Origin of the sequence: Fontibacillus phaseoli, assembly GCF_003337355.1 — a bacterium.
GTDB classification, from domain to species: domain Bacteria; phylum Bacillota; class Bacilli; order Paenibacillales; family Paenibacillaceae; genus Fontibacillus; species Fontibacillus phaseoli.
Window position 1 is genome coordinate 1 of record NZ_QPJW01000011.1, and the last position, 57,671, is coordinate 57,671.

The window sequence follows — 57,671 nt, forward strand, 5'->3', positions numbered from 1 at the left end:
TGCTGTGCTGTACTCTCATATGGACTACCTCCAGCTAATTTTTATTGTATATTGTTTAGCCTGTAAGTGTCCAAGGTGATTAGGGGGCTTTATAGTTAGCTGTAGGTTTTCCATTTAATCAGCTATTTAGCTGAGTCGGCGCTACTTTCTATCGATACACTGCACTTTAAGAGGGAGTCTTATTTCGGCGGGGAATCATACCCCGGCTGCTGCTAGGCTGTTGTGCCGGAACAACTAACTGGAAAAATTACAGTTATTTTTAGGCAAACGCTCATTCATTTACAATTAGCTGTAAAACCTACAGTTAATTTAGCTAGAAATCGCTGAATTCACCTAGATCGGTTGAAATAGATGGAGGTTCTCCATCTATTTTGCGATAAAAGGGTAGTTTCTTTAAATTAGCTGTAGGTTTTCCATTTAATCAGCTATTTAGCTGAGTCGGCGCTACTTTCTATGGATACACTGCACTTTAAGAGGGGGTCTTATTTCGGCGGGGAATCATACCCCGGCTGCTGCTAGGCTGTAGTGCCGGAACAACTAACTGTAAAACCTACAGTTAATTTGGCTAGAAATCGCTGAATTCACCTAGATCGGTTGAAATAGATGGAGGTTTTCCATCTATTTTGCGATAAAAGGGTAGTTTCTTTAAATTAGCTGTAGGTTTTCCATTTAATCGGCTTGTCAGCTAGGTAGCGTGCAGTTGTGCCGACTACACCTATGCCGCACGCACCTCGCACACTTTCCCCCATCGCAAACAACCGCCCGGGAAAATTCTCCAGGCGGTTGTTTGCGATGGGCAGGTCAGCTTTCGATTGCGATCAGTTGTTTGACGGCTTGATCCGTCTCTTCGATTCTGCGAACCATCGGCTCATTTTGTGCGGTCAGCGTGTCAACAGTGGCCAGCAATTGCTGCAGGGTTGCAGACGATTGCTCGATCACCGCGACAAAGTCGTTCACCGCATGCTCGATTTCTCCTGAAGTCTGTTGTACGGAATCAGCTACTTCGGAAATGCTCGTCGCACCTATCGTCAGGTCGCCAACGCTTTTGTCGATCGAGTCAAACGCAAGCTTCGTCTGGCTTACAAGCTCCAGACTCCGGTTCATGCTCGCAGTATTCTCCTCCAGACGGACATGGGACAAGTCGGCCTGACGAGTCGCATGCCCTACGTTTTCGGTAATCTGTTTCGCCGATTCATTCGTCAGATCCGCAAGTTTGCGAATCTCATTGGCAACGACCTCAAATCCCCGTCCTTGCTCGCCTGCGCGCGCTGCCTCAATGCTGGCGTTCAGAGACAGAAGGCTCGTTTGGCTGGCAATCTCCTGAATCGAGGTTGTCAGTTCGGCAATTTGATGAATATTTGCGATCAGTGCGCCGATTTCGGTTTTCATTTCATCCATATTATTGTGGAATTGATCAATCGTTGTTGTCAGATGCGTAATAATCTCGGCGCCATCCGAGGAAGCATGCTTTGTCGCCATTACCGTATCTACCAAATGAGTCATGGACTCCAGCATTTGGTTGATTTTCTGATTAGAAGCGTAAATATGGTTGGATATTCCGCCGATCGTCTCCGTCTGAACCGCCGAACCCGTGGCCATCTCCTGAAAAGCGGTGTTCATTTCCAAGAATGCCTGCTGGCTATCATGACTGTTAAGCCGAATTTCGCCAATGCTCTGGGAGATCGTGCGAGTAGCTTCGGAGGTTACATTTTCCCGTTCAAGCTCTTTGGCAAGCATCTCCGAGGTCTCATGGCTCAGTTCGCCGATATGCTTTAACATCTTCCTGCTTAAGCCGGACTGGGCGAGCAACACTGCAGCCGAAACGACATAATAGAATAAATATAGCGAAAATTGTATGCCAGAAACGGGTGCACCCGATGGAGCCATGAAATAATTGATCAGGATAAGAACCAGGCCGGAGCCGAATGCCGACCATACTACCAAAGGCAAATTGTACATGAGGCCGATACTAAGTACGAAGAAGGCGGATAACCCTCCTGTTGCACTGCCGCCGTTTTGCAGAATCGGGATCGCGGATATAGCAAACATGCCCAGAACCGCTATTAATGAAATCCACCGTTCGAATTTTTTAGTCAGATACCCGAACCATACAACCGTTACCAATACTAAGCAAGGAATCATAATCGACGCAAACGCAGTGCCCCCTGCACGTAATCCAAGCAGCATAACTATCGTTAATCCGACCGTAAAGGAAACCATCAAACAGATCATATGATTTCTTTTGCGCAAATCCTGATAAATAAACTGTTTTTGATTTTCCTGCTCCACCATACTTATTTCCTCCTGCCAACTTGTGCGAATAGATAATGAAATAAATATCGGCCGGACATGTCGAATTGTGTAGATTTATATCGAATTATGGGGAAAAATATCCTTAATTTAGAAAATAATCAATCATACCAACGAACTTCGTACTCGCAATGCTCATCCCCGGAAACGTTGCATTTAGTTTCGCGGACAGTGACCTTCCGGTTCATAATCCGCCCTAACGCCCCTTCAAGAATCGCTCCTTCCAGATCGCATACCTTCTTCTCCTCCAGTACGGGAAGTCCCTTGCAAAAGCAGTCATCCACCACGATTTTAATCAGATGCTTGTCCCGATGAGTTACGCGGGGCAAGCCGATCTGCAATGTCGCAAACATGTCCAGCAATTCCTCTTCCGTAGAAACCGGCAGGCTTTCTCCGATTTTCCGGCCAATGGATGCCGTTGTCCCTTTGCCTTCCAGCGGCAAAGCCTCCCTCATTCCGATAAGCCGGATTGCCCGGAACAACTCCAGCGGCACTTCTTTACCAAGCCGGGTTCGGTGTATCATTTTCAAATCCTCAAAAGAAAATCCATTCATCTTGTTCTCCTCCTGTTCTGCGTGAGGGTCACCTCACTTCCATACTTCCAATTTGCCTTATCCGCCTGGTTTCATCCTTGATTCAGGTCAAGTTTTGTCCCCAAAGTTTGTGATGTAGCGCACAATGTCAGGAATAGCTTGCTGGTAATTTAGAAGTAAAGATGACTATGGAGGTGCCGAATATGGCTTGTAAATTGCATTCCACCGGTGCTGGAACGGCTCCTTCCTGCCTGTCCCGCGTACCCGTCTTTAGTCAATTGCGCCCGGAGGAAGTCGAACTGCTGCATACCGTAATGCGATCACTGCATTTTGCCAAGGGAGAAATGATTTTTCAAGAAGGAGACCGTTCCGATTCTCTCTTTGTCCTCAGCCGCGGGGTCATTAAGTTGACCAAGCTCGAAGATAACGGGAAAGAGCATATTATCCGACTGCTTTTTCCCGGCGATTTCTTCGGCCAATTTTCGCTGCTGCAAGAAAAACCCCATTACGCAAACGCCAGTGCGGCCGATGACGCCGATATTTGCTGCATCCACCGCGCCGACTTTCTTGAGGTGCTGCGCCGAAGTCCCGATACGGCCGCCAGATTTATGACCGCACTGAGCGCACAACTGGAAGAAGCGGACAGTTGGGCAGCGGTTCTTACTCTCCTTGAGGCCGATCGGCGGCTGGCCAAAATGCTGCTTTATTTCCAGCATAAATCTGCGTCGTCATCCAGTGAATTCACCCTGCCGGTCAGCAAAAAAGAGCTCGCCGGCGTGATCGGAGCCACGCCGGAAACGCTCAGCCGCAAACTCGGTCAGTTGGTGAGCAGCGGCATAGCGGCCGTCAGCGGACGGAAGATCATCATCCTGAAAGAACAGGAACTGCGCAGATTGGCGGGCGAGGCGTAACGGCAATAGCAAAACTCCAATGTATCTATTCGCTATTCCGGTAAGTAACCACACCTCGCCGAAACAAACAAAAAACCGCGGCCAGCGGCACGCGGTTTTCCGGAGATAATGAAGGAGAACGAAAGGCGAATCACGCCTTCTCAAGCCTTCAATTTGGGTCAATGAAAGCGCCTAATCAACAAAGAAAGCGCGGATTACCCTGCTTCCTGATCAAAGCCGCCCTTCGAAAATTGGCTGTTGTACAGGTCGGCATAGAAGCCGTCTTGTTCAAGCAGTTCCTCATGCGTTCCTTGCTCGATAACGGAACCGTGGTTCATCACGAGGATGAGATCGGCATCCCGGATCGTCGACAACCGGTGCGCGATGACAAAGCTCGTTCTGCCTTTCATCAGCTCGTTCATTGCCTTTTGAATGTAAATCTCGGTCCGGGTGTCCACGCTGCTGGTCGCCTCGTCGAGAATCAGGATGGCCGGATCGGCGAGAATGGCGCGCGCGATGGTCAAAAGTTGTTTTTGACCCTGTGAAATGTTCGAAGCTTCTTCGTTCAGGATCGTATCATATCCGCCCGGCAGCGTGCGGATGAAATGATCGGCGTGCGCCGTTTTGGCAGCCGTGATAATCTCTTCTTCTGTTGCGCCTTCGCGACCGTAAGCGATATTATCGCGGATCGTGCCGTTGAACTGCCAGGTATCCTGCAGCACCATACCGAACAAGCTGCGCAGATCGCCGCGCTTCATATCGGTAATATTTACGCCGTCGATTCTGATCGCTCCGTCATTCACTTCGTAGAAACGCAACAGCAGATTAATCAGCGTCGTCTTGCCCGCGCCCGTCGGTCCGACGATGGCGATCGTCTGGCCTTGGGATACCTCGATATTCATGTCCTCAATAAGCGTGTGGTCCGCGTCATATCCGAACTTCACATGATCGAAGACCACGTTGCCTTTCGGCTGCTCCAGCAGCACCGGAGTCGCCGCTTCCGGAACTTCTTCCTCTTCATCCAAAATTTCAAACACCCGTTCCGCCGACGCTACCGTAGATTGAATAATGTTGGCGATATTCGCAGTCTGCGTGATCGGCATCGTAAATTGTCTGGCATATTGGATAAAGGCCTGCACATCCCCTATTTCGATACTCTTTTTTGTAACCAGGATCCCGCCTACGACCGACACGAGCACATACCCGATATTTCCGATAAAGCTCATGATCGGCATGATAACCCCGGAAATGAATTGAGCTTTCCAGCCGGCTTCATACAACCGGCCATTGATTTCGTCGAACTGCTCCAGAGAGCGCCGCTCGCGGCCGAACACTTTGATGATTTTGTGGCCGGTATACATTTCTTCCACATGGCCGTTCAATTGGCCCAGTTCTTTTTGTTGTCGCACAAACTGCTTCTGCGAGCGCTTGGCGATCGAGGTGATCGCAACGACGCTGAGCGGAAGGGTCAATACGGCGATGAGCGTCATCAGCGGGCTGATCGACAGCATCATGGCGATAACCCCGATGATCGTCAATACCGATGTAATAAGCTGCGTCAAACTTTGCTGCAGCGTGTTACTGATGTTATCTACATCGTTTGTAACCCGGCTCAAAATTTCCCCATGCGTCCGGGCGTCAAAATATTTCAACGGCAGCTTGGACAGCTTGTCGTTCACGTCCCGCCGCAAGTCATAAACAGTTTTCTGCGCGACTCCTGCCATCAAATACTGCTGGAAGTAACTGAATATGGAGCTTAGCACATACAGGCCGAGCAAGATCACAATGATCTGCCATACATAATGAAAGTCGATCGTCGCTCCCGGTACGCCTTGCATTTTAGCGATAATGCCTTCAAACAATTTCGTGGTCGCTTTACCCATAACCTTCGGGCTAAAAATGCTGAATAAGGTACTTAATATGGCCATGACCAAAACGGCGCCGAGCTGATATTTATGGGGCTGCAAATAGCGGATCAGTCGTTTCAGCGTACCCTTGAAGTTTTTAGCTTTTTCTACAGGCATTCCCATGCCAGGACCGCCGGGACCTCCGAGACCGCCATGTTTACCCTGTCCGCCGGGACCTCTTCTCGATTGCTCCTGGCTCATGCGATCTCCTCCTCCGAAAGCTGCGAATACACGATTTCACGGTACACGTCGCAGGTTCCCATAAGTTCGTGGTGGGTGCCGATTCCGGCAATCCGGCTTTCGTTCATGACGATAATGCGGTCCGCATCCAGCACGGTACTTACCCGCTGCGCCACAATAATTACGGTCGATTCACGGGTTTCGTCCTTCAGTGCCGCGCGCAGCTTGGCATCGGTCTTGAAGTCGAGCGCCGAGAAGCTGTCGTCAAAAATATAAATTTCCGCTCCCCGGACCAGCGCCCGGGCGATGGACAGACGCTGCTTCTGGCCGCCGGAGACGTTACTCCCCCCCTGCGCGATAATGGAGTCGTATCCCTGCTCCATTTCGCCGATAAAGTCGGCCGCTTGGGCGATTTTCGCCGCGTGCCGTACTTCCTCGTCGCTTGCTTCCTCTTTGCCGTAACGGATATTGTCCTGTATCGTTCCGGTAAACAGTACCGCCTTCTGCGGCACAAAACCGATCTTGGCGCGAAGCTCTTCCTGCGGCAAGTCCCTGACATCCATGCCGTCGACAAGTACCCGTCCGCCATCCACATCATAGAACCGCGGAATCAGGCTGATCAGCGTCGATTTGCCGGAGCCCGTACCGCCGATGATCGCGGTCACTTCCCCCGGGTTGGCGCTGAATGAGATGTCCTGTACCGCCGGTTGTTCCGCACCGGGATAGCTGAAGGAAACATTCCGGAATTCTACATACCCCTTTTGTTCTCCGGCATGTACGGGTTCGTCCGCGTCTTTGATCACAGGAACCATATCCAGCACCTCATTGATCCGAACCGCCGAAGCCGAGGCGCGGGGAATCATGACGAACATCATCGATACCATGATCAAGGAGAACATGATCTGCATCGCATATTGCAAAAAGGCCATCAGGTCTCCGACTTCCATGTGCCCTGCGTCAATGCGTAGCCCGCCGTACCAGATGATTGCCACAGAGGAGACGTTCATGACCAGCATCATTATCGGCATCATGAAAGCCATGATTTTGTTGACTTTGATCGACGTATCCGTCAGTTCGAAGTTCGCCGTTTCAAACCGTTTCTTCTCATGGTTGATCCGGTTGAACGAGCGGATGACCCGCATCCCGGTCAATTCTTCGCGCATAACCAGATTGAGCCGGTCGATCTTTTTCTGAATCGTCTTGAACAGCGGAATCCCTTTTCTCGCGATCAGGAAGATTGCTGCCGCCAGTACGGGCATGATGACGACCAAAATCAGCGACAGCTTAGCGTCCTTGGATACCGCCATAATAATCCCGCCGATGCACATCATCGGCGCCATGACCATCATCCGCAGCATCATGATCAGCACTTGCTGAATTTGGGTGATGTCATTGGTCGTACGGGTAATCAGCGAGGCGGTGCCGATCTTGTCAAACTCCTCGAGCGAAAAGTTCGATACATGACTGAACACTTTGCCCCGCAGCGATTTTCCGAAGCCGGAGGCCGCCTTGGACGAATAATAACTTGCTCCAATGGAACAGATCATCCCGCCCAGCGCCACCAACAGCATGAACAGGCCGATCCGCCAAATGTACGGCGTGTCCCCCTTCACGACGCCGACATCCACGATATCCGCCATGAGCGTCGGCAGGTACAGCTCAGACAGGGTTTGGAAAAATACCAGTACCAAGACGGCCGCAACCAGCCAACGGTATGGCTTCAAATGCCGGAAAAGTTTTATCATCCCCATCATCTCCACTTTCTTTATTTAGGAAGATCCCGATTATGTCTCTCTTTCAAAAACTCAAACACAAGCTCCAGTAAATCGGCCAGTTGAGTGCTCCGCTCATCACCCAAAAAGTCGGACAATTCCTTGAAGTGGCGGGCATAGACTGTCTTGGCTTCCTGTCTGACCCGTTCGCCTTCCTCGGTCAACTTTACCCGGACGACTCTCCGGTCTTCCTGATCGTGGATCCGGACGACCAAGCCGCCGGACTCCAAACTTCGGACCAGCGGAGTCACTGTAGGCGGACTCACGCGCATCATGCTGCTGATACTCGAAACGGTAATACCGCGCTCTTCCTTCAAGCTTCCTTTTTGGATAATAAACAATACCCTGAGCTCACTGGGCTTGTATCCGTCCAAGACCTGCTTATGCCATTCGGCCTTTCTGAAACGGCCAAGGACTTCCATTAGTCGCTGGGCTTTGATATCCTCGCCCATGATCAACTCATCGCCCCCTTTAATTTATTTATACACTTTAATATTTAGTCGACTTATTTATTCGCAAACCTAATTATAGGAGCCTAAAAATCCAAAGTCAAGCAACAGGTCCCCCCTAAAAAAATAGACCGCCTGATCGGGATTTTTTCCCGATACAAGGCGGTCTATTTGTGTGTCTGGCTAAAGCAACGATTCAAGCTAAGACTGTTGTTCCTGCGGCCGCTTGCCGAGCTCGTCCAGGTTGCGGAACTCATAGCCCTGACGACGGGCTTCGTCGATAATCGCGCCCAAGGCGGCGGCGTTATCTTTGGAGACGGAATGCAGCAAAATTACCGCGCCGGGATGCAGCTGTTGCACGACTTTTTGATAGGCATAGGCAGTCCCTTTCTGGTCATTCACGTCCCAATCCTTGTAGGCGACCGACCAGAACACGTTCGTATACCCGAGTTCTTTCGTCACCCGCAGTACCCGATCACTGAAAATCCCGCGCGGCGGACGCAAATAACGCATCCGGTCGGTACCGGTCAATTGCGCTGACGCCTGTTTCACACGGTCAAGCTCTTCTTTGATGCGGGTATCCGTAATCGTCGTCATGTCCGGATGGCTCCAGGAGTGGTTGCCGACCAGATGCCCTTCCGCAGCCATTCTTTTCACGAGATCCGGCTGATCCTTTACATAGTGACCGGTGATGAAGAACACTGCGGGCACCTTCTTCGCCTTCAACGTATCGAGGATCGGCGAGGTATACCCGTTCTCGTACCCGTTGTCGAAGGTAAGGAACAGGTCCTTGCGGGACGTATCCCCCAAAAAAATCGCGCCATGCTTGTCCACGATCTCTTTGAAGCCTTCTTCATTAATGGAAGGAAGCTGTCCGCCCACGCTTCTTTTGAATCCGAAATGATAAGGCACATCGGCAGAAACGGCGGAAGTACTAGCAGCGGCAACAGCGGCTGTAGCCGGGGTAGAAGCCAAAGCCTCTCCCGCGTTTACAGGGCTGAAGAGAAAGCAGGCGAGCAAGCCCGAAATCCAGGCAACCTTCATAAGGAAAGTCCTCTCCTCGTCTTGTATTGTAGAAATACTCCGCTTAATTTCAGCAACTTTCACCAGGAATATACATGCGATTTCTTCATTTGGCTATTTCTCTGCCTTGCCGGACAAATGGCTATGCTTGTAGCCGTACAAGAAATAAACGCATAGACCGAGGACCATCCACAACAGGAACGCAATCCAGGTAATCCGCGGCAGGCTGATCAGCAAGTATCCGCAGGTTGCCACCGCAATAAGCGGGATCACCGGAACGAGCGGCACTTTAAAGGACCGTTGCAAATCCGGACGGGTTTTCCGTAAAATAACAACCCCGAGCGAGACGGCAATGAAGGCGAACAAGGTGCCGATACTAACGAGATCGGCCAGTTTATTCAGCGGTATCAAACCTGCAAAGATTGCGACCACAATGCCGGTTACCCAAGTACTTGTGGCCGGTGCCCCTGTTTTCGGATTAAGCTTGGACAACCTCTCCGGAAGAAGCCCGTCACGGCCGATCGCGTAGAAGAGACGGGTTTGTCCGAACAGGAGAACGAACAGCACCGTGGTGATGCCGACGATGGCACCCAGGGAAATAAAACCGGCTACCCAGTTTTGATGAATAAATTGGAGTGCGAAAGCAACCGGATTTTTCACATCGAGCAAGGTATAAGGAACAATGCCCGTTAATACTGCGGTAACCAGAATGTACAACAAGGAGCAGACGGCCAGCGACCAAAGGATGCCTTTAGGCAAATCCTTTTGCGGATTTTTCACTTCCTCGGCTGCCGTTGCTACGACATCAAAACCGATATAAGCCAAAAATGCGGTTGCCGCCCCGGTAACCACGCCGCCGAAACCGAACGGCATGAACGGCGTCCAGTTGGACGGCTTCACATAAAATACGCCGACGGCAAGGAACAGGACAATCACGGCGATTTTAATGATAACCATGATGGAATTGAGCCGCGTTGATTCCTTGGCTCCGCGCGAAACGATAAAAGTAAGCAGCAAAACGATCAACACGGCTGGCAAGTCAAAGTAAGTCCCGCCGGCGGGATTAAAGGCGCTGCTGAGCGCTTTGGGAATTTCCAGGCCGAGCCCGGATAACAAGCCCTGAAAATACCCCGACCAGCCGCTGGCCACCATGGAAGCGGCGAAACCGTATTCCAGGATCAAGTCCCAGCCGAGAATCCATGCGATGATTTCCCCGAATGTGGCATAGCTGTAAGTGTAGGCGCTTCCCGAAACGGGGACCATAGAACCGAATTCCGCATAGCACAGTGCGCAAAAAGCACAGACAATCCCGGCAAGGAGGAAGGATAAAATAAGACCAGGTCCGGCATGCTTGGCAGCAGCCACCCCGGTCAACACAAAAATCCCGGTGCCTACCACACATCCGACACCGAGCATCGTTAGGTCAAATACGCCAAGCTCCTTTTTTAATCCTCCGCCACTCGATGCCGCTTTTTCTTGAAGCATGGAAGTAATCGATTTTCTTCTGAAAAGACTCATTCAGGCTGTCCCCTAATATTGATGTATTGAAATGCACATTTTGTTATTATAATGAATCCACCCTGACATGCCTAGGTAGCTTTTCATGGTTATATTCTCCAATTCGTGAACTTTTTAAGGCTTTTATGCTGTTATGCAATTAAGTGTTATCTGGCGCCGAGGTCAACACCTCTTGCGCGAACCGAATCCATTCCCGGGTAGCGAACGACAAATACCGGTCCTCCCGCCAAATAATCCCCAACTTCCATGGGATGACCGGATTCACGAGCGACAGGATCCGGACCCGTTCCTTATCGATTTCGCGGCAAATCGTCTCGGGCAGCAAGGTAATGCCCAGGCCGACAGCGACCATTTCGCTGATGAGATCCCACTGCGAGCTCTCGTAGATGACATGCGGCTGAAAGCCTGCTATAGCGCATTCCGCAATGATCCGGTCATGCAGCGTAAAATCTTGCCGGAACAAGACGAACCCGTCATTGGCGAGCTCCGCCAGATCCACTTGACCCCGTTCCGCCAGGGGATGCGAAGGATGCACCACCAGGTTCAGTTTTTCCTCGACAAAAGGAAAACTGCGCAGTCCCTCCTGAACAGTTGGCAAAACCGCGACACCAACCTCCAGCAATCCATCCGCTACGTCGGACTCCACTTTTTTCGCTCCGTCTTCAAACAATTGAATCGTAATCTCCGGATAGCGCTGGTGAAATTGACCGATAACCCGCGGAAAGAAACTCGATCCTACCATGGGCGGAAGTCCGATCCGGATGTGGCCTTTTTTCAGATTGCGCAAATCGTCCAACTCCGCCGTCAGGTTATGAAAAGAGGTTACGATCTGCTGCGCTTGCGTAACGATCAGTTGGCCCGCATCGGTCAGCTCGACCTTTTTGCCAACCCTGTCGAATAGTACAACGCCTAGTTCCTCTTCCATGCCTTTGATCGTTTTACTGATCGTCGGCTGCGTAATAAAAAGAGCATCGGCTGCTTTGGTAAAGCTTTTCAGCCGCGCTACCTCGATTAAATACTGCATTTGCCGGATATCCATCCTTAGCATGTCCCTTCTTTCTTCGCTTTGTATCATAGACAAATGGAATGCTTCTCATTCAGTATATTCATTTTACCCATGAAAACAATTGATGTAATATTTCATTATTAACATTGACTATACAGAAACGAAGGTGCCCACACCATGGGAAACATCAAAACGATCGGTAAAATTGCTCTTCAGGTTGCCATTCTGGTTCTGTTCTCGCTAGCAATGAACTATTTGGCGCAATGGCTTCATCTGCCGATACCCGGATCTATCCTGGGCATTATCGTCCTGTTCGCCTTATTGAAAATGAACATCATAAAACTGACATGGATTGAACAGGGAGCGAACTGGCTCCTTGCGGAGTTGCTGCTGTTCTTCATCCCTGCCGCTGTCGGCGTTATGAAATATATCCCGCTTTTGGAGCATGACGGCGTTCAGATTTTGATCGTCGTCGTTTCCAGCACCGTGATCGTCATGGCCAGTTCCGGCCTGATCGCCTCCCATATCGTCAAAAGAAAGGAGCACAAGCTGTCATGATTCCGGGCCTGATTTGTCTGATTGTCACTCTTGTCGTATACGGAATATCCAAACAATTGTACCGCGTCCGGCCTCGGGTCTATTTGTCGCCGCTGCTGCTTACGCCGCTTGTGCTGATCGGCGGATTAATCTGGATCGAGATTCCTTACGAGACTTACCATTCCGGGGGGAAATGGCTCAGCGCCATGCTGCAGCCGGCCACCATTGCCTTTGCGGTTCCTCTTTACAAATACTACGATGTGCTGAAAAAACATGCTGTTGAAATTCTCGTCAGCGTACTGACCGGTTCCATCGTTGCGATGTTCTCCTCAGCTATCCTGGCGGAGTGGATGCATCTGGATATGAAACTGGTCAGCAGTTTGATTCCCCGTTCGGTGACGACTCCGATCGCGATGAACGTTTCGCAGGTGATCGGCGGTGTGCCGAATATAACGGCCGTATTCGTAATACTGACCGGCTTGCTGGGCGCCATGCTCGGCCCATGGGTCATGAAGCTGTTCCGTATCGAGGGGGAGGTTGCCCGCGGTATTCTGTTTGGCACAAGCGCACATGGCACCGGTACTTCCAAAGCATTCGAGCTCAGCTCCCTGACCGGTACCATCTCAAGCATCTCCATGATTTTAGCTGCCCTGTTTACTCTGGGCGTTGCGCCGATGCTAATCAGCTTGTTGCTTCATTAAGCACCTTTCTCATGTTTCCTCCTAATTTTTAATATAGAGATTTCTCTCATGGACCCTGCCTTTGGCGGGGTCGATTTTTTTATAGATTCAGAGATTCGCAAAAAGAATGCCGCCCTGCAGGAGGCGGCATTCTTCATGTTCATACGATTCCGATTCAGCGGCGTCGGACTGCTAAATTTAAGCTGTGGCTAGCGCGGTGAACACGATCGGTCCGATAACTCTGGCTTGTGTTGCGGCCCCGAGTTTTTCTACGGACAAGACATAGTCATGGACGCCTGGGGCAACATTGATGTCGGCCGCGATGAAAGAGGTGAGGCTGAATGTTTCGAGGCCTGTTTCTATGCCTTGGAGGCCGTAATAGATTTCCGTGCCGTCCCGAAATACGCGGAACAAGACTCTCGGGATTCCTGCGATGCCTTGCAAGCCGACCGTCGCATCCAATTGGACCCGATTAACCGGATATTGTGCGGGGATAGTGACGCGTACCAGTGCAATGCCTTGCCCGGCCGGCGTTTGCGGTATATCGATCGCAGCACCGTTCGTGATCGGGGTAGGGACATTAATGACATGTTCTATAAGGACTGCCATTATTCAATCAACTCCTTCCTGGGAATAGTACATTCTATGAAGGGCTAATAGATTCCGCATGGACGAGTAGACCGGGGTTTTTGCTTATTTTCTATTCATGGGCATGCCGTCGAGGATCAAATTCGCAATTCTCGGGGTTTCTGCAAAAGTACATCATTTTCAGAGGAATAAGCCCACCATGATGGGAATTACGGCAAAAATGCAGGAATTATCCCCCTAATCCTCACCCCGGTCTGGTTTTAGCTCAATAAAGCTGTATTTTTGCAGGAATTTGCCTTTAGAATCGGAGAATCGCTTCATAATCCTGCACATTTGCAGCAAAGCCCGGAATTTTTACGATAACTTTACCCCGCGTTGACTCCGGGATAAACCTGACGGCGCAGAAAGCGGAGGCATAGTCGTCGGCGGGGCGGGCCTCCGGATCCTGAACAACAAACCTGAAGCGAGCAAAAAAAACCTGGGAATCCATCAATATTCCTTGCCGAACCGCAAACCCAATAATAAAACCGTCAAATAACAGTAACTTTCCGATGCGAAACGACGTTAATATTTTGTCGCACAAATTCGGAATGAAGAGGCTGCCTTCCATCCGGAGGAACAGCCTCTTTTTCGAGCCTACCGCGGAGGGCCAAATCCGTATTTTGCATTGTCGATTATTGCCAACTAGGTTATGATCATATTATTTGAATATTTCATATTTTAGCAAAGAGGTGTACAAGGGACTTGCTGTTTAACTCTTACGAATTCATTTTTGCTTTCTGGCCCGTCACATTTGTCGTCTATTTTTTGCTGAACCGTTTTTGCCCGCCCGTAATCGGTAAACTGTGGCTGGCTGTTGCCTCCCTGTTCTTCTATTCCTGGTGGAGCATTAAGTCGCTTCCGTTAATTCTCGCTTCTATTGCCTTTAACTATATTATGGGCTGGGCTATAAGCCATTCCGCCAAATCGCAATCGGTCCGCAAGCTGCTGCTTACCCTGGCGATTACCGGAGATGTCCTGCTGTTAGGTTACTATAAATACGCCGATTTCCTGATTTCCAACGTAAATTCTCTATTTTCAGCACAGCTTCATTTGCTGCAACTGGCGCTTCCGCTAGGGATCAGCTTCTTTACCTTTACGCAAATCGCCTATCTGGTCGATGCTTACCGGGGTAAAGCGAAAGAGTACAGCATCGTGAACTACGTGCTCTTCGTTACCTTCTATCCCCATCTGATCGCCGGTCCGATTCTCCATCATAAAGAGATGATGCCGCAATTTGACCGGGCCCGCAGCAAAAAGATCATCCCCGGCAATGTCGCGAGAGGCCTGTTCGTATTCTGCATCGGGCTGTTCAAAAAAGTCGTGATTGCCGACACACTGGCGCCGATCGCAACGCAAGGCTTTGACGTGTCTACGCACTTGAGCCTGATTGAAGGCTGGACTACTTCACTGGCTTACACTTTACAGCTTTACTTTGATTTCAGCGGTTATTCCGACATGGCGATCGGGATCGCCCTGCTCTTCAATATCAAACTGCCGATCAACTTCAACTCTCCTTACAAAGCCGTCAGCATCCAGGATTTCTGGCGCCGCTGGCATATGACGCTGAGCCGGTTTTTGAAGGATTATATCTATATTCCGCTGGGCGGAAACCGCAAAGGCCATTACCGCACTTATTTCAACCTGGTTGCGACCTTCGTCATCGGCGGAATTTGGCATGGCGCGGGCTGGACTTTTATCGTCTGGGGCCTGCTGCACGGGGTTGCCCAGGTCATTGAGCGATTGTGGAAAAAAACCGGGATCGTGCTCCCGCGTTGGGTCGCCTGGTTCATTACGTTCATGTTCATTAACTTCAGTTGGGTGTTTTTCCGGGCCAAAACCTGGGATGATGCCATTAAAGTGTTCCGCGGCATGTTCAACTTCAGTGAAATCGGCGTGTCGATGAGCCTGCTCGGACAAGTGCTGATGATCGCGGTCGCCCTGATTGTTGCCGTATTTGCGCTCAACTCGATGGATATGAAGAAGAAGTTCCGCCCTAACTTGAAATATGCCGCGTTTATCGCGTTCTTGTTCGTGTTCTCTGTACTGTATTTCAACCAAGTCAGCGAGTTCCTGTACTTCACCTTCTAACTCATATATCTGTGAAAGGGAGATCACTTCTTGAAAAATATTCGTTTTGTCATCTCGTTCCTCGCGTTCGTCGTGTTGTTCGGCGCCATCGTCGGAACGTTCGTGTATGCCGTCGACCCTCTCCAGCAGTACCGGAAGGCTTCTTATCAGCCCCTGTTCTCGGGACAGCAGCGCTATCAGAATCCTGGCTTGGCCAAAAACTACAAGTATGACATGGTCATCATCGGCAGTTCCATGACGGAGAACTTCGTCCCGTCCCAGGTCGGCGAAAGCCTCGGCGGCAACGTGCTGAAGCTGTCAACGGAAGGATCGACCGCGAAGGAGCAGCGGATGATCGCCGACGTAGCCATCGGCACCGGCCAGGTCAAGAAAATTCTCTGGGGACTCGATTATTTCTCCCTCCGCGAAAATTCCGTGCGGGATGAGCAATCGTTTCCGTTTTACTTGTACGACGAGAACAAGCTCAACGACTATAAGTACATTTTTAACGTTTCGAACGTAAAGCAAGCTTTCGGGGCCATGCTCCTGCCCAAGGACAAATATCCCCAGTACCGCAATCTTGAAAAGCTCAACAACTGGGATGCTTACGCGGTGTACGGGGCCGATCGGGTGCTGACCAAATGGAAGGAAGCCTGGCTCTCGGAACAGACCACATCGGAAAGCGAACCTTCTCTGGACGTGGTCAAACAGCGCTTCCAGGATAATATCCTCAGCCTGATCCAAGCTCATCCGGAAATCGAATTTATCATCTACTATCCGCCGTATTCCGTGATCCGCCAGCAAGTCTGGTATAGCCTCAACCCGGAACGGTTCAATAACCAGCTTGCCATGAAAAAATATATGTACGAGCAATTTAGCGCTTATGACAATGTGAGCATCCATGACTTCCAGAGCGACAGTTCCATCACTTACGATCTCGGCGTCTACAAAGACTTGTCGCACCACTCGGCAGGAATCAACGAACTGATCGTGCAGGAGATTGCCGCAGGTACGCATCGGGTGACCGGCGATAATGTGGTTCTGAACAACAGCCAGCTTGAACAGCAGGTGCAAAGCTTGGTCATCAACGAGAACGGACCGGTGTTCTCGCTAACCTTGACCGTTGACGGGCAGCCCGCCACGTTCAGTCAAATTCCTACGACGTCCAAAGACCAGGTACGCGTTCCGCTTAAGGATTTTGCGATGGGTACCGGCGCGGAATTTCTTTACGATGCCGCCGCCAAGAAGGCAACCCTGACCCGCGGCGGCAAGACCCTCGTCCTCGGGGCCAATGAACCGATCGCCACCCTGAACGGGGAAGCCGTCAACCTGGAAGCTCCCGTAGTTATCGTGAAGGATCGTTTGGTCGGTCCGCTTATTCAGATCACCGAGCTTTTGGGTGGGAATGTAGCCATTACGGAAGCCGAAGACACGCATTTTGTGAATTACGATCTGACATTCTAGGTTTGGACATAGAAAAGGACCTCGCTTTTGACGAGGTCCTTTTTTTGCATACCGTAGCGTAGTTAATACGAGCGTCTTGGTTCCATAATTCTTTCAAATTTAAAAAAATCTCAATTTCCGATCTTAACCGGCTTGCCCGAGGATGCCGATTCGAAGGCCGCCCAGGTTACCCGCTGCGTCTTCACAGCATCCGCGTAATCGGAAAGAATTGCCGACGTATCTCCGGTCCGGAGCGCATGGATGAAGGCTTCATTTTCTTTTACATAGGGATTGTCATTGATGGTATAGGAACTCTTCTCACCGGCTCTGGCTATCTCAAGACGGTCAGGATTCCAGTCCAGAATCCCCTCGTCGGTATATAGGCTTAGGCCGGATTTGCCTACCCCGCCCGGCAGAATGCAAGTATTGGAGATATTCGCGATCGCCCCGCTCTGCAATTTCAGAGTTACGGTGCCCACATCCGCCACGTTGACATTCTCGAACTGGTTATGGACGACGCGGTTAGCGTAAGTGGCGTATACCTCTTGAACCTCACCGGCCGTATAACGCAGCAAATCGACAATATGGGTCGTCTGCTCGATAAACTGACCGCCGGAGCCCTCCTGCCTTCTCCACCAGGAAACCTGCGGCATGTCGCCCATCCAGGAGCCGAGGGCCATTCCCAGCGTTGCTCCTTCCAGCGTCTCTTTCAGCTTTTGAATCGTCGCCTTGTATCGGAAATGGTACCCGACGGCATGAATCAACGGCTTCTTCTCCAGCCGGCTCAAAATCCCGAGCGGAACGTCCAGTTCCGCGCCAAGCGGTTTTTCCACCAAAAAGGGGATGGCCCTGTCGATCAATTCGGCTTCGATGTCCCCGTGAGCCATCGGCGGAACGCAAATATAAACCGCATCCAGCTTCCCGCTGTCCAACATCTCCGTCAGAGTGGCAAAGCCGCGGGCTCCGGGATAACGCGCCGCCAGCGATTCCGCTTTAGGCAAGCTTGTCCCGCTGACCGCAGTAACGCGGACTCCATCCATACCGGCCAAAATATCGCCGTGCACTTTACTGAACCATCCCGTGCCTATAATCCCAATATTCAAATTCATGTTGTCTGCCTCCTGAAAACGTATTGTATTGTATCTTAAGCGTAGCCGTTATTTAACCGAATCTCAAGAGAAGAGAAAATCCGCTCCGAACTGTTGTTGTTAAAATTACAGTTTGATAATATACTGTGGTTACATGAATACATTGCTTACATTGAAAATAACTTTTTTAAGGAGGATATGAGATCAATGAGTGTGAAAGAAACCGTGAACTTGAATGAGTTCTATACTGTGCTTGAAGAAAGACGTTCGGTTCGCATTTACGATCCGTCTGTCAAAATTTCCAGGGAAGAATTGAAGGAAATGCTGGAACTGGCGACTTCCGCTCCGTCCTCTTCCAATTTGCAACCCTGGCGGTTCCTCGTTATCGATGATCAGAACCTGAAGGAGCAATTGCTGCCGATCGCCAACAACCAGCAACAGGTCGTGGATGCCTCTGCCGTCATCGCCGTTCTCGGCGACCTGAAATCGTTCGAGCAAGCCGATAACATTTATGCGAAGGCTGTTGAGAAAGGCGCGATGGATGAAGCCACAAAAACGGCTTTCGTCGAGCGGCTGGTCAACATGTACGGCAGCTTGGGACCGGAGCGATTGCATCAGGTCAACCTCTTCGATGCAGGTCTCGTTTCGATGCAACTGATGCAGATTGCCAAAGCGAAAGGCTATGATACCGTGCCGATGGGCGGTTTTAACGCCGAAAAATTCGCGGAAGCCTATGCTTTGCCGGAAACGCTGAAGCCTATTTTGCTGATCGCCGTGGGTAAAGCCTCCAAGGCCGCACACGGCACGGCCCGCCTGCCTATTGACCAAATTACTCACTGGAACACGATATAATAATCAAGTTTATCTATATTTCGAAGAGACCGGCCTAAGGGCTGGTCTCTTTTTTATTTTATACGAAATCGCAAATAGATGTAGCAGAAAATGGAACCCTGTGGAATAATAAAATCAAATTTATGGGAATATAGAGGGTGTTTATATGCAAAATGTTATGCTTGAACCGGCCGACTTGGCTCTCGCTGAAGAAATATCGGAGCTTGTGGTGGCCTGCGATATCGACGAATACGGACAGCCTGACTTCGTACTTGAAGACCTGCTGGACATTTGTAGCGGCATTCCGCTGGCCACCAATTCATGGATGATCCGGATGAGCGGCGAGGTGGCGGCTTTCGCTTTTCTAGAAGAAAATGGAGCCGGTCGATTGTCTTCCTACGGCTATGTCCATCCAAAATGGAAAAAACGGGGGCTTGGTTCTCTTCTCCTTGAAGGCATAGAAAACAGAGCTCGCGAATATGTACTCGACTCACCCGAAACCGCCTGGAGCCTTTCCAACGTCATCCCTGCGCTCAGCGAGGCGGCTCGGCAGTTGCTGGAAACCGGCGGTTACGTCTTTCAACGGAAGTATAGCCGGATGAGTATGGAGATGCAGACTCCCCCTGCTTTATCTTCTCCGCCTAACGGGATTTCCATCGATCTTTACAATCCCGTGGCCGATGAGGATCGGCTTTGGTCCGCCTACCGCGAAACGTTCCAGGATACGAGAACCTATTACGAAGTGGACAAATCGGACTGGCTGAAGGAAAAAAGCGGTACTCATTATGACCGGAACTTTTGGTTCGCGGCTCATGCCGACGGACAACTGGCCGGATTCGTCATCAGTAAAAATTTCGGGGACCACCTCTATGTCGATCTTCTCGGCGTGCGGCGGCCATGGCGCAAACAAGGGATCGCCCGTGCTCTGCTGGAACGCGTATTTCAAGCCGCATATACCCACGGGATCGGGCAAGTCCTGCTCAGCGTCGATGACGCTAGCCTTACTGGCGCCAACAGACTGTACGAAGCCATCGGAATGAAGGCCTTGTTTCAAATGGCTTTTTACGAGAAAAAACTGTGACCTGAAATAACCTGATTCATTTTCCTGAAATTTTATAAGCCAAGCGGCTCAAGCCTTGATCCGCCTGGCTTTTTTATATATTTTGCATACCTAAACGCCCCGAATTACCTTACACGAACTGTAAAGTTCATCTCATACGGTCATCAAGTTCATCTAAATAAAGTTTTGTTTATATCTTACATGGATATTACAATTAAAGTTATAAAAATCGTGAAAAATGGAACAAACCATATTGTTAAAAAAAGAAAGGTGGAGAAGAGATTGGCTATCACAACACAAACCAGCCCAGAGCTTCAGGCAGCCCAAGCTTACGTAAATGAGGTTTATGAAACCGTCAAAAAACGCAACCCCGGAGAAAGCGAATTCCATCAGGCGGTAAAAGAAATTCTCGATTCACTGGTACCCGTATTCGCCAAAAATCCGAAATACAAAAACAACGCGATCCTGGAAAGAATCGTTGAGCCGGAAAGACTGATTACGTTCCGCGTGCCTTGGGTCGATGACCAAGGGAACGTTCAGGTTAACCGCGGCTTCCGCGTTCAGTTCAACAGCGCGATCGGACCATACAAAGGCGGACTCCGCTTCCACCCGTCCGTTAATGCCAGCATCATCAAATTCTTGGGCTTTGAACAAATTTTCAAAAACTCCCTTACCGGTCAGCCGATCGGCGGCGGTAAAGGCGGTTCGGACTTCGATCCGAAAGGCAAATCCGATAACGAAGTCATGAAATTCACGCAAAGCTTCATGACGGAATTGTCCAAATACATCGGCCCGGACACCGACGTACCTGCCGGCGATATCGGCGTAGGCGCGAGAGAAATCGGTTATATGTTCGGCCAATACAAGCGCCTTCGCGGCGGAAACGAAGCCGGCGTCCTGACAGGCAAAGGACTTACCTACGGAGGCAGCTTGACGCGTACGGAAGCTACCGGTTACGGTCTGGTATACTTCACGGACGAAATGCTGAAAACCAAAGGCGAAAGCTTTGCGGGCAAAACGGTCGTCGTTTCCGGTTCCGGTAACGTATCGATCTATGCCATTGAAAAAGCCCAACAACTCGGCGCCAAAGTAGTCGCTTGCAGCGATTCCAACGGTTATGTCTACGATAAGAACGGCATCGACCTGGAGACTGTAAAACGTCTGAAAGAAGTGGAAAGAAAACGGATCAAGGAATATGTGAGCACACATCCATCCGCTGAATATCATGAAGGTTGCGAGAACATCTGGAACATTCCTTGCGACATCGCATTGCCTTGCGCAACGCAAAACGAAATCAACGAAGATGCCGCCAAAACGCTAGTGGCAAACGGCGTGAAATTCGTAGCCGAAGGTGCCAACATGCCTTCCACTTTGGAAGCCATTGAAGTATACCTGAGCAATGACGTGTACTTCGGACCTGCCAAAGCAGCTAATGCAGGCGGTGTTGCCGTATCCGCTCTTGAAATGGCACAGAACAGCGCAAGACTGGCTTGGACGTTCGAAGAAGTCGACGCCAAGCTGCAGGATATCATGAAAAATATCTACAGAAACAGCGTGAATGCGGCTGAACAGTACGGTCATGCAGGCAATCTCGTGGTCGGCTCCAACATCGCCGGCTTCCTGAAAGTCGCCGATACGATGGTCGCTCACGGCGTGGTTTAAATCAGAGTAATTTACTTGATCGGTATGAGAGTATCCGTTTGGCCATGCCATGGCTCAGCGGGTACTCTTTTTTATTGGCCGGCGAGCGTTAGAACAGCATGGAGGGGACGGGCGCGGGGCTAATCATGCATGAATCCTGCAAAAGTGCAGTAATTTATCTCTTACCGGGTTCTGTCGGGGAAAATTTCTGCAAAAATACATCAATTTTTCGCATCCCGAACAATTTTGCCTGAACAAGCTGTAAATTCCTGCACTATTGCACCAATTTTACTAATATCGCGTTGTTTGGCTTCAAATTCCTGCAGAATTGCAGGAATTCGTGAGGAGAAGCAAACAAAAGAAGCGAAGACTAACGAAAGCAATAAAGACCACGAAAGTAATGAAAGCTAATAGCAATCGAAATCGGCCAAATATGCGAAAGCAATAGAAAGTCAAAAAGAGCCTTCACCCTAGATCGCTTCTTCGATCGGGGATAAAGGCTCTTTGTTCAGGCATGATTATGCCGTTTTGTTTTGAGAATTCGCCGATTAATAAGCCAATGCATCCAATGCCTTAATATGAGACAAGTAACGGATGTTGCTTGCTTCCTTCATCATCGTGGCCGGCAAGCCGCGCAGTTGAGAGTTGCTTGCGCCAATGGTAGCTACTGCATCTTTGCGGCCGAGGCTCGCCAGGGTACCGGAATTGACCGGGCTAAATCCTTCCAGATGCTTGCCGGTTAAGGAAGCATACAGGTTGTAGCCGATCAGTTCGCCCATCTGCCAAGCGATTTGTGCAGTTGGCGGGTAAGGACGTCCGTCCGCGCCGAAATAAACCGCGCTGTCGCCGGCTACGAATACATCTTTATGCGAAGTGGATTGCAAGAATTCGTTAACGGTCGCCCGACCGCGGTTGACTTCCAGGCCCGATTCGCCGACAAGCGGATGACCTTGCACGCCGCCGGTCCAAACGAACGTATTGGCTAAGATCTTTTGTCCGTCTTTCAGATCGATCGCGTTGCCTTCGACATTCGTAACAGGCAGTCCGGTCAGGAATTTGACGCCGCGTTTTTCCAAACTAGCCGTGGCGCGTTCAATCAGCACATCCGGCAGAACCGGCAGGATCTTCGGACCGGCTTCAACAAGCATAAGCTGGATTTCGGATTGATCTACGCCGTATTTTTTGCTCAGCTCCGGCAATTTATCGGCAATTTCACCGACCAACTCTACCCCGGTCAATCCACCGCCGCCAATGAGGATAGTAGCGTCAGCAGCATTTTTCGTTTTGGCATATTCCGCGATCTTGTCTTCGATATGACGATGAATGCGGTTCGCATCCTCCGCGGATTTGAGCACCATGCTGTACTGTTCAAGCCCCGGAATACCGAAGTAAGCGGTGATGCTGCCAAGGCCGACAACGAGCGCGTCATAAGAAAGAAGCGTTCCGTCGGACAGTTTTACTTCCTTTCCGTCTACCGAGAATCTCTCGACTTTGGCGACGCGAAGATCAATGTCCTTTCCTTTAAACAGCTTCTCCAGCGGCAAAGCCACTGCGCGTTCGGAAATGCTGCCTGCAGCAAGACGATGCAACTCAGTAATGATTTGGTGTGTTGGATACTGGTTGACTACGGTGACCCGCGCTTCTTCCTTGGTCATATATTTACGTACGTTCAAAGCGCTCAATACGCCGCCGTAACCCGCACCCAGAATGACAATATGTTTAGACATAGTAATTCTCCGTCCTCCGTTCTGACAAATTAAGATGTTGGTACATAGGATATAGCTGATTTATTTTTGTCGGCTCTTCTCGCCGGCAACTTGAAGGTAAGCATTAACGAAACGGAACAGCTTTTGAGCTTCCGGATCTTTAAGCATTTTGAGCAAGCCGAAAAGACCGATAACTTCCGTGCTCTCATCGGCGCGGTCTTTGGCTTCAATAACAGTAGCCGCTAGATTCTTTACTTTGTCTTTTACCGGTCCGGCAATTTCCGTAATCGCCCCGATGGTGTCGCTCTTTAGCGTTTCATCCGAAGCTACGGTTTTAGCAAAATCATAAGATTTCGTCATCAGATTAACCAGTTCGGTTAATTTAGGCAGCTGCTGAACAAGGACTGTCAAGGATTCCTGAACCTCAGGCTTGAGCAGTTGATCAACGATATCGCGCTGAGCGTTTCCGCTGGACGAGACCGTCGTTTCTGGTACAGACTTTGTTTCTGTGATCGGTTCTGACATACCAATTCTCCTTTGCAATAAGCCATAGTGCTTGAATTTTGGGGTCGATCAGGGCCCCAATTCCCTCACAACTTTACTAAGTTAGTGAAAAATTGAACAATTAAGCAGTAAACAACCCGATATTGATTGTATCATATTTTCAATAAAAATAGTCATTAAGTATTAAACTTAATGACTATAATCAGTGAATTTTATCATAGTTTGTCCTGTTTCACTCAAGCTATTCTGCTTTTTTGGCCGTTTACGGGCGATTTTCTGCACATTTCAGCGCATATTTATTCTTTACTTGCGGTTCCTAAATCGGGGGCCATTTCTTGCAAAAAATCATAAAATAATTTCTCCGTGGGAGGAAGTTCCCGGTTTGCGGGAATAATTACCCCCACATCTCTCGTGACATGCGGCTCCGTAATTGGCAGAATTACTATGGACGAAGCGATATGTTCACTGAGCGCAATCTCCGGCAGTACGGTAAGTCCAAGGCCGGCGGAGACCAGTCCCTTAATGGCGTCCAAATCGTCGCCCTCAAACTTCACCTTAGGCCGGAAGCCGATATTGGCGCAGGCCTTGACCACAATGTCCCTAAGCACAAAGCCTTCCGGAAACAAGACAAACAAATCCTCTTTCAACTCATTCAGTTTGACCGAGGTTTGCCCTGCCAGATGGTGCCCGGCTGGGAGCAAGGCTGCAAACTTCTCCTCAAAGAGGATAACACCTTTGATTAGCGGTTCATTTTGTGGCACAGGCCCCATAATCGCCAAATTCATATCGCCCTTGGCCACCCACTCTACCAACTCCTTGTAAGAGCCGTGTTGCAGTTGGAAATGAACCGACGGATAGCGTTCGCGAAAGGCGGAAACCACCTTTGGAATCATTTGCGCGGCCATGCTGCTGGGAAAACCGATCCTAACGATCCCTCGTTCCGGGTCCAGATACTCGCTGATTTCCTGCTGGGCATTTTCTATCACCTTCATGAGATGTTCCATATGCTCCAGAAACAGCCGCCCGATCGGCGTCAGCTTTACCTTACGGCCTTCGTGGATGAACAAATCCACCCCAAGCTCCGACTCCAGCTTGAATATTTGCCGGCTTACCGCCGACTGGGAAACATGCAGCGCATAAGACGCCTCGGTTACATGCTCCAGCTTTGCGACCTCGATGAAATATTGGATTTGCCTCAGTTCCACTTCGCCACCCCCGACTCCTGCCGATATCTCACGTAAAATAATATTTTAAATTCAGTATGTTAAAAAAACACTTCCACATCATGTAATATTAATTTAATTATCCCCCATTATATCGGGTAAGCTCCAGGAACGGAAGTCTTAAACACTTTTCCTAGCGTTTATCTTATCCCGGACCAGCCCGGTAAATTCCAATAAGATAGCTAAATGGCGAATAGCAGGTTTATGCAGATCCTTCTCCGGTAAAATCAATCTGATCCCACGACGTCTAAACTTGAAATCCGGAGCGGACAGCCTCGCTGCAGGACAAAGCATCGACCTACCGATCCGTATTTCCAAGACGCTCCCAAGCTGATCGGCTACATCGACGACACGCTGGTTTGGGGAACGGAGCCGTTAAACCGGCGCCGGCAGATTAAAAAAACGGTTAGGCAAGGGGGGAATGCGCCCCTTGCCTAACCGTTCTTCTTTGTATATCCGCATTAGCCATGAATTCGAGAGAGAAGGTTGAGTATCGAGAACCTTGGCGGAATCCCTAAGCTGGCAGATGCGTGAATTCTGGAGCTTCCGCTGATATTAGCTGTAAAACCTACAGTTATTTTGGCCGTTGATCTCCATCCACATCATTTAACTGGAAAACATACAGTTAATTTAACCGAATTGGCTCTTATGCAGTTCCATGTAGTGAATTAACTGGAGGTTTTCCGGTTAATTCACCGATAAGCCGATTACGGACTTAAATAACTGGAGGTTTTCCAGTTATTTAAGTCCGTAAAGTAGCTTGGAGATAAACGTCCGCGTAACCTCGCACACAACTCAGGCGTACCTCAGAAGCACCTCTCAGTGCCTTGATGTAACTTGATATAACTTATGTGCCTTGATGTACCTCTGACATATCTCGGACAAACTTACGACTAACCTGAGACTATCCGCACAATAACCGCACACTGGTTTTGACTACCCGCTCACTTCCGCAATAGCCACGCACTACCAGCAAGGATTAACCTTCCTTCGGACAGTCCAGGTGATACAGATTGCGGTATCGCGGTTCGCGCTCCATCAGCTCTGCATGGGTGCCGCGCATCAGGATGCGGCCATGCTCCATGAAGATAATCTCATCCATCTGTTCCGCATAGACCAGATGATGCGTTACCCAAACGAGCGTCTTGCCCGCCGTCGACCGAAAAATGGTCGACAACAGCTCGCGCTCGGTACGCGGATCGAGCCCTACCGTGGGCTCGTCGAGGATCAGCACCGGCGTGTTCTGCAGCAGTACGCGCGCCAAGGCGACGCGCTGCCGCTCTCCGCCGGAGAAGCGCTGGCCGGTCTCCCGCATCGGCGTATCCAGCCCCTGCGGGAGACCGGCGACCAGCTCCGCAAGCTGCGCCTGCTCCGCTGCGCGGGCAAGCTCCTCCATCTCCGCGTCCGGACGACCGAGCCGGATATTGTTCGCCACCGTGGTGTCGAACAAATGCGGGCTCTGGTTCAGCACGGAGATGATCCGCGGGATGCCGTCATCGCCGTAATCGGCGGACGGCACGCTGTTGATGGTGACCGCGCCCCCCGTAGGGGCGATGGCTCCCTGGATCAGCTTCAGCAGCGTCGATTTGCCCGCTCCGCTGCGGCCGATAACGGCGATCCGCTTACCCTGCGGGATATCCAGCGTCACGCCGTCAACGGAATTCCCGTCGCCGACGCCATAGGCGAAGCGGACTTGTTCCAGCCGCAGATGCGCGCTGCCGGCTGCAGCAGCAACCGCTTCCGGGGAAACGGCGACTTTAGCCGCCGAAGCCCCTGAAGGAGCGGCGCTATCCCGGCCCGAAATCCGGTCCAGCCGGTTCAAGGACTCCCGGTACTCGGGAAGACGCTGAACCGCCTCGGAAACCGGGAGGAACGCATCGGCCAACGGAAAAACGACCAGCACGAAGGCCGCGATCAGCGTATAGTCGATCTGCCCGGCCTCCGCCTGCGCACCGGACCAATAAATCATCGACACGACCGCAATCCCCACTACGAGCTGTCCGATCAGAACCCGCCAGCGAGCCCAGGCTCGAAGCTTGCGCTCCTTACGCATGACGGCTTCTTCATCCTGTTCATACTCGCGCAGAAAATCGGCCGATCTTCCGCTGATCACCCAGTCCCCGATCCCCATCACGGCATCGGTCAGCTTTTGATATAGGCCGTTCCGTTCCTGTTTCACTTGCGTGTCCATCTTCCGCGTCAGTTTCAGCGAAATATAAGGAAGCACCGCGACGAGTACGAAAATATACAAAGCGATCAATAAAGCAAACGTCCAGTCGAAGAAACCGAGCGCAATCACCGCCGCAGCATACAGGAACAGGGCGACCAGACTAGGAAATACCGTGCGGATATAAACGTTCTGCAATTGCTCGATGTCATCGGCCAGCGCACCGAGAATGTCCCCCGTCCGGTAGCGGGATCGGATGAACAAGGCCTGCGGTTCAAGAACGCGATACAACCGCACCCGCATCTTGGAGAGAATCCGCAATACCGCGTCATGGCCGACAAGCCGCTCCACGTAATGGATGACGGCCCGCCCGATGCCGAATGCCCGAACGCCGACAATAGGCACGTACACGAGCAGCACGTTGTAAGGCATCGTGGCCGACTTGGAAATCAGAAAGCCCGAAGTAAACATGAGCATCGAAGCTGTTAACAGCGTCAGAACGCCAAGAATCAGGTAAAGCGCAAAGCGGCCGCTGTACATCCGAAAATACGGGGTGATCCATGGTTCCCGCTGCGCAAGTTGCCCCTTTTGCCCCTGCTGTCCCTGTCCCTTCATCGCAATCCCTCCCGCTGCAGTGCGGCCAATTGATAATAAGCGCCATGGCGCGCCATAAGTTCTTTATGGGTGCCCGTCTCGGCCACTCGCCCCTGATCCATCACGACGATCTCGTCCATATCCCGCATCCAGTGCAGGCGATGCGTCGCCAGGATGACGAGCTTCCCTGCAAACAGCGGAAGCATCGTCTCTTTCAATTCATACTCCGTCTCGATATCGAGGTGCGCGGTCGGCTCATCAAGCAAAATCACCGGCCGCTCGCTCAGCAGCGCCCGGGCCAGCGCCACGCGCTGCTCCTGCCCACCGCTGAGCGGACGCCCCCCGCCGCCGATGGGCTCATCCAGCCCGCCGGGCAGGCTTGCGATCAGCGCGCCAAGCCCGGCGGCCTCCGCCGCCGCTTTCACATCGCCGGGCGAAGCGTCCGGCTTGTTGAAGGAAATATTGTCAGCCAGCGAGCCGCTGAAAATATAAGGCTTCTGCGGAATGTATGTAATCTGCTTCCGCCAATCTTCCGGGCTCAAATCGCCCAGTACCGTGCCGTTCAGCTCAATGCTTCCCGCCGTCGGGCGCAGAAATCCGCCGAGCACATCGATCAGTGTCGATTTGCCGGCACCGCTCTCGCCGATAACGCCGATCTTGCGCATCCCGCCGATCTCCAGATCTACACTGTCCAGAGACGGACGCGTTTCCGATCCGCCCGCTTCCTCCGTTATCCCGGCTATATCGGCCTTTTCCCGATCTCCGGCACCATCGGCAGAATCCCTTTCCGCCTCATGCGTCATGCCCACGCCGCGCAGCATCAATGTACTCTGCGGCGTCCACTTCATATCGGCGCCCGCCGGAACCGGCGCCGCCTTGGCCGCCTCTTTCTCCGCGGACGCGATGATCGCCTCCATCGCTTCGCCGGCTTCTTTGCCGTCCAGCGTCGCGTGGAAGTCGGCGCCGACCATCCGCACCGGCAAGAAGTATTCCGGCGCCAAAATCAACACCGTCAGCGCCGGCAGCAGTTCGATCTGTCCCTTCACCAGCGGCAAGCCCAGGCTTACCGCCACGGACGCCACGGACAGCATCGTAAAGAAATCCAGCGCAAACGAGGACAGGAACGCGACGCGAAGCGTCCGCATCGTCGCGGAACGGTAGGAATCGCTGACCCGGTCAATGGAATCGATATGATTCTTGCTGCGTCCGAGAAACTTCAACGTCTCCAACCCGCGCAGCGAATCGACAAAATGATTCGACAGCGTGCGGTAGGTCTTTAACTGGCGTTCCGTCTGCTTGCGGGCAGCCAAGCCGATCAGGATCATAAAAATGATCAAAATCGGCAACGTCACTAGCAAGATGACCGCCGAGGTCTTGTTCAGGGTAAACACGTACAACCAAACCAACGCCGGAGTAATCCCCGTCGCCAGCATCCTCGGCAGAAACAGCTCCAGGTAGTTACGGAACTTCGTTACACCCTCAAGAACGAGGGTAACGAGATTTCCCGTGCCTTCCTGACCGGCAAAGCGCGGACCCAGCTCAAACAATTTGGTCAACACCTGTTTGCGCAGGGACTGCCCGGTCACTTCGGCAAACCGGTAGGCCGTCTTCTGCATCAGCAGCCCGCTTCCCTGCCGGGCCATAAAAGCAAGCAGGAACAGGCCGACCCCGCCGGCTTGTTCCTGCAGCTTGGCGCCGGCAAACAGGGCGGAGATGACCTCCGCCAACCATTTTGCCTGCAATATGATAGCTATGGTTTGAATCAGGGTCAGGCCGGCCATGATGGCAAGAACCGGCTTGATCCCTTTGTATTTCATTAGTCCGCGACCCATTAGTACTCCAAATGCTCCTTTTCATGAACACGTTTATGGAAAACAAAGTAGCTCCAGATCTGATATCCCAGTACGAACGGCAGCAGTGTCAAGGCTACGATCGTCATGACTTTCAACGAATATTGGCCGGATGCCGCATTAGTAATTGTTAGTGAAAACGTCTCGCTGATTGAGCTGACCATGACCCGCGGGAACAAACCGACGAATACGGAGGAGATCGAGAGCGCGATGAGCGCGCCCGTCATGCCGAATGCCCAGCCGTCCCTTTGTTTGGACATGAACATTCCCGCGAGCAGGAAGCAGACCAGGCCGACTACAGCAAGCAGTCCCAGGACCAACCCACGAACTTCGAACACGTCCGTCTGGAAATAAGTCATTATGGCAAAAATAACAAACAAGGCTGCCAACGGAATCAATAGTTTCTTGGCCAGTTTCCGCGCACGCTCTTGCAAGGAACCGGTCGTCCGCAGTGATGCGAACATGAGCCCGTGGACCAGGCAAAGCACGACGACGGTAATTCCGCCTACTAATGTATATATATTAACCATATCCAACAGACCGGCTTTCATTTCCATGTCGCCGTCAATCGGCAAACCTTTCATCAGGCCGGAAAAAACGACCCCCAGCAGGAACGGTGGCAGGAGGCTGCCGAGGAAAATCGCCACGTCCCAGGTACCTTTCCATTTCCCGTTCGCTACTTTCCCACGGAATTCAAACGCCACCCCGCGGGCGATCAAGGCAAGCAGAAGCACTACGAGCGGGGTATAATATCCGCTGAACATCGTGGCGTACCAGTTCGGGAATGCCGCGAACATCGCGCCGCCCGCGGTCAGCAGCCACACTTCGTTAGCGTCCCAGAACGGGCCGATGGAGTTGATCAGCACGCGCCGCTCCATATCATTTTTGGCAAGAAAACGAGTGCTCATTCCGACGCCGAAATCAAATCCTTCCAGGAAGAAGAAACCGATGAACAATACGGCCACAAGCACAAACCAGAGTTCATTAAGAGACAGCATGGTATCCCTCCTTAGAGTATGGATCCGACGAGTGATCGTCGATGTTCTCGGCATACGGCCCCTTCTTGATCGTCTTCACGAACAAGTAGATCATCACAATCGCCAGCGCGGTGTAAATCGTGCAGTAGGCGATCAGGGAGAACAACAGTTGGCCTGAAGTAACGCTCGGCGAAACGCTGTCCTTCGTCTGCATATAACCGAATACCGTCCACGGCTGACGCCCGAATTCCGTCATCACCCAGCCAGCCGTATTTGCAATAAACGGAAGCGAAATGCCCCACAACATGCAGCGGTAGAAAAATTTATTCGGTTTTTCCAGCTTTTTGCGCCAAGCCAGATACGCCCCGTACATTCCGAGCAGAATCATCAGACAGCCGGCGACGATCATGATCCGGAAGCTCCAGAAGGTCGTGCGGACCGGAGGAATGTAGTCGCCAGGGCCATAGGCTTGTTCATACTCCGCTTGCAGTTGGTGCATGCCTTTGACTTCACCGGAGAACGAGCTATAAGACAAAAAACTGAGCAAATAAGGAATCTTGATTTCAAAATTGTTCTTTTCATTGTCGGAATCGATATGAGCGTATACCGTCCACGGAGCAGGGTCGCCGCTCTTGCCCCAAAGCCCTTCGGAAGCCGCCATTTTCATCGGTTGGGTCTTCACCAGGTATTGCGCCTGCTGATGGCCGAACAACGCGGTGGCGAAGGAGGCGGTCAGGCCGACGATGATAGCGATCGTAAACGATTTTTTGAAAAATTGCACATCCTGCTTGCGCAGCATTTTATAGGCACTGATGCCCGTAATCATGAATGCGCCCGTGGCAAAGGCACCCAGCACGGTATGCGGAAATTCCACCCACAATTGGCCGTTGCCGATCAGGGCAAAGAAATCGTTCATTTCTGCACGCCCATTGTTGATCTCAAAGCCAACCGGTCTTTGCATGAAAGAGTTGGCGGCCAAAATCCAGAATGCCGATGCGGTTGTTCCGAGCGCCACCAGCCAGATGCAGACCATGTGGACCTTTTTGGACAACCGGTCCCAGCCGAAGATCCACAGCCCGATGAAAGTGGACTCCATAAAGAAGGCAAACAGGGCTTCCACCGCCAGAGGCGCGCCAAAAACGTCACCTACAAACCGTGAGTAGTCCGACCAGTTCATCCCGAACTGGAATTCTTGAATAATCCCTGTGACAACGCCGACGGCAAAGTTGATCAGGAACAATTTCCCCCAGAACTTCGCCATCCGTTTGTATTCCTCTTTGCCTTTGACGACATACATGGTCTCCATAATCGCAACCAAGAGCACCAGACCGATGGACAAAGGAACGAAGAAGAAGTGGAAAATGGTTGTCGCCGCAAATTGAAGTCGTGCCAGCACTAACACATCCATGATTTTTCTTCCCTCTTTCTCACACAATATTAATTCTTAACTAATGTGAATTCTATCACGGAATTATGAAGATACACGGGTAAAAAGTAATAATTTTGTGACAAGAATCACATGATAGATGTCACAATCGTGAACAAAGTTAAAAAAACCTTGCTGCGCCGCTGACTTTTCATTTCGGGTCACGGTTGTGAAAAAACTGTGTCAGCCGTAAATCATCTAGATTTCCGTCCGTCCACCATATGCCGGATCGTCAGTACCGGATGGGACCACAGCATGCGGGGACCGGCATATCGCATCACCTCTTTGATCATTTCCCGCGGATCCGGGGCGTAGCAGTGGACCGGACAGTCCACGCAGGTCGATTTTTCTTCCCCGAAACGGCAGAATGACAACCGGTTCATGGCGTAACGGTGCATCTCCCGGCAATCCGGGCATAACCCGCCTTGCTTTTGTTCCTTTCGATGCTTGCCTTTGCAGAAAATTTCGATCATGTGTCCGACCGTCGCCTTTTCCCGGCGGATTCTCGTTCCTTCCTGACGATGTTCCCGTCCGGGTTCTCTAGTCCTCCTGTCCATCTCCAACCTCCGATTATGACTTGCGATTTTGTATTCGTAACTCTCCGGTCACGGCAATTTTGCGGTAAAAGCTTTTTGCCACAGGATCCAGTTGGCGGCCAGCAGCAGCGCCGCGTACACATAGGTGCCGAAACTGATCATAGTAGCCACATAATGCACCAGCGCGAAGGCCGACAGCAGCAGCATAAGCGGAATCATGCGCAGGCCTTCGCTCTGCTGCGCCGTTTCAAACCGTTCGGAGAACGGCAGTGCTTTGCTCAGATAAGCAAAACAAATCACGGTATAGACTAAAATGGCGAGGCCGGCTACGATCAAATCCGGAACAACCCCGGCGCCGAACAGAATGGCAAAGATGACGGCCTCCGCCGCATACAGGGGCAAAATGAGCCGGACCACGGCGGCAATCAGAGTCCCCCGGTAAACCGGAACCCGATCCCCGATCGGCAAAACCCGGTAAATCCAGGCCGCCTTGTAGCTTCCCGAATATTTGAGCATTAAAAGAACGCTCGGCACCAGCAGGGCGCAAAAATAAATAAACAGATACAGCTTACTCCCCGGAAGTCCCGAGATTCCGCCCTCCGTGCCGTTCGTAAACAAAAAAATGAAAGGGAAAATCAGCGAAAATCCAATGGAAGGATACACCTTTAGCTTAAATTCGCGTTCATTTCCCATCATCGTCCAGGCAAACCGAAAAAATACTTGTTCCTGCGGGCTCGAGCACAGCAGGCGGGATATCGCCTTCAGCCCTTTTCCCGCACTCTCTTTTTTGCGGCTGCCCGGGTCGGACAGCTTCTGCAGATTCTTTTCCAGCGAAGGCATCAGTTTCAGATACAACAGGAAGGCCAGCACCGGAACGGCTAAAGCCAATAATGAAAGCAAAAGAAACAGCGGATTCCCGTCCCTGTGCAGCATCGTCTCGAACGGTGCGCCGAACCACAGCGGAGGAAGGGCGAACTGCCACCATTTTGGCTGGAACGCCGCCTGCTGCATATCCACGAAATCGAAAAGCCGAATCAGCAACTGGTACCCGAGCGCGATGGCGATGGTGAGTCCGATTTGCACATAATTGATGAAGTCCTTCAGCTTCTCCCCGTCAAAAAATTTAAGCACGCCCAGATAAATCAGCGCCGTAATTACGACGATTAAGAGGTCCATCAAGACCAATTCCACCGCGAACAGCAGGAAAAATCCGACTCCGTGCCGCACAAGCCCTACTCCCAGCGGAACGATCGCAATTGCCCCGGTAAGAAAAAACATATAAAAACAGATATGAAGCATCTTCGCCATCGCAATGGTTCTACGGTTCACCGGTTTCGTGGATAAAATGTTGCGGTCCCGGATATCCAGCAGCACGGAGGAGAAGTCCGATATTAACGAAGTCATGATCATGAACATAAAAATGCCGAAAACGAGGCTCATCTGAAAAATAAAGTTATCCCCGAGGGCCACGAACATGGAACTGAACGCCCCGAAAATCAGGTACAGCCACAAGGAGCCGAAAAACTGGTTTTTTTCCGTCCCGCCGTCTTCCCCATCCTTTTTCCGGGACTTGCCGATAATCGTGGGCACTCTTCTTCCGTCCATCGTCAGCTTGACTTGGAGAATGCGCCGCATCACGGGATAATCCACCCCTATTTTTCCGAAACCGCCTTTGAACCGGTCCAGCACCCGCAACAAACTCGACTCGTTCATCGGCTACACCTCTTGCACGATCGCCACGAACTGCTCCGCGATCTCCCGATGCTCGTTAAATCCGGTCAACTGATTGAAGATCTGCTCCAGCGACCCTTCCTGGCTCTGGCCCTTCAACTGCTCGAAGCTGCCGTCCGCCACGATGCGTCCCCCGTCCAGCAGAATGATCCGGTCGCTGATCTTTTCCACGACGTCCATAATGTGCGAGGAATAGAAGACTGTTTTCCCTTGAGCGGCCAACAGGGCAAGAATTTCCTTCACAACCATCACGCTGTTGGCATCCAGCCCGCTCAGCGGCTCGTCGAGGAACAGAATATCCGGATTATGCAGCAGGCTGGAAATAATCAGCACCTTCTGCTTCATTCCTTTGGAAAAGGTGGCTATCCGCACGTTGAACACACCCCTCAGCCCGAACATTTCCATCAGGCGCTTCGCTTTGCTCTCCGCCTCCATGAAACTCAGGCCGTACAGCTCGCCTATAAACGTCAGATACTCCCGCGCTGTCAGCGTATCGTACATTTCCGCAACTTCCGGCACATAGCCGATGCGCTTCTTGTACTCCACTCCGCCGTCGCTCGGGCTTGCGCCGAAAATCCGGACTTCGCCGGTGTATCCTTCGACGAGGCCCAACATAATTTTTACCGTCGTGCTCTTGCCCGCCCCGTTAGGGCCGATGTATCCGATGATTTGCCCGGGATGCACGTCCAAATCGATGCCGTTCAAGACATAGCTGTCCGCAAACTTCTTTCTTAAATCCCGTAAAGTAATGACAGGACTGTTGTCAATAGTCATATTCCCACCCTCTCCGTTATAAATCATATCTTTGTCCTGACTACGATTAGATTGGATTTTTTTCAACCGAATTCCAATAAAGTCTCCGCACATAGTTTAATGCCTGGAAATTGTCCAATTGAAGCACCTATCTTTAAAAAATCCAGGAAGTCCCATATATAACATTACTGCAAAGAAAGACGGAACCCTTCCGGATTCCGTCTTTCTTTGTGTTTTATTTGGTTCAATTTCCGTTTATGCCTCTTGATCTTGACTTCCCGCCGCCGGAATGAAGCCGCTGATATCCACGCCCAGGCCTTGCGCGAGGCGCATGCCATAGCCGACATCGGCCCGGAAGAAGTTGCAGATGGCACGCAGCCGGGTTTGCTCCGTCGTTTGCTTCAAATCATTCACCAGGTTGCCAATCAGGTTCGCCTGCTCTTCCGGGGTAAAGCTGCGATACAATTCGCCTGCTTGGGTGAAATCATCTGTCCTGGCGATTTTTTCGCGGCCGATATGTCCGTTCACCGACACGACGCTGTCGCTGTAGCCCGGGTCCTCTTTCGGGCTTCCGTCCAAGCTGTTCGGCTCATAGTTGACCGGCGAGAGATCCTGCATCACGTTCATGAGACCGTCCCGCTGATGATTGCGAACCGGTGCGTACGGGCAGTTGACCGGAATTTGCAAATAGTTGGCGCCAAGTCGGTAACGCTGGGTATCCGGGTAGGAGAACAGCCGGCCTTGCAGCAATTTATCTTCCGACGGCTCGATCCCCGGCACCAGCACGCTTGGAGAAAATGCGGATTGTTCCACTTCGGCAAAGAAATTTTCCGGATTGCGGTTCAGTGTCATCGTACCAACCGGAATGAGCGGGTAATGAGACTCCGACCACACTTTCGTTGGGTCCAGCGGATCGTAGCTCCACAGATCGACGTCTTCGATCGGCATCAACTGTACGTTCAGCTCCCACTGCGGGAAGTTGCCCTGCTCAATCAGATCGTGCAAGTCGCGCGTCGCATGGTTGAAATCGCCGCCTTGCACTTCGCGCACTTCGTCCGCCGACAAGTTCACCACGCCCTGCTTCGACTTCCATGTGTACTTGACGTAGGTGATTTTCCCTTCGGCATTGATCCACTTAAATGCATGTACGCCAAACCCGTCCATTTGCCGGTAGTTTGCCGGCGTGCCGTTATCCGAAAACACCCAGGTCATCATGTGCGTCGATTCCGGCGACAGCGACATGAAGTCCCAATAGCGGGCCGGGTCCTGAATATTCGTATCCGGCGCGGGCTTCAACGAATGGACCATATCAGGGAACTTGATCGCGTCACGAATGAAAAATACCGGCAAATGATTCCCGACCAGATCATAGTTGCCTTCCTCCGTATAAAACTTCACCGCAAACCCACGCGGGTCGCGAGCCGTCTCCGGCGAACCTTGACCATGGATCACCGTCGAGAAGCGGACGAACACCGGCGTTTCCCGTCCTACTGCCTGCAGGAAATGCGCCTTGGTAAATTCGGACATACCGTGCTCGGTAACGAATACCCCGTGAGCCCCCGCACCCCGTGCATGGACGACGCGTTCAGGAATCCGCTCCCGGTCGAAGTGGGCGATTTTCTCGAGTAAATGGTAATCCTCCAGCAGCGTCGGACCGCGTTGTCCCGCCGTCCGCGAGTTCTGATTGTCCCCTACTGGCGCTCCCTGATTCGTAGTCAACTGATTATTCATCTATAAATCATCCTTTCGAATTTAATTACTATTGGATTTAGACTTAATCTAAGTTCTGAATTAAATTCTAACATGCCCGCATGTCAATTGGCATGAAGGTTAGATGAGAGGTTGATGAATAAATCTGGATTATTATATAAGGAGAATTCAGGAATCATTCCCAGATTAGAAAAAATATAAATTAGATCAGAGTGCTTTATGAATAGTGGAAAGGAAGCATGTTCCAATAAAACAAGTACACCGTACAAAATACCGTAATGCCTGCAATGAAGACCCGGCCGGCGATTGTCCATTTTCCTAAGGCCCGATTCGAAAGTGCGCCCACCAGCATATAGACGGCTATACCGAACGCGACAAGAGGTAAGGAGCCTATACCCCATCTGTACCATAAAGGAAAACCGTAGGTCACTTTCATCAAGCCATAGATCACCTGCACGGGCAAGTAAACGGCAAAAAGGAGAGATATCGCGGCAATCTTGCCGGAGATCGGACGTTTCCCTTTTCTAATGAACCGGACCAAGTAGCGGACTAGATAAACGACCGCCAGCCCTATCCAAAAGCAGCAGATTCCCGCTAAGACCATTAGTAGAGTGGACGACTGCCGCCAAAATCCCGTCTTCTCCAAGGTAGCGCTGTCGATCCCGGTCATTTTCCATGTCCCTTCCACTTGGTGAAACCATAGTTTCTGGCTTCCTCCCTGTTCGCGGAAGACCTGATCGCCGATGGAGTAAAAGGTTCTATGCTCCACTTTCCCGCTGCCCAGCGGGAAGACGCCGCTCACCTCCAGCTTGTTGCCCGCCGGTTTTACATCAAAGCTGTTTCGCTCAAAAAATGTGATCCATTTCCCCCAGCCATGCTGCGGACTCAAGCGGTAGGCGTACCGGCCTTCATACTGCTTCAAATCACCGGCCGAAACTTCCGGTTCTTCCGGAACAGCTCCTCCATCCATTAGCTTTTCAATGCCCCCGATCACTTGCTCATAAAGCAGACTCCCGCCTTCGCCCGTGTTCACGACGACATAAATACCAACCCGTTCGGAAGGGATTAATACCATCTTGGACGAGAAACCCTCCACATCTCCCGTATACCACAATATAGGCATTCCGTTAGCCAGTTTTCCTCTCATAAGACCATAGCCGAAACCATCCAACTGGGGATGAGCGGTGTACTGAAGATCTTGCATGGACTGGATTGTCTCGGGTTTCATAATCGCCTGCCCCTTATATAGCCCTTGGTTAAGCTGGGCTACCATAAAATGCGCAAACTCATTCGGCACCACATTGATCGCGCCGCCTCCCGGTATATTGAAATGCTCATAAGGCAGAAGCCGATAATTCCCCTCTCCCGCATACTGATAGGACTTGGGGACGACGCTGCCTTTTTCCATAGAGACGCTCGGCATCCCAAGCGGCTTGAATAGTTGCTCGGTCAGATAGTCGTTTAACGTCTGTCCGCTGGTTTGTTCGATCAGATTTCCAACCAATCCGAAATTTATATTATTGTAATCGTATTGTTCGCCAGGCTCCCGGACAGGCGATTGTTTCAAAAAATACTGCCGTAAAAATTCACTCGCCGGAACCGTCTTCCCTTCGGATAGGGAAACGACATTATACATCACCTGGTCCAGTCCCGAGGTATGGGTCAGCAGATCGTGAAGCGTTATCGGCCGTTTTCCGAAAACGGGAACCTTGAAGGTTTTTAGATATTGGTTAATATCCGTATCGGTCGACAAAAGCCCCCGCTCCACTTCTTGCATGACGGCCGCGGCAACCATCGGTTTGGTCAATGATCCGATGCGTATCAACGTGGATGCCGGGTCCATCGGAACCCGATGTTCGACATCCCCGTACCCATACCCTTTGCTGAACAGAATGTCGTCTCCCTGCGTCACTACAACGGCGGAGCCCGCGATGTGCAGTTTATCCATATTTGCTTCCATCACGTTATCCACGACCTGCTCCAGTTGGTCCGCAGTCAAGGTTGTGTCGGGAGCTGCATTTACTACGGTCGCCGCGCCCCCCGGCAAGATCAATCCGATCCACAGGATCAAAAGCCAATAAGCAATTCGTTTCATGGTAATCCCTCCCCTGGCTAAGACTATCCTCCTATCCTTTCAGTAGCATTTCAGCAATCTTAAATTAACCTTAAGAAAAAGGATTGTAGAGGTGGCACAGAGAAACAAACTAGCGAAAGAGATACTATCCTGAGAGAAGAGCTACTGAACCGGAAGGAGTTGAGGGAAGTGAACCGAACCGTACTGCTGGTAGACGACGAACCGGAAATTGTTGAGCTGTTAAGGCTGTTTTTGGAGCGGGATGGCCTTGATATTTTGGAGGCGGGAAATGGAGAAGAAGCGTGGCGGTGCATACGGGAAAAGAAAATAGATCTGGCGGTCATCGATATTATGATGCCCAAGCTGGATGGGGTGCAGCTCCTGAAATTGCTGCGGACCGAATACAAGCTGCCGGTTATTTTGCTATCCGCCAAAAACCAGGACAGCGACAAAATACTCGGGCTGCATCTGGGCGCCGATGATTTCATAGCCAAGCCCTTTAATCCGCTTGAGGTGGTGGCCCGAATTCAAGCTATACTGCGGCGGACTTATGAATTCAACGAAACGGCGGAGGTCCCGGAGCAACTGAGCATCGGAAACCTGGTTCTTGATCATAGGGACTGCGTCATCTATAAAGACGGGCGCGAAATTCCTTTGACGTCCATTGAATACAAATTGCTTACGGCCTTTATGCAATCGCCCGGCCGTATTTTCACCAAGCAGCAATTATTCGAACAGGTTTGGTCCGACTATTATTACGATGATGCCAATACGATCATGGTCCACATCTCCAGACTGCGCGAGAAAATCGAGGATACGCCGAAACACCCTTTCTATATCCAAACCGTTCGCGGAATCGGCTATAAGTTCGCCAAAAGGGATGAGCTGCCATGAAAAAGAAAAAGAAGAAGCTCTTCTCCTCCCTGACGAAATCGTACGTCTATTTCGCTTTGACGATCGGCATTGTCAATTCGGTATTGCTGGTATTTGTCGTTCATCCCGAAAGTGCCACCATTGAAATCACCCTGGGATGGCTGCTGCTGGCTTTGGCTTTGTTCGTATTAAATGTTTGGATTTACAGCCTTTGGACCGCCAAACGGATTACGACTCCGTTAGAGCAAATTGCCGCCGCCATTCAGGACATGTCCCGGGGACAATACCAGCGGCGTCTGGGTGATCAGGCAGGGTTCGAGTTCTCGCTCATCCAGCAGCAATTTAATGAAATGGCGGAGAAACTGGAAACGGCGACGGCCGAAAATCTGCGGCTGGAAAACAGCAAGCAGCGGATGCTGGTGAACCTCTCCCATGATCTCAAGACACCCATTACGACCATACAAGGATACGCCAAAGCTCTGCAATTGGGGATCGTGGAGAACGAAGAGGAACGGTCGAAGTATTTGGAGCTTATTTATAATAAATCAATATTGGTCACTTCTTTGATCGAGGATATTTTTAGCTTGTCCAAGCTGGATAGCCCTGACTATCCGCTAGAGAAAACGTCCGGCGATCTGGCCGAACTTATCCGGGAACTTGCGGCGGAAACTTACGAACAGTTTACGGATAAAGGACTTCCGCTGAACCTGCGCCTGCCCCGTCGTAAAGTTACTTTTACCTTTGACGGCAAACTTATGAGGCGGACGATATCCAATTTGCTCACCAACGCGCTGCTCTATAACCCGCCCGGCACGGAAGTCATCATTCAACTATCGGAGACGGACCATGAAGTTTGGCTGGACGTCATCGACAACGGCGTCGGAATCCCGGACGAGCTAAAGGAAGTTATTTTCGATCCCTTCGTCCGGGGGGACGCTTCCCGAAGGAGCGACGGCGGCACGGGACTCGGCCTAGCCATCGCCAAAACCACCGTGGAACTGCACGGGGGCCGGCTAACGCTGGATAACAGCCCGGGCAACACGGCATTTCAAATCGTTTTACCTAAAGATGTTGACGACAAAGACAACTGAACCCCTGCAAGAAAAACACCGTCCGGAACTTACTCCGGACGGTGTCTTGAATGTTTATTGAATCCCTTCCTGCACTTCCTTCAGCATTTCCGGTACAGACAGCAATCCGCCGCCGGATAGGTACCAGTAGTTGGCGTCGAGGTAAACGATTTTGCCGTCTTTTAATCCTTATCCAAATGATACAAATAAACATCTTCCATATTCGGCTTCACCGCGACGGATTTCCACTTATCCGGCTCATGGTCGCTCACAATGCGCACAAGTACGCCTTCCTTATCGCCCGTAATATTACTCACTTTGTACTGCTCTTTCACCTTCGGAAGCTCTTCTTCCGGAAGATGAAGCTCGAATACTTTGTCCTTTATCCCTTCCAGAATCCGGTTAGGCTCATCCTGCAGCAGCATTTTGCCTTCCTTGATCAGAACAACCTGCTTGGCGATAAACTCAATGTCCGTAACCACATGTGTTGCTAACAGAACAATCTTGTTCCGCGCGATCGTGGAAATAAAATTACGGATGCGGATGCGCTCTTTAGGGTCCAGCCCGGCGGTCGGCTCGTCCAGAATCAGAATTTGCGGATCATTCAGCAACGCCTGCGCGATTAAAATCCGCTGTTTCATCCCCCCGGAGTAAGAGCCGAGCCGCTTGCTCGCGTCCTGCTTCAGGTTCACGACCTCAAGAAGATGCTCGATTCGCTCCGCTGCATGCGGCTTCTTCATTCCTTTCAGCGCAGCCATATACCACAAAAACCGGCGACCGGAAAAATCATCGTACAGTCCTTGCTGTTGCGGCATATAGCCTAGAATATTCCGAAACTTCCAACCTAAACGCGAAATGGCTTCCCCGTTAAAAGTGACCTCGCCCGAATCCGGCTTTAAATTATCGGTCATAATATTCATCAGCGTTGACTTCCCCGCGCCATTGGGACCAAGCAGGCCAACAACGCCGGGGGTCAACTCCATGCTGAAATCGTCCAGAGCCAGCTTTTTGCCTTTATTATAATGCTTGCTGACCCGATTGACGGAAAGGTTCATTGCTCTTCACCCCCAACGCAAGAGATTTACCGTTATAGCACTGCCATGTTATCCATCCGGCCAACAACCCGATTACCGTGATCACCGAGTAGTATAGTAATACAGAGATCATAGGACCGCTCTCCGAAAATTGCATATTGAGAAATAGGATATTGTTAAAGGATAAAGTGCGGATCCCCTCCACTCCGACTCCTTGAATAAACACGGGGATCGCCGTCAAGGCTGTCGCCGCAAACAATGTAAGTGACTGGCGCTTCAAAAGAACGGATATCATCAGAACAAAATGGACGATGATGACCGATCCCCATAAAAGCAGCACATTCGTAAGAAGAACAAAGCCGAGAAGACTCATATTTATCTCCACATTTGCGAACCGCTGCAGACTCTGCACTGGGGCATGCCACAAGAGCTGGCTGTAACCGTCCAGATTGATATATCTCGGTATAATGAGGGCTAACAAAACCACTATTGCCAGCAGATAGCCGATCAAGTGCTTGTACACAAACAGCTTCCAACGTCCCTTCCTCGTACTTCTGACGACCGCAATCATCCCGGTTCGGTATTCGTTTGGAAATAACGGACTCAAGAGCAGTGTCAGCAAGACCATATATACGATGCCGACAATGGAATCCCTGAATCGATTGTCGAACAATTCCTCGGAGGTTAACTCATTGAGGAAGCTTCCCGTTATGTCTCTGGATTCTTGTAATTGAACAAGGTGGCTATATTGCTGGTAGATCTTGTTGAATGCGATTTTCTTTAAATTCAGTTCATCCAGTTCACTGCTCTTCTGGTTGTATTGCTCAAGTGTGATCTCGCCATTCTGAAATGCGACTTCATTCTGCAAGCGAACGGATCCCATATCATCATGACGCGCTTTCTCCTGTTCTATATAGGCTGCTTTCTCTTGGTCCAAAGGCCCCGAGAGCTCCCGGATATAACTGTTGTAATAATGATCGTCTTGTCCGAAACGAACCTCACTCGGGTCTATCATATAAACGCTGAACACGAGCGCGGCCGCCAGCGCAAGATAGCCTTTGCCCGTAAACAGAGCTTTTAAGGTCTCATGGATGAACAGGCGACTTGTTCCTCGAGCGCCTGCGACTTGTTCTTTCCATTTGGTCCAATATCGGGCCAGCCAGAATCCGGAATCCGCCGCATCCTGCCGGATATACAGAGCCAGGGCCAGCAACAGCAGAATAACCACAAAGCTGGTCAAACTGGCCAATGAGAGCCAGAAACGATTTACCGGATAGCCGAGCAGGTTCAGGTTTTGATACAAGCCAAGCAAGCCGAATGTATCGAAATAAGCAAATAGATTTATATATTTTAACAGTCCCAGCGGGGAAAGCGGATGAATACTTTTATAGGCAATATAACCGCAGCCCAGACACAAGCCCACAACAACATATGCTTTACCGACATGCCGGATGGCAATGAATAATACGGCGAGAACTAGCGATAACAGCACCGCAGCCAGCATTTTCAAACCTACAAAGGCCATCAGGTATTGAAGTACAGACAACTGCATATTGGCATATTTAAACGTAGGCATGGATTGGATATAGCGCGATAAATCCCCGAAGCCGTAAATCCTGCCGGCAATAAACAGGATGGTGCCGTAAAATAGTGCCGCGATCAGGACGGTCATCCCGATCAGCGCAATCACCTTGGCCAAGGCGGTTGGCAAGCGTCCCTTCCGGTTGGTACGAATAATTCGGAGCAATCCGCGTTCTCTCTCCTGCACAAACAGATAGACGCAGAGCAGAAAAATCATAATGCCGGTCATCAGATCGCTGGGCTTATATTGCGTCACCGTTACTATTCCGTTCTCCAGCCCAATGTCGAGTGGAATAGATTTCAAGTGATCAAAGTCAGTTGGAGTTTTCATAATGTTGCGGTAGGAGAAGGAGTCTTTCTCATAAAAAATGGATACGGAGAGCATTTCATCCGCTTTTTCCTGAATGCCGTTTATATAGTCCCGATATGCATCAAGGGACTTATACTGTCTAAGTAGTAAGTCAACAAGGAAGGTGTCTCGCCGTAATCGGTCGGCATCTTCGCGATAGGGGCTTTCTTCAAATTTCTTGACTATTTCGGGAGAATCCCGCTGTATCTGCTCGCTGGATTGACGAAGCTCCGGATTGTCGGGACGCAATTGCGCATACAGCAGTTGCCCAAAACTGATTAACTCCTGGTTTAGCTGGTTTACCTGGGCATACGCCTTCTCGTTCGGCATACGGCTGAATTCCCTTTCAAGCTCATAGTATCGTTCCATGTGGCCGATTAAGTAGTCCTGTCCTTTCATCTGCTGCTGATAATACATCCAACCGTTCGACAGTACCAGCACGAATAGAAGCACCCACAATAACCGCTTACGCAATATTTTTAACATTTCATAAGCTATCAGTTTCATCATCTCGCCCCGCCCTCTTAGGGATTAGTTCGTAACGTGGGGCCTTCATCCTTGGTCTCGATCAATGTACGGAAGGCGGCCTTCCCGCTCCCGATTTGGCTCTTGTCCAGTACAGCGATGATTTTTTTCCCGTCTTCCCCGTAATGAACGAACATATTGTTCTCGTCCCCCGTAATGATAGTGTGATCCATCGGCAGGAAAGAGACGTCAATGGAATCGACTAACTTATAGTCCAAGTCATACACATCTATCTGATTGGGGTTCATTCTGCCTTCCGCCAGTTCCGGCGTTAAATAGTACCAGGCGGTCCGGGCAAAAAAATGCTTCTGGTCGGCATAGACCGAACTCATGAAATCCCGCTTGATCGGCAATGTTCTAACGTCCTCCCCTTCGAGATTCGATTCATAAAAATGCCAGGAGCGCTCATCCAGCGGATCGCCGTAAAATTTATCGAATAACAACTTTTGATCCATAATCCCCGCAATTCCCTCATTGCTGTTTTCATCGTCTTCATCATACATGGGGGTGACGGTCTGATCCTGAATATCATATCTCAGCGTACGGTACATGTTTATACCCCACTCCAAAATATAAACATTCTTCCCGTAGGGAATCATATCTGTAATATGACCTTTTTCCTGAGTCCCTTCATAAATGACCTCGGGTTTAGCAGAGCGCTGACCAAGACGGAACTGCATGATTTGATATTTGCCGTCGGAGTTTTGATCAAAATCCATAGACGTATAATAAACGACCCCGCGATGAATCGCGATGGCTTGGGGGATAAACTCGAATGTTAATATCTTGCGCCGCTCGGTTCCGTCTTTGGATAGTTCAAGCAACTGGGCGCGGTCAACCTGTTTGTCCCTTTCGGTAACGGTATCCGAAGCAATAATATACAGTTTGCCGTTGTAATAGCTCAGAAAATCTTTCGGCCCTGCATACTGGGCGACATAAGCGTTGCAGTTCTCAATCGGATTGGTGTCTTCCTTCTTCAGACAATCCGAATCGGGCCGGTTGTCCAGCAGAACCGGCTTCATCGTTGTTTTGTCCATATAATATATATACTTGTTATTCAGAAAGTAATAGCCGTCCTTACTCGCACCGATTCGTATCCCTGGCCCCTGCTCATGAAGAAAATACTGATAATCCGTATCAGGATTATACTCGTTGCTGTAATCGGCAGGTGTCCCAGCACAGCCCGTTAAAATTAGAAACATACAACAAACCATCCATAGATATCGAATTCTCATTAAAGGTATCTCCTAAGGTTCAAATAGTAGAGAACCCCTCTCCGATTAGAGGGTTACCTGCTTATACCCACTAATTCGGAGAGAGGAACTTACAAGACGTGGATCATACAAAATTGAGTTTGTAATTTAAAGGCTCGTATATCCATTCCATACATATGAGCTCCAGCTAACTCGATGTGTCGCGTTAGCTGAGTAATGAACCGGATTAACATGATTCGAGGTAGCTGTCGTGCTTACGCTAGTTGCACTCTGGCTTGTGGAGTTGGAAACAGTGTAGATATCACTACGATATCCCCATTTGTACTTGTAAACCACACTTGCATCCAGATACCCCGGAGAAGCATTAATCCAAGTGCTTGCCGTTGCGTAACCTAGACTTGAGCTATTCGTAGCCATGGTAAGATTGCCACTTACGGATACCCCCCCAATCGAACCGGAGGTTGAGGTGGACGCTGCGAATGCCGAATTCGATAAGGCCATTGATGCTACCAGAACCAAAGTCACTGCAAATAACCGTTTGTTTTTCTTCATTTGATATCCTCCATTTACCATAATTTTTTCCTGCCCGTTGATCACTATGTAGGGCTGAACATCGATTTATTCAGTAAGCGCTATCATGCGAACTGATAAATCTGTTGGAAGTCTGGTAATCAAATGACAGGTTATTACGTACGCTGGCCAGCATATTTGGTTGCGCAAACGTTTGCAACCAAATATATTGTATCACAAGAAAAATTTGGTGTATATATGCTTTATATTCCAATTTATACACTGCAAAGAAGCAGTCATGCCTCCAACCAGAATAGGGTGGAGGCATGACTGCTTCTTTTAAGATCAATCACTCCGGTTTATTGAATCCCTTCCTGCACTTCCTTCAACATTTCCGGTACGGACAGCAATCCGCCGCCGGAAAGGTACCAGTAGTTGGCGTCGAGGTAAACGATTTTGCCGTCTTTGTAGGCATTCGTCTTTTTCACGAGATCGTTCTCCACCAGCTTGGAGGCCGGTTCGGCCTGCTTGCCTTCTTCCGTTACGACAGCGTCACGGTCTACGACGAACAGGTAGTCGGGGTTCTTCTCGGCGACGAATTCAAAGGAGATGGAATCCCCGTGGGTATCCGCCTTAATATTCTCGTCAACCGGCGCAACGCCGAAGACATCGTGAATGATGCCAAAGCGCGAGCCTGGGCCATATGCGCTGACTTTACCGCCGGTCGTCAAAATGACGAGGCCTTTTTTCCCGTTGGCGGAGACTTGGTCATTAAAGGCCTTGATCGAGTCGTTAATCGCCGTAAGCTCTTGCTCCGCTTCGGCTTCCTTGCCGAAGATCTCGCCGAGCGTCTTCACGTTTTCGGAGAAAGAGCCCATATAATTCGCGGTGTCCACGCCCATAAAGATCGTCGGGGCGATTTTGTTCAATTCTTCATAAGCTTCGGACGAACGGCCCGAGATGAAGATAACGCCCGGATCCAGTGCGTTCAGCCCTTCAAAGTCCGGCTCGAACAACGTACCCGCATTTTTGTATTTGCTGTCTTCGTATTTCTTCAGATGGCCCGGCAAATTGCCTTGCGGTACAGCCGCAACTTCCACGCCCAGCTTGTCGAGCGTTTCCAGCACGCCATAGTCGAACACCACTACATTGCCAGGGTTTTTCTTCACTTTGGCTTCGCCCAGCTTATGCTTGATCGTAAGCTCTTCATCCTCAACAGGCGCGGCCGCCGCAGGTTGCGTCGTATTCGTGCTGCCCGTATTGGCACCGGCATTCTCATTGCCGCCATTGTTCCCGCCGTTACCGTTCTTGTTGTTGGTTCCGCAAGCGGCCAGTACAACGACCATCATCAGCGTAGTCAAGATCAGACCGATTTTTTTGTTTTTCACCGTAATTACACTCCCATTTCCTCTTATTATTTGAAATACACGCAAATTTTGTTGCCGCCGATCTCCTGGACCGGAATTTCCATATCGTAAACTTCGCGCAGCACGGACGGTTCGATAATTTCATCCGTCGTGCCTTCCTTAACCACCTTGCCGTCCTTCAGCGCTACAATATAATCGGAGTAGCAAGAGGCAAAATTGATATCGTGGATGACAAGCACTACCGTTTTGCCGAGCTCGTCGACCAGTCTGCGCAACACCTTCATAATTTGCACCGAATGATTCATATCGAGGTTGTTGAGCGGCTCGTCGAGCAGCACGTACTCTGTGTTTTGCGCGATAACCATGGCGATGAATGCCCGTTGCTTTTGACCCCCGCTGAGTTCGTCGAGAAATTTGTTTTGCATGGTTTCAAGGTGCATATAGCGGATCGCTTCGTCCACATGGGCTTCATCTTCCTTATTCAAGCGTCCCTGCGAATAGGGAAAACGCCCGAAGTTCACGAGATCCCGCACCGTCAATCGAATGTTGATATGGTTGGACTGTTTGAGAATCGAGATTTTTTTGGCGAGTTCTCCGCTTTTCCATTGCCCGACCTCCCGGTCTTCAATCAGGACTTCGCCCTCGTCCTTAGCAATCAGCCTGCTGATCATGGATATCAATGTGCTCTTCCCCGCCCCGTTCGGTCCGATAAAGGAAGTGATCTTTCCTTTTGCGATCTCCAGCGAGACGTTGTCGACGACCTTTTTGCCGCCGTATTGTTTGGAAACTCCTCTGACCTTTACCACGATTTATTCTCCTTTAGCAGCAGATAGATGAAGTACACCCCGCCGATAAAGTTGATGATGACGCTTAGCGAAGTGGAGAAGGTAAACACTTTCTCGACGAGCAACTGGCCTCCGGCAAGGGCGATAAAACTGACCAGGGAAGCGCCGAGGATCAACGTTTTGTGACGATAGGTGTTCAGGAACTGATAAGACACATTGGCCACCAGCAGGCCGAGAAACGTTATCGGCCCGACCAGCGCGGTCGAAATTGAAATCAGGATCGCGACGACGATCAGCATCCGTTTGACGACATATTCATAGCTGATTCCCAGGTTGACCGCATGATCGCGGCCCAAAGAAAGCACATCCAAATACTTGGTGAATTTTGCAAAATAAAGTGCCACGAGCATGACGCCAACGAGCGACAGCCACAGCAGATCTGAATTGACATTGTTGAAGCTGGCGAACATTTTATCCTGGATGACCAGAAATTCATTCGGATCGATCAGTTTCTGCAGAAACGAAGTCACGCTCGAGAAAAAGGTTCCGAAAATGAGTCCGATCAGCAGCAGATGATAAATGTTGCGCCCTTCCCTGCGAAACAGCATTCTATACAACAGCATGGCGAACACGACCATCAAACCGACCGCCAGAACAAAGCGCAAATTTTTGCTCATCATGGTCAAGGCCGTTCCCCCGATCAGGAAAACGATCACCGTCTGGAGAAGCATATACAGCGAATCCAGGCCGATAATGCTCGGCGTCAGAATCCGGTTGTTCGTAATCGTCTGGAACACCACGGTCGAAAAGGCGATGGCAGTACCCGTGAGGAGGATGGCGATCAGTTTTTTGCCCCGTCTCGGCAGGATATAATCCCAGTGCCCTCCCGCATCAATCGTCATAAAGACAACGGCAAGCAGGACGGCGATGCCGGCAAGGGTCCATAGTTTGGCTTTATTGCTCATATGTCTTTCTCCTCATCAGCAGATACAGGAAGATACCGCTTCCGACCACCCCGACGGTCAGTCCGATCGACACCTCGTAGGGATAGATGATCACCCGGCCCAGAATGTCGCAGGCCAGCACGAACACCGCGCCCAGCAAAGCCGTGTACGTCAAGTTTCCTTTCAGATTGTCGCCGCGGAATATCGTGACCAGATTGGGAATGATCAATCCGAGAAAAGGAATCGACCCGACCGTCAGCACGACGACCGAAGTAACGAGCGCCACCAGGCCCAGGCCGATGTTAACCACCTGCTTGTAGTTCAAACCGAGGTTGACGGAAAACTCCTCGCCCATGCCCGCGACGGTAAATTTATTGGCGTAAACGTAGGAAACAGCCACCAAAGGCACGCTGATAAACAGCAGCTCGTAACGGCCCTGCATGATCATGGAGAAATCCCCATACAACCATGCGGACATACTCTGAATCAAATTGTATTTGTAAGCAAAAAAAGTAGTCGCCGAACTGACGATTCCGCCGAACATCAACCCGACGAGCGGGATAAAGATCGTATCCTTGTACTTGACCCGGTTCAAGATTGCCATGAATATGTAGGTTCCGAGCAGTGCGAATACAAAGGCTACGGACATTTTGACGAGCGCCCCCGCCGAAGTGAACAGGAGCAGGGCCACCATAATGCCGAAGCTGGCGGAATCCATCGTGCCCGCCGTCGTAGGAGACACGAATTTGTTACGGGTCAGCTGCTGCATGATCAAACCGACGATACTCATACTGACTCCGGCAATAATAATGCTGACTAGCCGGGGAATCCGGCTGATCCACAGCAGTTCCCAGGCCTCCCCGCTTCCCGGTCCGAACAGGTCTAAGAGTGACATGCTCGAAGCTCCGATAAACAGGGATGTAATAGATAGTACGATTAATAGAGCTATTAAAATGGTAAGTGTTTTCTTCTTCATGTGATCGTCCTTACTTTGCTTCCTCTGGCCTGGAGGAAACCCAAGTGATTCGCTGCCGGCAGGACAGACGATTGACTAATAATGATATTCATTATCAATTAGCTAGAATTATACCGTGCCAATTTTCACACTGTCAACCGTTTTAAAATTTAAATTTCCCAGGATAACTCATTATTTATTGTTGAAACCCTATTGTACGAACATATGTTTTTGTATAAAATAAATTGGAGAATATTAGTATGTGTTCAAAAAGTCGACTATTCAGCACCGAGAAGGTTGGATGAAGGAGGGACTGAGGAGCGGAGCGTAGACAAAACCTACGTGAGCACCTTAAATGTTTCCGTGGGAAACATACTTCGAATGCACCATCTAGGCCCGCCTGAATTCAAGATTCGATGTAGGATAAGCAACCTGATGCCACTTCGTAATCAAAAGATGACTTTTTGACAACCTCTTAGGAACGATCTATCATCGACGCTCCTAAACAGAATATACATAGTTGCATTATTTGGAAGGAGTGTCCCCCCTTGACTGAACAATCCGAAACGTCGAAAGGAAGTAATAAACGAAGGAGTAAGTCCCTGGGACATTACCGGGAAATGCTGAGCCGGTACGTATTCACGCAGCGGAAGCTCTTGATATGGCTGGCTGTCCTGCTGCTGTTGTCCATCGCTTTGCAGCTCGTAAATCCGCAGGTCATCCGCTTTTTCATCGATACGGCCCAAGGGGAAGGCAGTTTGAATGCGTTGTATTATGCAGCGGCGATCTTTATCGGCTTCTCGCTGATCCAGCAGGTGATCACCGTATGTGCGTCCTATTACAGTGAAAACCTGGGCTGGACAACGACCAATCGACTGCGGGCCGATCTGGTGGAACATTGCCTCTCGCTCGACATGTCGTTCCATAAATCCAATACCTCCGGGACGTTAATCGAACGGGTCGACGGGGACGTCAACGCGCTCGCCAACTTCTTCTCCAGCTTTATGATCCACCTGCTAGGTAACATCCTGCTCATGCTAGGCATTATACTTCTATTATTTCGTGAAAATATTTGGATCGGGACGGTTATGTCACTGTTCGTGGTAGGAGCCGTCTTTGTCATCCAGCGGATCCGCAAATTCACCGTCCCGATCTGGACGAAATGGCGGGCTCAGAACGCCGAGCTGTACGGCTTCATCGGCGAGCATCTGGAAGGAACCGAAGATACCCGTGCCAACGGCGCTGCCGGTTATGTCATGAACCGCTTCTACGATTTGTCCCGGCGGATGCTGCCGGTGCGAATCCGGGCCTTCATGGGTTTCGGGATGATGTGGGGCACGACCATCCTCGTGTTTGCGCTCGGCAACGCCGCCGCCTTCATCGTCTGCGCCTGGCTCTGGAAACGCGGGGAACTGACGATCGGTTCCGTTTATCTTGTCTTCTACTATACCGAACTGCTGGCAAAGCCGATTGAAAAAATCCGCACCCAGCTTGAAGATCTGCAAAAAGCCGATGCCAGCCTCATTCGCGTTCTCGATCTGCTAGGTACGAAACCGAAGATCACCGATGGCCCGGGTGCGCTGCTTCCGTCAGGACCTTTGTCCGTGCGGTTTAACCGCTTGACGTTCGCTTACGAGGAAGATGGCGAGCCGACGCTGCGAGATTTGGATATAACCCTGAGACCGGGCCAAACGCTCGGGCTCCTGGGCAGAACCGGCAGCGGCAAATCGACGCTGGCCCGCCTGCTGCTGCGCTTCTATGATCCTCAAGAGGGCTCCATCGAGCTGTCCGGCGTTGATATTCGCAACTGTAAGCTGCATGAACTTCGCAGCGGGGTAGCGATGGTCACGCAAAATATCGAGATTATGGAAGGAACCGTCCGTGACAATCTCACTTTGTTCGATGACCGGATTGATGACGGGAAAATTCTGGCCGTCCTGAAGGAATTAGGGCTGGAAGAATGGTACGCCTCTCTGCCGGACGGGCTGGACAGCATTCTGTCCTCCGGCGGGGGAAGCCTGTCGGCAGGCGAAGCCCAGTTGCTCGCCTTTGCCCGGGTATTCTTGAGCGATCCGGGGCTGGTCATTCTGGATGAAGCCTCTTCCCGGCTTGATCCGCTGACCGAAAATCGGATCGAGGCGGCGATCAACCGCTTGTTGGAAGAGCGGACGTGCATCATGATCGCCCACCGGCTCTCGACAGTACAGCGGGCCGATCAGATTTTGATCCTGGAGAGCGGCCGGATTGTGGAGAACGGTTCACGAGCGGCGCTCGCCGGCAATCCGGATTCCCGGTTCAGCCGGATGCTGGCCGTCGGACTTGAGGAGGTGCTGACATGAGTACAAGACATTTTTTCTGGAGGCTGCTCAGTTACCGGCCGGTCTTCTATTTTGCCAATCTGTTTGCGTGGATGATCATCCACATGGCTCCGCTGTTGGTGGGCCTGATTACCAAGGCCTTCTTCGACTACCTTGAGGGGAACTACGATTTCCCTTACGGCGTCTGGGGCATCGCCGCCCTGCTCGTCGCTGCCGCGCTGGGACGGATCGTGCTGATCGCCGGAGGATTCTGGACTGATGCCAGCTACCGGTTTCGGATCAGCGCCCTGCTGCGGCGAAATATGCTGGCCCATGTCCTGAAGGAGCCCGGAGCCAAGGCCATTCCTTGCTCGCCGGGAGAAGCGATCAGCAACTTCCGGGACGACGTCGATCAATCGGAAGAGGCGATGAGCTGGTCGGTAGATATGTTCGGTCTGATCGGCTTCGTGATCGTATCCAGCTACATTTTGATTTCCATCGACGGGCAGATGACGTTCTTCGTCTTCGTCCCGTTGATTCTGGTCGTGACGGCTGCGCAAGTAGCCACGACGCGGATTCAGAAATACCGCGCGGCCAGCCGCGCCGCGACGGCCAAAGTCACCAGCTCGATCAGCGAGATGTTCTCCAATGTCCAGGCGATTCAGGTCGCCGGGGCCGAATCTCGGATCGTGCGCCGTTTTGAACGGCTGAGCGACGCCCGCCGCGAATCGATGGTCAAAGACAAGCTGATTACCGAGGCGCTGTCCTCCGTGTTCACGAATTCCGTGAATCTGGGCACCGGCCTGATACTCGTTCTCGCCGGCTACAAAATGCGCAGCGGCACCTTCTCGGTCGGCGACTTGTCCTTGTTCATTTATTATTTGACCTTTGTTACCCAACTGATCTCCAATGTGGGGAACTTCATGACGTTCTATAAACAAATGGCCATCAGCTTCGGACGTTTGAAGGATATGCTCCAGGGTGCGCCGGCCTGGATTCTGACCGCGCCGGCCTACATCGGGCTCGGCAAGCGGCGGTGGGGCGAGGCGGCGGTCGCGGTCGCGGGGAACGTAGGCGGCGGGACTGCCGCAGCCGATGCCAAGAGCGCGAAAGCAGCGGCAAAAGCGGCACGCGAGTCTGGGCGCGCCGCTGAGGGGGCGGCGGAGTATCGAGCGGAGCCGCTGCAAGTCTTGGAGGTACGCGGGCTCACTTACCGCTACCCGGAAACGGGCCGGGGGATCCAGGACATCGATCTGCGGCTGGCCCGCGGATCGTTCACCGTGGTCACCGGCATGATCGGCTCCGGCAAGACGACGCTGTTGCGGGCACTGCTCGGCCTCTTGCCGGCCGAAGGCGGCGAGATCGCCTGGAACGGCCGGCGCGTCGAGGCGCCGGCGGACTTCTTCGTTCCGCCGCAGAGCGCTTATACGGCGCAGATTCCGCGCCTGTACAGCGACAAGCTGCGGAACAACATCCTGCTCGGGCTGCCGGACGACGGCGGCAGCCTGGAGCAGGCGCTGCACGCCGCCGTCATGGAAGACGACGTGGCGCAGCTCCAGCACGGCCTCGACACGATGGTCGGGCCGCGCGGGGTCAAGCTCTCCGGCGGCCAGGTCCAGCGGACCGCGGCCGCCCGGATGCTCGTGCGCGACGCACAGCTCTACGTGTTCGACGACCTGTCGAGCGCGCTCGACGTCGAAACCGAACGCAAGCTGTGGGAGCGGCTGTTCCGCGACAGGGGCGAGGCCACCTGCCTCGTCGTGTCGCACCGCAAGGCCGCGCTCTCGCACGCGGACCATATCATCGTGCTGAAAGACGGCACGATTGAAGCCGAGGGCACGGCGGAGCAATTGCTCGCCGTGAGCGATAGCTTCCGCCAGCTCTGGCATGGCGAAGAAAGGCCGGCTTCAGGTCCGGCCTAACGGATCTAAAGCAGAGCCTGAAGAATGGCCCCTAATCTGGGGCTGAATCATATCCTGCTTCCTCAAGAAAAGCTTGGAGCAGGGTCGGGCTTGAACAAATCATTTTCATTCCTATATGATGAATGCCTTGACTGGCAGACAAACAAAACAAATCCATATAACGCGAAAAGATGCAAAAATGCAGTAATTCAGGTGTGATCTTCGAGACGGAGACCTAATTACTGCAAAAGTGCATCTTTTTTGCTGAGGTTCCGGCGATATAGCTGAATATTGGTGAAAATAATGTACTTTTACATCAATAACGTAATCTTTGTCCTAGATATGAACAAATTGATGTACTTTTACATTAATCAGGGTTGTACGCATACAAACATACCGTTAGAGTACTTAACTGGCGCAGTGTTATGGTGAGCAGTGCAGTATCAAGGTGAGCGGTGTCACGACGAGCAGTTTACCAAACTATTTTTCCCGTACACGGTGTTGTCGAGAAAAAGCTTTACGCAAAAGGCTACTGCATAATTGGTTGCTGCCGAGAAGCTGCCTAGATCTGGTGATACTTAGGCAGGCTGCCGCTGCCGCCGGACCCGCATCCTAAGGACGGCTGCGCATTATCCCGGGATGAAACCCTGCCGAATGTGGCATAGTAAAACAGCGAGAAGCGCATCGAGCTTGCAAAGGAGGATCTTAATGGAGAATTTGCATGAGTTCGTCGAGAAAATTCACGACAAGCAGGAGAAGGACGAACGCAACCGAAAGCAGGGCAAAGGATCGCCTTCCGACCGCCTTCCGACAAAACAGCACGGGACCAAGAGCTAGGGACGAAATCCCGACTTGAACGAAATGGCGTTGCTGCCAAAACGACAGGAGCCGCCCCCGAATTAAGCCGGGCAGGCGGCTTTCTGTTTGCTGTTAGCCAGGATCATCCGTTAGTGATCATAAAGATCCCTTCCGGAGATGTATTCATTGGGCACGTCGCTTCCCGGGGAAGGATTGTTCTTAATTTGACTCAGCCGTCCGGCACGGCCTTCCCCGCCGTTGCCTGTGGCGGCATTTTGTCCGTTGCTGCTTCCGTTTCCGACACGCCGGTTATGCTTTTCGCGCTTGCTCGTCATGGTGGAACCCTCCCGATGTCTACTGTGCTGTGCTGTCCCCATCCGGATTCAGCTTGATCCTAGCCTTTGACGGAGAGAACGATTTTATTCTTACGGATAACGGCGCGCTGTGGATGACACTGGCAATAGTGGGGTTGGTGGTGCTCTTGTTGGTGCTCTTGTTGGTGCTCTTGTTGTTTCTTGTTAAAAACTCTTAACGGCGCGATTTATAGCCCTGTAGTTGGTAGAACGGTTAAAAGCACTGTTACTGGCACCCGCCTTCATGGGCCTGAATATATAAAACGATTCCTAATCATAGTTGATATATTTGAAAATTAAACGGCCTCCTATAATGTAATTATCTAAATATAAGGAGGCTGTTCGGATGCCAATTACGTTTAGACATTATACGAATTCTCCGGGAGTCACCGAGGACTCCGACCGGATCAGGAATTTTTTGATTACTTTGGGAACGGCTGAATTTACTTATGCCCGCTGGGATTGGATGATCACGCATACCTCTCTCGACCAGTCGGCTGTGGGCAAAATAGGGATGTGGGAACATCGCGGTGCGCTCGTTGGAGTAGCGACTTTCGATTGCCAGCTTGGTACGGCCTATTGTCTAACGCTACCTGCTTATTCTTCTTTGAAAAAAGAAATGCTGCAGTATGCGGAAGATCATTTTGCGAAAAACGGCGAGTTTTCCATCGTGATTGCGGATACGGATTACGATTTTCAGCAGATGGCGGCTGAACTCGGTTATATCGCCACGAAGCATCGGGAGAACGACTCCGTGTTTTATCCGGATGCCACGCCTGTTCAGTATGAACTTCCTCCCGGGTTTACGCTCACGGGACTGGATGAATCCCTCGATTTGTTTCAATACGGACGCGTACTATGGAAAGGATTCAATCACGAGTTGAACGGTGAGGGCGAATACCTTCACACACCAGAGCACGAACAAGCCTTGAAAGCCGAAATGCTGCGGCCCCATGTGGATTTAAAGCTCAAGGTGGCGGCAATCACTTCCGACGGAAATTTAGCGGCCTATTGCGGTATGTGGTACGAACCGGAGGTCGGCTACGCCGTAGTCGAGCCGGTGGCAACCGATCCCGCCTTCCGTAAACAGGGCCTCGGGAAGGCCGTCGTATTGGAGGGAATCCGCCGGGTTCATAGCCTGGGGGCTAAAACCGTTCTTGTCGGCTCTTCCCAAACGTTTTACTACCGAATCGGCTTTCGACCCTATGCATCCGCTACCTTGTGGAGAAAAAAATGAGAGAGGGCCGATCGGCCCTCTCTCATTTTCATTCGCATTCACATTTTAGGAAAAAAGAAGGTGGTCCCCCCTCACCTACTCCTTAACCGTCACCGTAACCGGCGACCATTCGGCGATCACGGTTTGACCGTGAACGGATACGCTGCCTTCCGGGGTAAGGTCTTTTTCGGTCATGATGCCGAGCGCGATCGTGAAGCGGTTGAATTTGACCGGAACCCTGCTCTCCCGGCGGATTTCCGTACCGTTTACATAGAAGATAACCTCATCGGTCCCGCGGTTATAGGTGATTTTATAAGTATTGAATTCCCGTGCGTTGAAATCCGTATCTTCTTTGAACACGCAAAAATATTTCGTCTTATCGCTATTCGGCACTTCTACGCCAGGGAAAGGCAGCACCGCGTAAACGCTGGCATACTTGTCGTTACCCGCAAAGAAATCAAGCGCCGCGCCGGTCGTGAAGTCCAGCAAGTTCAGCGATACATAGCCGTCATACAGGTCGCCGGGCGCCGTGTTTTGCGAACGGGCGCGGATCTGCAGTTCAAAGCTGACTTCGCCGGATTCCGGGACTACGACGTCCTCCACGGAATAATACATATGCTTGGCATTGTCCAAAATTTGAATTTGATGATTCTGACGGCTGAGCGGGGCACGGCAGTATAGAATTCCGTTGCGAACGATAACTACCGCCTCCGGCTCCCGGTATTCCCAAAAGGATCCGTCAGGCAGCGGGAAACCGCCTATTTTCCAAACTTGTCCTTCATTCAATATCGTATGGAAATCACCGAATACTTTTTGTTGTTCCATCTATCGTTGTCCTCGCTTTCAAGTAATGTGAATACACACAAAAAAATATCTTTAATCGGTACATATAAATTAATACTCCTCACATTTGAATAAAACCTTGCACCAGCAGCGCCGCTATCATAACCAACCCGCAGCGGATGGAGGCTTGCAGAGACGCACCCATCAGCGGCAGATAAGCCGCGGAAGGATTGTGCTCTTTTAACCGTCCGTATACCCGGTATAGGGGAATGATCGTAAACAGCGCCAGCAGGGAGTAAA

Annotated in this window: 47 protein-coding genes and 1 pseudogene (1 of these 48 running past the window's edge); 14 read left to right on the forward strand and 34 right to left on the reverse strand. The window is 51.1% G+C overall.

From position 1 onward, the window contains the following. Positions 1-801: 801 nt before the first annotated feature. Positions 802-2,292 (reverse strand): methyl-accepting chemotaxis protein, encoded by a 1,491-nt coding sequence (locus tag DFP94_RS19925; RefSeq protein WP_114498242.1) that lies wholly within the window; start codon positions 2,290-2,292, stop codon positions 802-804. A gap of 119 nt (positions 2,293-2,411) precedes the next feature. After that, the gene (locus tag DFP94_RS19930; RefSeq protein WP_114498243.1) at positions 2,412-2,864 is read right to left on the reverse strand and encodes a V4R domain-containing protein; all 453 of its coding nucleotides are present in this window, start codon (positions 2,862-2,864) and stop codon (positions 2,412-2,414) included. Between the two features lie 182 nt (positions 2,865-3,046). On the opposite strand from DFP94_RS19930, the gene DFP94_RS19935 reads away from it, so the two are divergent. Continuing rightward, on the forward strand, positions 3,047-3,754 hold the full coding sequence (locus tag DFP94_RS19935) for a Crp/Fnr family transcriptional regulator (RefSeq protein ID WP_114498244.1): 708 nt from the start codon (positions 3,047-3,049) through the stop codon (positions 3,752-3,754). 194 nt (positions 3,755-3,948) lie between these two features. On the opposite strand, the gene DFP94_RS19940 is transcribed toward DFP94_RS19935, so the two are convergent. The 6 genes from DFP94_RS19940 to cidR all read right to left on the reverse strand — a co-directional run bounded on the left by DFP94_RS19940 (position 3,949) and on the right by cidR (position 11,621). Beyond that, positions 3,949-5,841, reverse strand: a complete 1,893-nt coding sequence (locus DFP94_RS19940) for an ABC transporter ATP-binding protein (RefSeq protein ID WP_114498245.1) — start codon at positions 5,839-5,841, stop codon at positions 3,949-3,951. After that, positions 5,838-7,565, reverse strand: a complete 1,728-nt coding sequence (locus tag DFP94_RS19945) for an ABC transporter ATP-binding protein (protein WP_114498246.1) — start codon at positions 7,563-7,565, stop codon at positions 5,838-5,840. Before DFP94_RS19945 ends, DFP94_RS19940 begins: the two co-directional genes overlap by 4 nt. 20 nt (positions 7,566-7,585) lie before the next feature. Beyond that, the gene (locus DFP94_RS19950) at positions 7,586-8,044 is read right to left on the reverse strand and encodes a MarR family winged helix-turn-helix transcriptional regulator (protein ID WP_245955010.1); all 459 of its coding nucleotides are present in this window, start codon (positions 8,042-8,044) and stop codon (positions 7,586-7,588) included. A gap of 198 nt (positions 8,045-8,242) precedes the next feature. Then, the gene (pdaA, locus tag DFP94_RS19955; RefSeq protein ID WP_114498248.1) at positions 8,243-9,085 is read right to left on the reverse strand and encodes a delta-lactam-biosynthetic de-N-acetylase; all 843 of its coding nucleotides are present in this window, start codon (positions 9,083-9,085) and stop codon (positions 8,243-8,245) included. 93 nt (positions 9,086-9,178) lie between these two features. Next, the gene (bcaP, locus tag DFP94_RS19960; protein WP_114498249.1) at positions 9,179-10,582 is read right to left on the reverse strand and encodes a branched-chain amino acid transporter BcaP; all 1,404 of its coding nucleotides are present in this window, start codon (positions 10,580-10,582) and stop codon (positions 9,179-9,181) included. A gap of 139 nt (positions 10,583-10,721) precedes the next feature. After that, complete coding sequence (gene cidR, locus DFP94_RS19965; RefSeq protein WP_114498250.1) at positions 10,722-11,621, reverse strand: cidABC operon transcriptional activator CidR; 900 nt, start codon at positions 11,619-11,621, stop codon at positions 10,722-10,724. Positions 11,622-11,765: 144 nt separating this feature from the next. Here cidR and DFP94_RS19970 point away from each other — a divergent pair, with 144 nt between their 5' ends. Beyond that, on the forward strand, positions 11,766-12,146 hold the full coding sequence (locus DFP94_RS19970; protein WP_114498251.1) for a CidA/LrgA family protein: 381 nt from the start codon (positions 11,766-11,768) through the stop codon (positions 12,144-12,146). Beyond that, positions 12,143-12,826: a CidB/LrgB family autolysis modulator gene (locus DFP94_RS19975; protein ID WP_425459269.1), complete on the forward strand. Its 684-nt coding sequence runs from the start codon at positions 12,143-12,145 to the stop codon at positions 12,824-12,826. Before DFP94_RS19970 ends, DFP94_RS19975 begins: the two co-directional genes overlap by 4 nt. Before the next feature lie 177 nt (positions 12,827-13,003). On the opposite strand, the gene DFP94_RS19980 is transcribed toward DFP94_RS19975, so the two are convergent. Further along, positions 13,004-13,414, reverse strand: a complete 411-nt coding sequence (locus DFP94_RS19980; RefSeq protein ID WP_114498252.1) for an exosporium protein C — start codon at positions 13,412-13,414, stop codon at positions 13,004-13,006. Between the two features lie 277 nt (positions 13,415-13,691). Continuing rightward, positions 13,692-14,003, reverse strand: coding sequence for a hypothetical protein (locus tag DFP94_RS19985; protein WP_114498253.1), 312 nt, complete (start codon positions 14,001-14,003; stop codon positions 13,692-13,694). 134 nt (positions 14,004-14,137) lie between these two features. Here DFP94_RS19985 and DFP94_RS19990 point away from each other — a divergent pair, with 134 nt between their 5' ends. Then, complete coding sequence (locus tag DFP94_RS19990; protein WP_114498254.1) at positions 14,138-15,523, forward strand: MBOAT family O-acyltransferase; 1,386 nt, start codon at positions 14,138-14,140, stop codon at positions 15,521-15,523. A gap of 30 nt (positions 15,524-15,553) precedes the next feature. After that, positions 15,554-16,966: a copper amine oxidase N-terminal domain-containing protein gene (locus DFP94_RS19995; protein WP_114498255.1), complete on the forward strand. Its 1,413-nt coding sequence runs from the start codon at positions 15,554-15,556 to the stop codon at positions 16,964-16,966. Positions 16,967-17,076: 110 nt separating this feature from the next. Here DFP94_RS19995 and DFP94_RS20000 read toward each other — a convergent pair whose 3' ends face one another. Beyond that, complete coding sequence (locus DFP94_RS20000) at positions 17,077-18,054, reverse strand: Gfo/Idh/MocA family protein (RefSeq protein ID WP_114498256.1); 978 nt, start codon at positions 18,052-18,054, stop codon at positions 17,077-17,079. Positions 18,055-18,240: 186 nt separating this feature from the next. On the opposite strand from DFP94_RS20000, the gene DFP94_RS20005 reads away from it, so the two are divergent. The 3 genes from DFP94_RS20005 (at position 18,241) to gdhA (ending at position 21,586) form a co-directional block, all read left to right on the forward strand. Continuing rightward, entirely contained in the window at positions 18,241-18,885 is a 645-nt protein-coding gene (locus DFP94_RS20005) for a nitroreductase family protein (protein WP_114498257.1), read from the forward strand. Positions 18,886-19,030: 145 nt separating this feature from the next. Continuing rightward, positions 19,031-19,945 (forward strand): GNAT family N-acetyltransferase, encoded by a 915-nt coding sequence (locus DFP94_RS20010; RefSeq protein WP_114498258.1) that lies wholly within the window; start codon positions 19,031-19,033, stop codon positions 19,943-19,945. 261 nt (positions 19,946-20,206) lie between these two features. Further along, positions 20,207-21,586: an NADP-specific glutamate dehydrogenase gene (gene gdhA / locus DFP94_RS20015; RefSeq protein ID WP_245954999.1), complete on the forward strand. Its 1,380-nt coding sequence runs from the start codon at positions 20,207-20,209 to the stop codon at positions 21,584-21,586. A 527-nt stretch (positions 21,587-22,113) separates the two neighbouring features. Here the strand turns inward: gdhA and DFP94_RS20020 are convergent. The 12 genes from DFP94_RS20020 to DFP94_RS20075 form a co-directional block, all read right to left on the reverse strand. After that, positions 22,114-23,292, reverse strand: a complete 1,179-nt coding sequence (locus tag DFP94_RS20020; protein ID WP_114498260.1) for an NAD(P)/FAD-dependent oxidoreductase — start codon at positions 23,290-23,292, stop codon at positions 22,114-22,116. 60 nt (positions 23,293-23,352) lie between these two features. Further along, on the reverse strand, positions 23,353-23,796 hold the full coding sequence (locus DFP94_RS20025) for a DUF1641 domain-containing protein (RefSeq protein WP_114498261.1): 444 nt from the start codon (positions 23,794-23,796) through the stop codon (positions 23,353-23,355). A 275-nt stretch (positions 23,797-24,071) separates the two neighbouring features. Next, positions 24,072-24,980: a glutamate biosynthesis transcriptional regulator GltC gene (gltC, locus tag DFP94_RS20030; RefSeq protein WP_114498262.1), complete on the reverse strand. Its 909-nt coding sequence runs from the start codon at positions 24,978-24,980 to the stop codon at positions 24,072-24,074. 997 nt (positions 24,981-25,977) lie between these two features. Then, positions 25,978-27,780: a thiol reductant ABC exporter subunit CydC gene (cydC, locus tag DFP94_RS20035; protein ID WP_114498263.1), complete on the reverse strand. Its 1,803-nt coding sequence runs from the start codon at positions 27,778-27,780 to the stop codon at positions 25,978-25,980. Beyond that, positions 27,777-29,591 (reverse strand): thiol reductant ABC exporter subunit CydD, encoded by a 1,815-nt coding sequence (cydD, locus tag DFP94_RS20040; RefSeq protein WP_114498264.1) that lies wholly within the window; start codon positions 29,589-29,591, stop codon positions 27,777-27,779. Before cydD ends, cydC begins: the two co-directional genes overlap by 4 nt. Next, positions 29,591-30,607, reverse strand: a complete 1,017-nt coding sequence (gene cydB / locus DFP94_RS20045) for a cytochrome d ubiquinol oxidase subunit II (RefSeq protein ID WP_114498265.1) — start codon at positions 30,605-30,607, stop codon at positions 29,591-29,593. The genes cydD and cydB overlap by 1 nt, the downstream gene beginning before the upstream one ends. Then, complete coding sequence (locus DFP94_RS20050) at positions 30,594-31,994, reverse strand: cytochrome ubiquinol oxidase subunit I (protein WP_114498266.1); 1,401 nt, start codon at positions 31,992-31,994, stop codon at positions 30,594-30,596. Before DFP94_RS20050 ends, cydB begins: the two co-directional genes overlap by 14 nt. Before the next feature lie 212 nt (positions 31,995-32,206). After that, the gene (locus DFP94_RS20055; protein WP_114498267.1) at positions 32,207-32,569 is read right to left on the reverse strand and encodes a nitrous oxide-stimulated promoter family protein; all 363 of its coding nucleotides are present in this window, start codon (positions 32,567-32,569) and stop codon (positions 32,207-32,209) included. 48 nt (positions 32,570-32,617) lie between these two features. After that, positions 32,618-34,261 carry a hypothetical protein gene (locus tag DFP94_RS20060; protein WP_114498268.1) on the reverse strand — a complete coding sequence of 548 codons (1,644 nt, stop codon included), beginning with the start codon at positions 34,259-34,261 and terminating at the stop codon, positions 32,618-32,620. A 3-nt stretch (positions 34,262-34,264) separates the two neighbouring features. Next, a complete protein-coding gene (locus DFP94_RS20065; RefSeq protein WP_114498269.1) occupies positions 34,265-35,053 on the reverse strand; it encodes an ABC transporter ATP-binding protein in 789 nt (262 codons plus the stop codon). A 234-nt stretch (positions 35,054-35,287) separates the two neighbouring features. Continuing rightward, a complete protein-coding gene (locus tag DFP94_RS20070; RefSeq protein ID WP_114498270.1) occupies positions 35,288-36,763 on the reverse strand; it encodes a catalase in 1,476 nt (491 codons plus the stop codon). A gap of 196 nt (positions 36,764-36,959) precedes the next feature. Further along, positions 36,960-38,837 (reverse strand): serine hydrolase domain-containing protein, encoded by a 1,878-nt coding sequence (locus DFP94_RS20075; protein ID WP_114498271.1) that lies wholly within the window; start codon positions 38,835-38,837, stop codon positions 36,960-36,962. A 168-nt stretch (positions 38,838-39,005) separates the two neighbouring features. On the opposite strand from DFP94_RS20075, the gene DFP94_RS20080 reads away from it, so the two are divergent. Together DFP94_RS20080 and DFP94_RS20085 are read left to right on the forward strand one after the other, a co-directional pair. After that, a complete protein-coding gene (locus DFP94_RS20080) occupies positions 39,006-39,710 on the forward strand; it encodes a response regulator transcription factor (RefSeq protein ID WP_114498272.1) in 705 nt (234 codons plus the stop codon). Continuing rightward, a complete protein-coding gene (locus tag DFP94_RS20085; protein WP_114498273.1) occupies positions 39,707-40,780 on the forward strand; it encodes a sensor histidine kinase in 1,074 nt (357 codons plus the stop codon). Before DFP94_RS20080 ends, DFP94_RS20085 begins: the two co-directional genes overlap by 4 nt. Before the next feature lie 54 nt (positions 40,781-40,834). Here the strand turns inward: DFP94_RS20085 and DFP94_RS26165 are convergent. From DFP94_RS26165 to DFP94_RS20125, 8 genes and pseudogenes are all read right to left on the reverse strand, one after another. Further along, a pseudogene (locus DFP94_RS26165) lies at positions 40,835-40,942 on the reverse strand (ABC transporter); the annotation flags it as partial. Beyond that, on the reverse strand, positions 40,942-41,814 hold the full coding sequence (locus DFP94_RS20095) for an ABC transporter ATP-binding protein (RefSeq protein ID WP_114498274.1): 873 nt from the start codon (positions 41,812-41,814) through the stop codon (positions 40,942-40,944). The pseudogene DFP94_RS26165 and the gene DFP94_RS20095, both read right to left, overlap by 1 nt. Further along, positions 41,777-44,233 (reverse strand): hypothetical protein, encoded by a 2,457-nt coding sequence (locus tag DFP94_RS20100; RefSeq protein ID WP_114498275.1) that lies wholly within the window; start codon positions 44,231-44,233, stop codon positions 41,777-41,779. Before DFP94_RS20100 ends, DFP94_RS20095 begins: the two co-directional genes overlap by 38 nt. A 14-nt stretch (positions 44,234-44,247) precedes the next feature. Continuing rightward, entirely contained in the window at positions 44,248-45,450 is a 1,203-nt protein-coding gene (locus tag DFP94_RS20105; protein ID WP_114498276.1) for a hypothetical protein, read from the reverse strand. An 881-nt stretch (positions 45,451-46,331) separates the two neighbouring features. Next, positions 46,332-47,321, reverse strand: a complete 990-nt coding sequence (locus DFP94_RS20110) for a siderophore ABC transporter substrate-binding protein (protein ID WP_114498349.1) — start codon at positions 47,319-47,321, stop codon at positions 46,332-46,334. 65 nt (positions 47,322-47,386) lie between these two features. After that, positions 47,387-48,145, reverse strand: coding sequence for an iron ABC transporter ATP-binding protein (locus DFP94_RS20115; protein ID WP_114498277.1), 759 nt, complete (start codon positions 48,143-48,145; stop codon positions 47,387-47,389). Next, positions 48,139-49,089: an iron chelate uptake ABC transporter family permease subunit gene (locus DFP94_RS20120; RefSeq protein WP_114498278.1), complete on the reverse strand. Its 951-nt coding sequence runs from the start codon at positions 49,087-49,089 to the stop codon at positions 48,139-48,141. The genes DFP94_RS20115 and DFP94_RS20120 overlap by 7 nt, the downstream gene beginning before the upstream one ends. Further along, complete coding sequence (locus DFP94_RS20125) at positions 49,079-50,044, reverse strand: ABC transporter permease (RefSeq protein WP_114498279.1); 966 nt, start codon at positions 50,042-50,044, stop codon at positions 49,079-49,081. Before DFP94_RS20125 ends, DFP94_RS20120 begins: the two co-directional genes overlap by 11 nt. Before the next feature lie 599 nt (positions 50,045-50,643). Between DFP94_RS20125 and DFP94_RS20130 the strand changes: the two genes are divergently transcribed. The 3 genes from DFP94_RS20130 to DFP94_RS20140 all read left to right on the forward strand — a co-directional run bounded on the left by DFP94_RS20130 (position 50,644) and on the right by DFP94_RS20140 (position 55,058). Continuing rightward, positions 50,644-52,362, forward strand: coding sequence for an ABC transporter ATP-binding protein (locus DFP94_RS20130; RefSeq protein ID WP_181873237.1), 1,719 nt, complete (start codon positions 50,644-50,646; stop codon positions 52,360-52,362). Next, positions 52,359-54,242 carry an ABC transporter ATP-binding protein gene (locus tag DFP94_RS20135; protein ID WP_114498281.1) on the forward strand — a complete coding sequence of 628 codons (1,884 nt, stop codon included), beginning with the start codon at positions 52,359-52,361 and terminating at the stop codon, positions 54,240-54,242. Before DFP94_RS20130 ends, DFP94_RS20135 begins: the two co-directional genes overlap by 4 nt. A 687-nt stretch (positions 54,243-54,929) precedes the next feature. Beyond that, positions 54,930-55,058, forward strand: a complete 129-nt coding sequence (locus DFP94_RS20140) for a DUF4023 domain-containing protein (protein WP_114498282.1) — start codon at positions 54,930-54,932, stop codon at positions 55,056-55,058. Between the two features lie 110 nt (positions 55,059-55,168). On the opposite strand, the gene DFP94_RS20145 is transcribed toward DFP94_RS20140, so the two are convergent. Further along, positions 55,169-55,354, reverse strand: coding sequence for a hypothetical protein (locus DFP94_RS20145; RefSeq protein ID WP_114498283.1), 186 nt, complete (start codon positions 55,352-55,354; stop codon positions 55,169-55,171). A gap of 364 nt (positions 55,355-55,718) precedes the next feature. Here DFP94_RS20145 and DFP94_RS20150 point away from each other — a divergent pair, with 364 nt between their 5' ends. After that, positions 55,719-56,609, forward strand: a complete 891-nt coding sequence (locus tag DFP94_RS20150) for a GNAT family N-acetyltransferase (protein ID WP_114498284.1) — start codon at positions 55,719-55,721, stop codon at positions 56,607-56,609. A 75-nt stretch (positions 56,610-56,684) separates the two neighbouring features. On the opposite strand, the gene DFP94_RS20155 is transcribed toward DFP94_RS20150, so the two are convergent. Both DFP94_RS20155 and DFP94_RS20160 read right to left on the reverse strand, forming a co-directional pair. Beyond that, the gene (locus DFP94_RS20155; RefSeq protein WP_114498285.1) at positions 56,685-57,413 is read right to left on the reverse strand and encodes a DUF6081 family protein; all 729 of its coding nucleotides are present in this window, start codon (positions 57,411-57,413) and stop codon (positions 56,685-56,687) included. Between the two features lie 79 nt (positions 57,414-57,492). Beyond that, positions 57,493-57,671, reverse strand: the 3' portion of a protein-coding gene (locus DFP94_RS20160; protein WP_342768269.1) for a prenyltransferase. Its footprint extends 691 nt past the window's final position; only the last 179 of its 870 coding nucleotides appear in the window; the start codon falls outside the window, past its right edge; it ends in the stop codon at positions 57,493-57,495.

Bases quoted from the DNA above. Each gene is read 5' to 3' on its own strand.
- DFP94_RS20105 (WP_114498276.1), bottom strand. From the start codon at position 45,450: ATGTTTCTAATTTTAACGGGCTGTGCTGGGACACCTGCCGATTACAGC.
- DFP94_RS20120 (WP_114498278.1), bottom strand. From the start codon at position 49,089: ATGAGCAATAAAGCCAAACTATGGACCCTTGCCGGCATCGCCGTCCTG.
- DFP94_RS20000 (WP_114498256.1), bottom strand. From the start codon at position 18,054: ATGAATTTGAATATTGGGATTATAGGCACGGGATGGTTCAGTAAAGTG.
- DFP94_RS20125 (WP_114498279.1), bottom strand. From the start codon at position 50,044: ATGAAGAAGAAAACACTTACCATTTTAATAGCTCTATTAATCGTACTA.
- DFP94_RS19975 (WP_425459269.1), top strand. From the start codon at position 12,143: ATGATTCCGGGCCTGATTTGTCTGATTGTCACTCTTGTCGTATACGGA.
- DFP94_RS19935 (WP_114498244.1), top strand. From the start codon at position 3,047: ATGGCTTGTAAATTGCATTCCACCGGTGCTGGAACGGCTCCTTCCTGC.
- DFP94_RS19945 (WP_114498246.1), bottom strand. From the start codon at position 7,565: ATGATAAAACTTTTCCGGCATTTGAAGCCATACCGTTGGCTGGTTGCG.
- DFP94_RS19980 (WP_114498252.1), bottom strand. From the start codon at position 13,414: ATGGCAGTCCTTATAGAACATGTCATTAATGTCCCTACCCCGATCACG.
- DFP94_RS20155 (WP_114498285.1), bottom strand. From the start codon at position 57,413: ATGGAACAACAAAAAGTATTCGGTGATTTCCATACGATATTGAATGAA.
- cydC (WP_114498263.1), bottom strand. From the start codon at position 27,780: ATGAAGGGACAGGGACAGCAGGGGCAAAAGGGGCAACTTGCGCAGCGG.
- DFP94_RS20100 (WP_114498275.1), bottom strand. From the start codon at position 44,233: ATGATGAAACTGATAGCTTATGAAATGTTAAAAATATTGCGTAAGCGG.
- DFP94_RS20010 (WP_114498258.1), top strand. From the start codon at position 19,031: ATGCAAAATGTTATGCTTGAACCGGCCGACTTGGCTCTCGCTGAAGAA.
- bcaP (WP_114498249.1), bottom strand. From the start codon at position 10,582: ATGAGTCTTTTCAGAAGAAAATCGATTACTTCCATGCTTCAAGAAAAA.
- cidR (WP_114498250.1), bottom strand. From the start codon at position 11,621: ATGGATATCCGGCAAATGCAGTATTTAATCGAGGTAGCGCGGCTGAAA.
- DFP94_RS20070 (WP_114498270.1), bottom strand. From the start codon at position 36,763: ATGAATAATCAGTTGACTACGAATCAGGGAGCGCCAGTAGGGGACAAT.
- DFP94_RS20130 (WP_181873237.1), top strand. From the start codon at position 50,644: ATGCTGAGCCGGTACGTATTCACGCAGCGGAAGCTCTTGATATGGCTG.
- DFP94_RS20095 (WP_114498274.1), bottom strand. From the start codon at position 41,814: ATGAACCTTTCCGTCAATCGGGTCAGCAAGCATTATAATAAAGGCAAA.
- DFP94_RS20110 (WP_114498349.1), bottom strand. From the start codon at position 47,321: ATGATGGTCGTTGTACTGGCCGCTTGCGGAACCAACAACAAGAACGGT.
- DFP94_RS20050 (WP_114498266.1), bottom strand. From the start codon at position 31,994: ATGGATGTGTTAGTGCTGGCACGACTTCAATTTGCGGCGACAACCATT.
- DFP94_RS20020 (WP_114498260.1), bottom strand. From the start codon at position 23,292: ATGTCTAAACATATTGTCATTCTGGGTGCGGGTTACGGCGGCGTATTG.
- DFP94_RS20145 (WP_114498283.1), bottom strand. From the start codon at position 55,354: ATGACGAGCAAGCGCGAAAAGCATAACCGGCGTGTCGGAAACGGAAGC.
- DFP94_RS20075 (WP_114498271.1), bottom strand. From the start codon at position 38,837: ATGAAACGAATTGCTTATTGGCTTTTGATCCTGTGGATCGGATTGATC.
- DFP94_RS20135 (WP_114498281.1), top strand. From the start codon at position 52,359: ATGAGTACAAGACATTTTTTCTGGAGGCTGCTCAGTTACCGGCCGGTC.
- pdaA (WP_114498248.1), bottom strand. From the start codon at position 9,085: ATGAAGGTTGCCTGGATTTCGGGCTTGCTCGCCTGCTTTCTCTTCAGC.
- DFP94_RS20060 (WP_114498268.1), bottom strand. From the start codon at position 34,261: ATGAACGAGTCGAGTTTGTTGCGGGTGCTGGACCGGTTCAAAGGCGGT.
- DFP94_RS20055 (WP_114498267.1), bottom strand. From the start codon at position 32,569: ATGGACAGGAGGACTAGAGAACCCGGACGGGAACATCGTCAGGAAGGA.
- DFP94_RS20150 (WP_114498284.1), top strand. From the start codon at position 55,719: ATGCCAATTACGTTTAGACATTATACGAATTCTCCGGGAGTCACCGAG.
- DFP94_RS19950 (WP_245955010.1), bottom strand. From the start codon at position 8,044: ATGGGCGAGGATATCAAAGCCCAGCGACTAATGGAAGTCCTTGGCCGT.
- DFP94_RS20005 (WP_114498257.1), top strand. From the start codon at position 18,241: ATGAGTGTGAAAGAAACCGTGAACTTGAATGAGTTCTATACTGTGCTT.
- DFP94_RS19925 (WP_114498242.1), bottom strand. From the start codon at position 2,292: ATGGTGGAGCAGGAAAATCAAAAACAGTTTATTTATCAGGATTTGCGC.
- DFP94_RS19970 (WP_114498251.1), top strand. From the start codon at position 11,766: ATGGGAAACATCAAAACGATCGGTAAAATTGCTCTTCAGGTTGCCATT.
- DFP94_RS19940 (WP_114498245.1), bottom strand. From the start codon at position 5,841: ATGAGCCAGGAGCAATCGAGAAGAGGTCCCGGCGGACAGGGTAAACAT.
- cydD (WP_114498264.1), bottom strand. From the start codon at position 29,591: ATGGGTCGCGGACTAATGAAATACAAAGGGATCAAGCCGGTTCTTGCC.
- DFP94_RS19930 (WP_114498243.1), bottom strand. From the start codon at position 2,864: ATGAATGGATTTTCTTTTGAGGATTTGAAAATGATACACCGAACCCGG.
- DFP94_RS20065 (WP_114498269.1), bottom strand. From the start codon at position 35,053: ATGACTATTGACAACAGTCCTGTCATTACTTTACGGGATTTAAGAAAG.
- DFP94_RS20085 (WP_114498273.1), top strand. From the start codon at position 39,707: ATGAAAAAGAAAAAGAAGAAGCTCTTCTCCTCCCTGACGAAATCGTAC.
- DFP94_RS20140 (WP_114498282.1), top strand. From the start codon at position 54,930: ATGGAGAATTTGCATGAGTTCGTCGAGAAAATTCACGACAAGCAGGAG.
- DFP94_RS20025 (WP_114498261.1), bottom strand. From the start codon at position 23,796: ATGTCAGAACCGATCACAGAAACAAAGTCTGTACCAGAAACGACGGTC.
- DFP94_RS19985 (WP_114498253.1), bottom strand. From the start codon at position 14,003: ATGGAAGGCAGCCTCTTCATTCCGAATTTGTGCGACAAAATATTAACG.
- cydB (WP_114498265.1), bottom strand. From the start codon at position 30,607: ATGCTGTCTCTTAATGAACTCTGGTTTGTGCTTGTGGCCGTATTGTTC.